The sequence below is a fragment of the Oceanococcus sp. HetDA_MAG_MS8 genome, from assembly GCA_019192445.1.
In the GTDB taxonomy this organism is placed as follows: domain Bacteria; phylum Pseudomonadota; class Gammaproteobacteria; order Nevskiales; family Oceanococcaceae; genus MS8.
In genome coordinates, this window is record JAHCMK010000003.1 from 114,431 (window position 1) to 169,947 (window position 55,517).

Genomic DNA, 55,517 nt, shown 5'->3' on the forward strand with positions numbered 1-55,517 from the left:
TCGGCATCGGCAAAACCGGCTTCCAGCCGATCAATTAAGAATTGCCCGAACCGCATTGACGGGACTGGCTCGGGCCATGATGCAGGCGCACCCGTGCGCGGGTTTGTCGTTTCGTTGGCGGCGACCGTGACACTCGGGAGTGCCACCAACAGAGTGAGTGCAAGACAACGGATTGACGCGTTCATCAGACCACCTCCACAACGCGAAACATGCCCATTTCCATGTGATAGAGCAGATGGCAATGGAATGCCCAACGGCCGCGTTCATTGGCCGTGATGAGCAGCGAGACACGCTCGGCGGGCTTCACATTGATGGTGTGCTGCAGCGGTAGGCGATCGCCCTGGCCGTTCTCCAACTCCATGAACATCCCGTGCAGGTGGATCGGGTGTTCCATCATCGTGTCGTTCACCAGGATCAGCCGCAGACGCTCGCCGTAGTTGAAGCGCACCGTGCTCTCGACTTCCTGAAACCGGACGCCGTCAAACGACCACATGTAGCGCTCCATGTTGCCGGTCAGGTGCAGCTCAAGTTCGCGATCCACGGGCCGGGTGTCAGCATTGGGCTGAATGTTGCGCAGGTCGGCGTAGGTCAGCACACGGTGATCGACGTTCTCCAACCCGGTGCCGGGTTCAGCGAGGCGATCGCGTTGCACCATGGCCGGGCTGGTATTGCCCATGCCGTGCGCGTCAGGGCCGTGCCGCGCCACCACGGGGCCTGCCGGCTCCATCTGGCTTTCGATCACTTGCGGCTTGGCTTTGGGGACAGACGCCGATAGCACCGTCAGGCCGTTGAGCTTGCGCATCGTCGGTGCCGGTTTTCGGCCCATGGCTCCGTGATCCATGTCCGCCATGTCGTGGCTAGCCATCGCCGAGGACTGCACAGGCGATTGGCCATGCGTCATGCCGGCCATCTTGCTGTGATCCATACCCGCGTGATCCATCGCCGGTTTGTCCTTGCCGCCCATCTGCATGCCGCCATGGCCACTGTGCATGGACATATCCATGCCCATGTCGACCATGGTGCGCAGCGGGCGCTCACGCAGCGGCGGCACAGGCGCTTCCATACCGGTTCGCGGTGCGAGCGTGCCGCGGGTATAGCCGCTGCGATCCATCGCTTCGGCCATCACGGTGTAGGCCTGATCGGCGGGGGGCTCGACGAGCACGTCGAAGGTTTCGGCAACGCCGATCTGGAATTCATCGGTTTCGACAGGCTGCACGTTCTGGCCGTCTGCCTGGATCACGGTCATTGGTAGGCCAGGAACGCGGACATTGAAGTACGTCATCGCCGAGGCGTTGATGAACCGCAGCCGTACCCGCTCGCCGGGCCGGAACAGGCCCGTCCAGTTGCCGGCCGGATGCAGGCCGTTCATCAGGTAGGTGTAGGACGCGGCTGAGACATCGGAAATGTCGGTGGACATCATGCGCATGTTTGCCCAGCCCGCACGGTCCGATACTGCCTTGCCAAGCCCGGCCTGGCGTGCATCGCGCAGGAAATCGCCAGCCGTGCGCTGCTGGAAGTTGTAGTAGTCGGCCATACCTTTCAGGTTGGCCAGCACGCGGTGTGGGTCTTCGAACGTCCAGTCCGACAGCACCACCACGTAGTCTCGGTCATAGCGCCAAGGCTCGGGTTCGGCAGGGTGTACGACCATCGGGCCGTACACACCGCGCTGTTCCTGAAGGCCGGAGTGACTGTGGTACCAGTAAGTGCCGTATTGGCGTACGCCGAAGGCAGCTTCAAAGGTATCTCCCGGAGCAATGCCCGGGAACGTCACGCCTGGTACACCGTCCATTTCAAACGGCAATAGAATGCCGTGCCAGTGGATGGAACTGTCCTCGCTCAGATGATTGGTGACGCGAAGCAGTGCATCCGTGCCCTCATACAGCTCGACGACAGGGCCGGGGATGCTGTTATTGAGCGTCAGCGCGCTGGCACGTGATCCGGCAATGTCGAATTGCTGCTGGCGGACGGCAATATCCATCACCGTATCGACCGCGCGGCGACGATTGGGCGGCGTAACAACGCCTCGTTGCTGCTGAGCGGGTGAGATGGCTGCGTAAGCGGGCAGCAGGCTGCCAAAGGCTGCCAGCCCGCCAGCACTGGCGATTGCTTGTAGAAATTCGCGTCGCGACGCTCCGCCGCGCGCGGAAATGGGAAGACGGTCCATGTTGATCTCCTGAAACTTCCAGCGTCTGGAGAGACGCTGTAGGAGGCACGCTTGCTAGATCGCAGGCGCGCCGGGGCCACACGCCTCGCAAGGCGTGTTGTCCGTCAGGAGATACTGGGCGGGTGGTCTATTTCGATGGCGCGGCGCAGCGGCTGGCCGATGGCGGCGGGAGCACTCAGGTTCAGCGCGTGGCTGTCCGCCAGTCGATTTACGGTGTCATGGGCAAGGGCCGCCAGGCCCATGGAGCACGCGCCCATGTGCGGGCAAGCGGAACCTTCTGGCGCCGTGCCGCTGTCAGCTTGCGCCTCAGCCATGGAGCTTGATGCCGCAGCGGGACTATCCGAGTCATGCTCTGCGCAATGTGATGACGCACGCTGGTCAGCGCTGATGGCAGCAGAGTGTTTGGCTGAGGACTGTTCAAGGTGTTGCTGCACACAGCACACCATGGCCGCTTGGGCGACCGGTGCCACGCTCAGGGAGAGCGCGATACAAATGAGCAGAACTGACCTCATAATTTACAGTTTCACCCTAAACCATAGTTGAGAGTCAAGCGCTCGAGTTGGTCGACCTGCTGCCAGGTCGTTGTTTTCGGGGCAGCAACGAGAGTGTCAGCAAGACGACGCCGCTAAGCGCGAACAACAAGGCAGTGGCTGCGCTCACGATCAGCAACGGATGGTTGAAGTCGTCCCGCGTGTCGTAATCCATGATGTGGAGCATCCAGACCACATCGAACAGCCGCCACCAATCATTGCGCCTCGCCACCACGGCACCTGTTTGGGCCGACACATAGATTGCCGTGTTGGCACCGTCATCAAACCGAACTCTCCAAAGCGGTGCGTCGCGCCCGCGAGCCTCGCGGGGCGTTACCTCAAGCCATTGGGTAGCCACTGGTTTGCCATTGCCGGTGTAGTCCGCCCGCGCGATCTTCAGTGCCGAAGTCTCGTCAATCGGTGACAGCGCTTTTCCGGTGCGAGCGGAATACAGGCTGATCCCGTTGGCGGATTCGGCGACATACACCGCCTGGCCCTGCCACATCCGCATCGTCATTGCCGTTACAGGCGAGTTGATCCGATCCAGCAGTTCGGAGGGCGGTAGTACGTCAGTCGTTAGGGCAATCGCCTCCGGCGCATTGTTGGCGGCGTTGTGCGCGCCGCGAACCATGTCCAGATTCAGACTCGACATGACCAGTCCGCCAGCAATCCACAGCACTAGCTGGACAGCGACGATAAGCCCGACCCATTTGTGAAACAGCCGGGTGCGGCGGGTGAGTTTCAATCTGTTCATCCTAGAGCGAGCAGGTGCTCAGAACAGTTGTGAGGTTGGCATGTAAAGGCCCATCGCGATCATCATCAGGTTTTCAGTGAGCGAGATCGCGCCCAACGGCACATTGGAATCCCCGCCGACGCAGGCGCATTTGAGTTCGCGCTTCTCGATATACACGGCCTTGAATACGGAGACCGCGCCCACCGACCCGATGAATAGTGCGATTGGCGCGGCCACCCAGATCAATGCACCCCCGGCGATCATCAACACCCCAGCGCCGAGTTCGCCAAACGGATACAAATACGCATATCGCACGTCTCTGCGAGCAATCAGGTCGTAGCTGAGAAACTGATTGGAAAAAGCCGAGAGGTCCTGCAGCTTCAATAGCGCCAAGACGCTCATCGAGAGCGCGATAAACCATTCGAATGAGCGTGGCGTCAGGACAGTGCCTGTTGACGCCCAAGTCGCCGCCAAGGCAAGGAGTGCGCACACACCAAACACAGCTAACACGGGCTGGTAGCTGGTTGTGTCGTCTGAGCCGGCCTTTTCTGCCTTGCCGAAGTAAACCTTCAGGTCGTCATATCCACCAATACGCTCTCCATCGATGAAGGTCTGCGGAGTGGTCTTGACCCCGTGTTCTTGCTTGAAGGCGTCGGTTTGCTGGCGGTTAGTCAGGTGATGATCTTCGACTTTGTAGCCTTGGCGTTCGAGCAAATGCTTACTCTTGAGACCAAATGGACAAAGGTGCTCATCAGTGACCATGCGAAACAGAACTGCATGTTTAGTGGTCATCAAGGTCTCTCTAGTGTGATTAGTTCGATGGTCACATTAAAGTTAAGTTGAGGGTCAATAGGTGGTGGGCGAACTCCCGGAAGTGATTGTTGTCGGTTAATATGCGTAAAGCATTAGCACCACTACAGCGTTTCTTTGTTTTCCAGACCATCATCCAAACTGATCCTGTTTCTGTCACTACTTATGGTGGCCAGCCGGATCATGGGCGCGCATGCCCATGCGTGCTCGGATGGGAACGCACACTGCGTGCAGGAAGCGCACGCTGGTGCAATCGTGCACGCGCATGTCGACGACGCCTGCGCAGATGAAACCTGCATCGACACTACTGTTGAAGCGGCCGAAGGCGTTTTGGCCAAGCTGCTGGAAGTGGACGGCGGGGACTTGCTGGCCATTGTCGTTCTGGCAGTGTTCGGCTTGCTCGCCGCGCCGCGCGTCGCGCCAATCGCGGTGCGAACGGTGCCAGCCCGAAGCCCCGGCTATCGGCTACTTCCGCCCGCACGGGCCCCACCTCTGACGCTCTAGCAATCGAACCGGTGCTGCATCCGCAGCATCGCCTGCGCCATCCGGCGCGACGATTTCTGGAGCATGTATGTTTTCTCCTGCATGCCGGGCGGCAGTTGTTGCCGCCGGGCTGATGTGGCTGGCCGCGGGCCACGCGCAATCGCAAACGCGACCGCAAACCGCTGATACCTTGACGCTGGCCGAGGTGGCCAATCGCGTTGCCGAGCAAAGCCCATCGGTGATGGCCTACTCGCCCAGGGCGCGCGCGCTGGATGGCGAGCGGCGCTCGGCAAGCCTGTCACCACCACTTGAACTGATTGCCGACGCGGACGAGTTTGCCGGTACGGGCAACGCCGAGGGCTTTGATGGCATCGAGCTGACACTGGCCTTGTCCAGTGTGATTGAGCTGGGCGACCGCCCAGCGGCACGGGTCGCCATCATCGACGCCCGCGGCGAGTTACTTGAGGCCGAACGCCGCACCGAGCTGCTGGATCGCCAAGCTGAAGCCGCGAGGCTGTTTGTCAGCTTGGCGGCATTGCAACAGGAGCTTGAGGTTGCGCGGCGTTCTGAGGAATTGGCGGAGCAGGCAGAGCAAACGGTTCGCAGCCGCGTGGATCGCGGGCGTGCTCCGCGTGCCGATCTGCAGCGGGCGATGGCCGCAACCGCTCGCGCACGGCTGGAGGTCGGTCACATCGAGCATCAGCTACCGACATTGCGCGTGCGATTGGCTGCGCTGTGGGGCGAGGAGCGGCCGGGCTTTGACCGGGTCGATGATGATGCCCTGTTCCATCCCGGTCAGGCCGGTGACTTTGAGTCCCTCGCGGCAGAGCTGGCAGACAATCCCGATTTGCAGCAGCTTGCGAGCGCGGAGCGCATCGAGCGTGCGAGCTTGCGACTGGCGCAATCCAGCAGCCGCGGCGACGTTCGCTGGCGTGCCGGCGTGCGCAGGCTGGAAGGCACCGACAGCACGGGCCTGGTGGCAGGGGTCAGCATTCCGCTGTTCTCCGGTCGGCGGGCGACCAGCGCGTTGGATGCGGCAAGCAGTCGGCAGGCCGCAGCAGCGCTGGACCTGGACGCCGCCCAAATTGCTGCGCGGGCCACGCTGTTCGAAGCCTGGCAGCACCGCTTGCATGCCATCGAGGCCTTTGCATTGCTCCGCGAAGCGGTCATTCCAAGGTTGGAATCCGCGCTGACCGAGACCCGCGATGCTTACCGAGCTGGCCGCTACAGCTACTTGGAGCTGATCGCCGCACGGCAGGAGCTTATCGATGCGCGCTTGGCGTACATCGACGCCGCCCGTCGCGCCCATCTCAACCGCATAGAACTGGAACGCCTGGCTGGCGCGGCGCTAACCGCAGCCGATGGCGATGCGATCACCGAACACAAGGACGACAATCATGACCATTGACCGACCACTACAGGCGCTCGCCCTGGCTGCTGCGCTGATGGCCTGTGCGCTTGCAGCACCCGCTGCCGCAGCCACGGCCGCCTCCGAGCACGATCATGAGGCTGGTGCTCAAACGCACGGATCTCACGACTCTGACGACGACCCCGACGGTGACCACGAGGCCGGCCATGAGGATGGCCATGAGGATGGCCACGATGGAGAAGGTCATGGCGACGCCGTTGAGCTGACGGCGGCCCAATTCGAGCGGGCTCAATTGTCCGTCGCATCCGCCGGACCGGGCACAATCCGACAGACACTGCCGGTATTCGGCCGCATCGAGGAAATTCCTTCCCGCACGGCTGTTGTCCAGGCCCGATTCCCGGGGCAGATCATCTCGCTGACTCCTGACGTTGGAGAGTCCGTCAGTCGCGGAGCCGTCATCGGAACCGTGGAAGCCGATGACAGCCTGCAACGCTATGCCGTGCGCGCGCCCATCTCGGGTGTGGTGGTGGAGCGCATGGCGTCGGCCGGCGAAGCCACGGCTGGCCGCAATCTGCTGCGCGTTACTGACTTCAGCGAGGTCTGGGCGCAGTTCGCGATCTTCCCGTCGCAGATCAGCCGTGTCTCTGTCGGGCAAGCGCTGACCGTGCGCGGCGATGACATCACTGCAGATGCGCAGATCGACTGGATCGCCCCGGCCGCAGACCACGGCCCGGCCCGCATGGCCCGCGTGGTGCTGCCCAACCCGGATGGGCGCTGGGCACCCGGCAATACCGTGCAAGCCGAAATCGTCACCGCGCTGATCGACGCTGAGCTGGTCGTTGAGACCCGTGCGATCCAGCAGGTGGAGGGCCAGCCGTCGGTCTTCGTGCGTGAGGGCGGTCGCTATGAAGCGCACGCCCTCACGCTGGGCCGCAGCGACGGCCGCGCGACGGAAGTGCTGGGCGGGCTCACGCCGGGTGCCAATTACATCACCGCCAACAGCTACCTGCTGAAGGCCGAGCTGGAGAAATCCAGCGCCTCGCACGACCACTAGGAGCGCCTCATGATCAATGCAATCGTGCGCGCTGCCGTCGAGCAGCGCTGGCTGGTCCTGGGCCTGATGCTGGTGTGGATCGGCATTGGCGTGTGGAGCTATCGCTCGCTGCCTATCGATGCCGTGCCGGACATCACCAATGTTCAGGTGCAGATCAATACGGCTGCGCCGGGCTATTCACCACTGGAAACCGAACAGCGCGTGACGTTTCCGGTAGAGACGGCCCTGTCCGGCCTGCCGAACCTGGCCTACACGCGCTCGCTGTCCCGCTACGCGCTGTCGCAGGTCACCGTCGTGTTCGAGGAAGGTACCGACCTGTACTTCGCTCGTAACCTCATCAACGAGCGGCTCTCGGCCGTCCGCAGCCAGCTCCCGCCCGGGCTGGAACCCGAGATGGGGCCGATCAGCACAGGGCTTGGCGAGATCTTCATGTACGCCGTTCGCGCCGAGACCGGCGCCACGCAGGCTGATGGCCGCCCCTGGGATGCCATGGCCCTGCGCGAGGTGCAGGACTGGATCATCCGGCCGCAGCTCGTGCTGACGCCCGGCGTGGCCGAGGTCAACAGCATCGGCGGCTACAACAAGCAGTACCACGTACTGCCCGAGCCTCAGAAGCTGCTGGCCTGGGGCCTTTCGATGGCGGACGTGCGTGAGGCACTGGCCCGTAACAACAGCAACCGTGGCGCGGGCTACATCGAGCGCAATGGGCAGCAACTACTTGTGCGCTCGCCGGGTCTGCTGGAGACCATCGACGACATCGAGCAAGTGGTCGTTACCCATCGCAATGGGGTGCCTGTGCTGGTCCGCGAGGTCGCCGAGGTGGCGCTGGGGCGCGAGCTGCGCTCGGGCGCAGCGACCGTAAACGGCGAAGAAGCCGTGCTGGGCACTGCCATGATGCTTCTCGGCGAAAACTCGCGTGCCGTGGCCCGCGACGTTGCCGAGCGTGTCGACACCATCAACCGTTCGCTGCCCGACGGCGTGTTCATGCAGCCACTGTATGACCGCACCACGCTGGTCGACAAGGCCATCAAGACCGTGCAGAAGAACCTGCTGGAGGGCGCGCTGCTCGTGATCTTGGTGCTGTTCCTGCTGCTGGGCAATGTGCGCGCGGCGCTCATCACCGCAGCGGTGATTCCGCTGGCGATGCTGGCCACCATCACGGGCATGGTGCGTACCGGAGTCTCCGCCAACCTCATGAGCCTGGGCGCGCTGGACTTCGGACTGATTGTTGACGGTGCCGTGATCGTGGTGGAGAACTGCATCCGCCGCCTGTCCGAGGCGCAGGCCCAGATTCAGGCAGGGACGCGCGATCGGGTGCTGGCGCTCAAGGAGCGTCTGCACGTGGTCTATACCGCCACCGGCGAAGTGATCCGCCCGAGCCTGTTTGGCGTCGGCATCATTACCGTGGTCTACATCCCGATCTTTTCGCTGACAGGGGTGGAAGGGAAGATGTTTCACCCGATGGCCGCCACCGTTGTGATGGCGCTGCTGGCGGCCATGGTGCTGTCGGTCACGTTCGTGCCGGCCGCCGTTGCTGTGTTCATGCGCGGGCGGGTATCCGAGCGCGAGAATCTGGCGATCCGCGGTGCCAAGCGCATCTACGAGCCGCTACTGGCAGCCGCCTTGAAGCTGCGCTGGGCGCTGGTGGCCGGTGCCACCGTGCTGGTGATTGCCAGCGGTTGGCTGGCGACCACGCTGGGCTCGGAGTTCGTGCCGCAGTTGGATGAGGGCGATGTTGCCGTCCAGTCCCTGCGCATCACGGGCACGGGGCTGGGACAGTCGCTGGAGCTGCAAGCGCAGGTCGAACAGCGGGTCAGCGAGTTTCCGCAAGTGGCTGTGGCTTTTGCGCGCGTGGGCACTGCGGAGGTGGCGACTGACCCGATGCCGCCCAACATTGCCGATGGCTATGTGATGCTCAAGCCGCGCAGCGAGTGGCCCGACCCGGGCTTGTCGAAAGCCGAGCTGATCGAGCAGATGGAAGAGGCGCTCGAAGGGTTGGCGGGCAACAACTACGAGTTTTCGCAGCCCATTCAACTGCGCTTCAACGAATTGATCTCCGGCGTGCGGGCCGATCTGGGCATCAAGGTCTTCGGCGACGATCTGGAACAGCTACTTGCTGGCGCACAGGCGATTCAGCGCGTCGTGGCTACGTTAGACGGCGCGGCCGATGTGCGCGTCGAGCAAGTCAGCGGCCTGCCGGTGCTGTCGGTGATTCCGGATCGCATGGCGTTAGCACGCTATGGCGTCAACGTGCAGGATGTGCAAGACCTCGTCGCCACCGCGGTCGGCGGCGAGTCTGCCGGCCTGATCTTCGACGGTGACCGGCGCTTTGAACTGGTTGTGAGGCTGCCGGAACAACTGCGGCAGGACATCCGCACGCTGGAGAACCTGCCGTTGATGTTGCCCGGCACGGAGCAGATGGGGGACGTGCCGCGCTACCTGCCGCTGGGTGAGGTCGCCCGCGTCGAGCTGGCACCCGCACCGGCCCAGATCAGCCGCGAGAATGGCAAGCGGCGCGTGGTGGTGTCCGCCAACGTGCGCGGGCGCGATTTGGGCTCGTTCGTGGACGAAGCGCAGACACGGATCAACAGTGAGGTCGATCTGCCTGCCGGTTACTGGCTGGACTACGGCGGCACCTTTGAGCAGTTGCAGTCCGCCAGCCAGCGGCTGTCCATCGTTGTGCCAGTCACGCTGGCGCTGATTCTCGGCCTACTGTTGATGGCCTTTGGCTCGCTCAAGGACGCGCTGATCATCTTCACCGGTGTGCCGCTGGCACTCACCGGCGGGGTGGCCATGCTATGGCTGCGCGACATGCCGTTGTCGATCTCTGCTGGCGTCGGTTTCATTGCGCTCTCAGGCGTGGCCGTGCTCAACGGGCTTGTGATGCTGTCGTTCATCCGCGAACTGCGGGCGGATGGCGTCGAACTTGAACGTGCCATCCGGCAAGGCGCATTGACTCGTCTACGACCCGTGCTGATGACCGCACTGGTGGCCAGCCTGGGGTTTGTGCCGATGGCGCTGAATACCGGCACGGGTGCCGAGGTGCAGCGGCCGCTTGCGACGGTCGTGATCGGCGGCATTGTGTCCTCGACGTTGCTGACGCTACTGCTGCTCCCGGCGCTGTACCGGATCGTGCACGGGCGCGAGAATGAACAAAACCAACCGCAAGGCGATCAAGGAGAACCCGCATGAGTGACTGCGGCTGCGAATTCGAGGCGCGCAATCAGGCAGAACGCCGGGTACTGATCACCCTGATGGCGATCAATGGCGTGATGTTCATCGCGGAGTTTCTGTTGGGCTGGCTTGGTCAGTCCACCGGGCTGATCGCCGATTCACTCGACATGCTGGCCGACGCGCTGGTTTACGCCACCAGCCTGTATGCCGTCGGGCGTGCTGCCAGCATCAAGCGCACGGCGGCGCGCCTATCCGGCTGGCTGCAGATTGTGCTGGCGTGCCTGGTGCTGATCGATGTGGCGCGCCGCGGCTGGTTTGGCAGCGAGCCGGTCGGTGCGTGGATGATTGGTGTGGCCGCGGTGGCCCTGATCGCCAACGTGAGCTGTCTGTGGCTGATCAGAAAGCACCGCGACGGCGAGGTGCACATGCGCGCGGCGTGGATATTCTCGGCCAACGACGTGATCGCCAATGCCGGCGTCATTCTTGCCGGTGTGCTCGTGCTGGCCACAGGATCACGGTGGCCGGACCTGGTCATCGGCCTGATTGTTGCGCTGGTGGTATTTAGCGGCGGGATACGGATTTTGCGCGACGCGCAAGCAGATGAGGAGCAAGGCTGATGGGTGCGGGACACGATCACGGGATACAGTCGAGCACACGCACGCTGCTGATCGCGCTGGTGGGCACCACTGGGTTCGCCATCGTCGAGGCCATCACCGGCTGGCTGGCCAATTCCCTGGCACTGATCGGCGATGCCGGACACATGCTGACCGACAGCATGGCCTTGGCAGTGGGTGCACTGGCTGCCTGGGCCGCCAAGCGGCCGGCAACGACAACGCTCAGCTACGGCTGGCAGCGCACGGAAGTGCTCGGCGCGCTGTTCAACGTGGTGTTCATGTACGTGATCGTCGCGTTCATCGTGGTCGCAGCGATCCAGCGGCTGATTGAGGCGCCGGATGTCGAAGGTGGGTCGGTGCTGCTCGTCGGAACGCTCGGTTTGCTGGTGAACATCGGTGTGGCTTGGCTGCTGTCACGCGGAGAGCAAACGCTCAACACGCGCGGCGCCATGCTGCATGTGATGGGCGACTTGCTGGGTTCGGTCGGGGCGGTTGGCTCAGGCATCGTCGTGCTCGCCACCGGGTGGATGCCGATTGATCCGATTTTGTCGCTGTTGATCTGCGTTCTGATCGTGATTTCGTCGACCAAGCTGCTGATCGAGACGCTGCGCGTCGTGATGGCTGGTGTGCCGCCGGGAATTAGCCTGTCGGCGATTGAGGAATCAATCCGCGCCTGCCACCCATCAGTGGTCGGCGTTCATCATCTGCATGTCTGGGAAGTTTCCTCACGCAATCGAGCGCTTTCTGCACACATCGAAATGAACGCAACGGATCACTGGCAGGAGGCTCTGGAGCAAATCGCCCACCACCTTGACCACGAGTACGGGATCAATCATCCGACGCTCCAGCCTGAACTTGCGTGCGTGGACGAATCGTTGCACGCACACGGGTGAGTGCGATCTCAATTCGCGACCGTGCGTTGTTGCTTCATACGCTGACCGGCGGCTTTGGGCTGGCTGCTGCCTCTAAATAACCGCCAATGTAAGGCTCAAACTTCCATCTGCTCGGCGAGTTGCAAGGCGTCATCCACCTCGACGCCCAAGTACCGCACCGTGCTCTCGAGCTTGGTGTGACCCAGTAGCAGTTGTACAGCTCGTAGGTTCTTTGACTGGCGATAGATCAGGCTCGCCTTTGTTCGGCGCATCGTGTGCGTTCCGTACTTCGCCGATTCCAGACCAATGGACTCCACCCAGCCATGCACGATTCGCGCGTACTGCCGGGTAGACAGATGTTCGGAATTCCGAAGGCGGCTACGGAACAAGTAACCATGTCCCGGGTGCCTGTCGCTTGTGATGAGCGCCGAGACTGTCTTTCGGGTTCGGGCCGTGATCTCGAACTGCACGGGGCGTCCGGTCTTTCGCTGCACAACCGTCGTGCGAGAAAGCACGCCGCTGTTTCCATGTGTGACGTCCGCTACACGTAGCCGCACTAAGTCACACGCCCGGAGCTTGCTGTCGATTGCCATGTTGAACAAGGCAAGGTCGCGGACCTTGCCTTCCAGCTCTAGCCGGACTCGGATCGCCCAGATTTCATTGAGCCGCAGCGGCGCTTTCTGGCCAATGAGTTTGTTCTTGTTCCAGGGTTCCACATCGTTCGAGAGCATGGTTTCGCTCCGTTTTTTGACTACCCGACTGGCGTGTTTCTCGACAAAAGCAGTCCACAAAATTGCCTCATGGCCTAGATGGACGTTCGGCCTGAAGCACTGCGCCATGGCTCGCCGTATCGACGAGGGCGCGATACCTACCAAGCAATCCATCCGGGCTTGAAAAATGCGGCCAAGCGATGGGGGCGCGGTTGAGCACCTCCGTCTCGCAAGAGACTGTATTGGCAGCAAGGTCAATGCGAATCATATCGCCATCGCGCAGCCGGCTTATCGGCCCGCCTGCGTGAGCTTCCGGAGTGATGTGACCCACAAGCAAGCCGTGCGAACCCCCTGAGAACCGTCCATCGGTGATCAGGGCCGTCTTGCCAGCAAGTCCACGGCCAGCCAACGCGGCGCTCGGCGCCAGCATCTCGGGCATACCCGGCCCGCCGCGCGGCCCCTGATTGCGGATGACAACGATGTCCCCCGCGACGATCGCACCAGCCGAGATCGCGGCCATGCAGTCAGCCTCCGCATCGAAAACCTTGGCTGGTCCGGTAAAGACCTCTCCGTCGAATCCGCTGACCTTGGCGATTGCCCCATCCGGGGCTAGGTTGCCGCGCAGCACGTGGATATGACCGCGCCTTCGGATGGGGTTTGTAATGGCACGGATCACGGTCTGAGCAGACGAAAACGCGGGTGCTTCAGACACATTTTCAGCCAGTGATAGACCCGTAATCGTCGGTGTGGACCCGTCGAGCAGTCCCTCTTCGATCAGCAATCGATGCACGGCAGGCGTACCGCCTAGCGCATGGAGATTGGCCATCACGTAGGTTCCGCTGGGCTTCATGTCTGCAAGCACTGGAGTGGACGCCGCGACCTCCTCAATCGTGTCCAGGTCAAGCGGCACCTCCGCTGCGTGTGCGGCTGCGAGCAAGTGCAGCACCGCGTTTGTTGATCCACCCATGGCCATGACGACCACAAGCGCATTGCGCAGGCTTTCGGGCGTGATCAGATCACGCGGCAAGATACCTGCAGACATGATGCATGCAATGGTTTTTCCCGCACGTTCGCACTCTCGGTGCTTTTGCTCGCTCAGCGCAGGTGCCGAGGAACTGCCGGGCAGGCTCAGCCCCAGCGTCTCGATCACCATAGCCATGGTGCTCGCGGTGTACATGCCGCCACAAGCGCCGGCAGACGGGCAGGCGGATGCCACGATGTTCTGCCGTTCAGCCTCGTCGATGGAGCCGGATCGGAACGCGCCATAAGACTGGAATGCAGAGATTACGTCGATGGTCTTCTCTCGCAGTCGACCAGGTGCGATGTGGCCACCGAAAACCACCATGGACGGTCGGTTGAGCCTGGCCATGGCTATCAAGCACCCTGGCAGGTTTTTGTCGCACCCCGGAATGGAGATATTGGCGTCGTAGCCATGAGCAGACATCACCGTCTCAATTGAATCGGCAATCAGTTCCCTCGACGGGAGGGAGTAGCGCATCGCCGGTCGCCCCATCGCGATGGCATCGTTGACGCCAGAGGCGACGAAACGCATGCCCACCATGTCAGCTCCTTGCACACTTAGCCGCACTCGTGTCGCCAAGTCCAGCAGATGCTGATTGCAAGTGCTGCCGTCGTACCAGATGGTCGAGATGCCTACCTGTGGCTTCTTAAGGTCTGATGGTGCGAGACCAGTTCCGCACAGAATGGCCTGCGCGGCACCGCGCTCGGCGGGCTCGGTGATCTCTCGACTAAACGGGTTGTTGGTCATGCCGGATTCCTAGTGCATCTTCTCAGGGAAGGGGCGGCAGACTTTGCCCGACAGCGTTTATCAGTTCCAATACCGATTTGTTGGCAAATCATTAGTAGGAATGATGAATAGAGGAATCGAGCTCCGCCACCTGCGGTATTTCATCGCTGTGGCCGACCACGGGCACGTCAGCAAGGCGGCCGAGGCCTTGCACGTCTCGCAGCCCGCCGTTTCGATGCAGATCAGGCAGTTAGAGGAGCGCGCTGGTGCTCAGCTTGTCGAACCTGCTGGGCGAGGTATTGCCTTGACCGACGCTGGGTTGTCGCTGGCCGCAGACGCGCGACGATTGTTGCAGCAACTGGATCGCGATCTGCTCACCTCACAGCAGATCGACCAAGGTGCTCGGGGTCGCTTGCGCGTTGGGTTTGTCAGCACCGCTACTTACGGTCCGCTACCGCAGCGGCTCAAAGCATTCAAAGCGTCCCACCCGGATGTGGTGCTAGAACTCGCCGAGCGCACGGTGAACCAGCAAATTGAGGCACTTCGGCGCGGCGAGTTGGACGCAGCCATTGCGATTGCGCCGTTGCCGAATTCCGGATTCGATTCAACGCTGCTGTGGAGTGAGCCTGTGGTGTGCTGCCTGCCAGCGGATCACCGACTGGCCCCTGAAGATGCCATCCCGCTGGCGGCGCTTCGATCAGAGCCGCTGGTCGGCTTCAGCCGAGATCTCGCCCCTGGGCTATTTGATGCTTTTGGCCTGCTGGCCCAGGCAGGGGGCTTCAAACTTCAATTCGCACAGTTGGCGATCCAGATGCAGACAATTGTAGGCTTGGTTTCCGCCGGTTTTGGTTGCGCATTCGTGCCCGAATGCATGATTCGACTCAACCGACCAGACGTGGTCTACCGACCACTCATTGGTACGGACGTTCGTCTGGGCACCTGCGTCTTGTTGCCGAAAACGCCATCACCGATCGCGCGACGTTTCGTTTCCGAACTGCGAATGGAGCCAGCCTAGGAGATTCGCCGCAGAGTCCACCTCGGAAAAAAACATCGCACGTCACCCAGAGTGAGATCGGCCCATCGAAATGCATCATCGGCGACCAAGTGCCAAAAGCCGCCGGTCAAGCAATCTTCCCTACCTAATCAATAAACATGGGGAACGAGCGCAACTGCGGCCACCCAGAATAAGCACACAAGCGGCAGTCCCAGTTTGGCGAAATCCATCGCGGAGTATCGACCGATGCCTTGCACCATCAAATTGGTCTGATAAGCGATAGCAGTGACGAAACTCGCGGACGCACCAACGATCAGCGTGACGGTTACAGCCACGGGCGACAAACCGGCGGTTGTTCCGTATTCCAACGCGATGGGAAAAAGAATGATGACCGCAGCGCTGTTGGTGATTGCGGAGCTGAGCAAGCAAGTGAGTGCGAAAATCACACCGACAGCGAACGTTGTGCTTACCTCACCGGTTGCTGTCGATGCGAGCAACCACTGACTGATTGCGTCCGCGCAGCCCGATTCCACCAGTCCATTGCCGACACCGATCGCAGCGGCGATCACGACTAGCACTCGATAGTCCACCGCGCGCCGTGCAGCCTGGGGCGTCACGCAACGTAGCGCCAGCATTAGGCCTGCGCCAATCCAGGTCGCGGCCAACAACGGGATGGCTCCGACTGCGGCACTGCCCACTACGGCCACAAAGACTGCGGCTGCCAGCGTGCCGCGGCGCGACCTTGCTGGGTGATACACCCCAACTTCGCGAACGAGCAAAAAATGTCCGGCGGTAACGGACGGTCTCAGCGGTCGTGATGCAGAGAGCAGCAAGGTGTCGCCAGACTGCAGAACAATGTCGCCGATTTTTCTTCCGGATAGGCGCTTGCCCCCGCGCCGCACGCCCACGATGACAGCGCCAGTGACAGTTCTGAACTCGCAATCGCGAATGCGCTGATCGACAAAACCCGATTGCGATGACACGACGGCCTCGTACCAATGCTGCTGTGAAACGGCAGCGGCTCCAGCGTCCGAGTGAACCAGCCCACGAATGCGTTGCAGATCGGCAATTCGGGTCGCGTCTCCAACAAATTCCAAACGGTCACCGGCGGCAATTATGGTCGCCGGGCCTACAGCTGAGAGCCGTTCAGTACCCCGGACGATTTCCGCGAGGTAAACCCCGGCCAAGTGGCGCAAGCCTGCACGCTCTACGCTCTTCCCAACAATCTCGCTGTCTTCACTGACCACGAACTCAGTTGCGTAAAACTGTGCGCCAAGGTGCGCCTCATCGCGAGGTAGCTGTGGTGTGCTCTTCAGTATCACTGGCGCAGCCACACAGAGGTAGAGCGCAGTCATCAATAGAAGCGGAATGCCGACAAAAGCGGTTTGAAACAAGCCCAGCCCATCACCCGCAGCGTCAACCAGCAAACCATTGGCGATCACGTTTGTCGCGCTGCCCAGTAACGAGCAGGTGCCGCCAGCAATCGCAATGAAAGAGAGCGGCATCAGAAACATCCTTGGCGACAAGCTGTGCCGCTTGCACCAATCCATGACGGCGGGGATGAAGACCGCCACGATAGGCGTGTTGTTGACGACCGCAGAGCTGCCAGCGACCGGAACGAACATGCGCAGCATGGATCGCTTAGTACCGCTAGGTTGTCCCAATGCGATGACGCCGATGCGATCGACAATCCCAGTCTCGCGCAGACCAGCAACCAGCACGTAGAGCCCGGCGATTGTCAGCATGCCCTCGTTGGAGAAGCCGGCCAGGCCTGAGTCGATCTGGACGATGTCTAGCGAAAGCATGGCCGTCAGGCCCGCCATCATGATGATGTCGGGAGCGTTGCGGTACCGCGCCAAACCGACAAGGCACGCCACAAGGATCGCGATTGCCCACATGCTTTCGGTGGGCAGCATGGCGGCTGACACTAGCCGTACTTGGCAAGGATGCGGGTGACGTCGGCAACGCCGGCTTCAAGCTCGCCGGTGATGGGCTGGTGGCGCTCGACTTCCTGCGTGACGGCGCAGGCCATCATTTCAAAGAACGCTTTATCCAAGGCGCGCCGGACTGCGGTCATCTGAATGGCCAGCTTCTCGCACTCTTCGCCGGCATCCACCATTTTTTGAATGCCGCGGATCTGCCCTTCAGCGCGCTTGAGCCTCGCAATCATCGCGCTGCGTTTATCGTCCCAATCGGTTGCCATTGCATCCCCAGTCATCAAACTTGCATGCCCATAGGGGTATGCCTACGCTTATTAGCCAAAGTCTACTGGCGCACGCTTTATGGATACAACTGCATTTACTCCCCTCACTGGCTTGGCAGGCGGTTTGCTGATCGGCCTGTCCGCAGTGCTGCTGCTGCTCGCCAATGGGCGGATCGCCGGCATCTCCGGCATTGTGGGTGGGTTGCTCGCGCCAGCACGGGGCGAATGGGCCTGGCGTCTGTTGTTCGTCGTTGGCTTGGTTTCCGGCGCAGCGGTCTACATGGTCTCGACGGGCAGCTTGGGTGTTTCTGTCCAAGCGGCGTGGCCAGTCATGGCGGCTGCGGGCCTGCTGGTTGGCATTGGGACGCGGCTGGGTTCCGGGTGCACATCCGGGCACGGGGTCTGCGGCATTGGTCGGCTCTCGGCTCGCTCGATGATCGCAACCATCGTATTCATGGCAACCGCTGGCACCACGGTTTTCATCGTTCGGCATGTTGTCGGAGGCGGGGTATGAGTGCGGGCACTGCGCGGGGCCTCGCCGCACTCATCGCGGGCGTGCTGTTCGGGCTTGGGCTGGCAATCTCGCAGATGGTCAACCCAGCAAAGGTGCTGAATTTCCTCGACGTGGCAGGGCATTGGGACCCCACTCTTGCCCTGGTGATGGGCGGGGCTCTGCTCATCACCATCCCGGCGTTTCGCTTCGTACTGAAGCGCCCGGCACCGTTGTTGGACGGACGCTTTCATCTGCCCACACTCAATGACGTGGACGGCCGACTAATTGCCGGTGCCGCGTTGTTCGGGGTTGGTTGGGGGCTTGGAGGATTGTGCCCAGGGCCTGCGGTTGCTGCCACGCTCTCTGGCGCAGGCGCAATACTGATCTTCCTGCTGGCGATGCTAATCGGTAGCTGGTTGGTCAGCCACTTTCAGGCATGACCCGCCCGAGTGGCCGTCAGTGGCACTCAGACCACTCGACTTAGCCGCTGACCACGCTCGGGCGGGGCTTCGGTGACGGCTTGTCCCAGTTCTTGCCCGCCAGCATCACATTCCAGTAAAGCCAGGGAAAAAAGCGCCGTTTCATCACCCACTGCAAGCGGCGGGGGACGGTGGGGTCCAGCGGGAAACTGGGAACGACTTCGCCGCCATAGCGAAACTCCGCCAACATCACCTTGCCGCGCTCGGTCGTGAGTGGGCAGGCACCGTAGCCGTCATAGCGCTCGGCGCCGTTCCCGTGGCCGAGCTTGGCCAAGACGCCACTGACAACCGCCGGAAACTGCCGGCGCACGGCTGCTGCCGTCTTCGCATTGGGCGTGTTGGTGCAATCGCCCAGGCCATACACGTTCTCGTATTGATCGTGGCGCAGGCTGTTCTTGTCCACCGTCACCCAACCAGAGTCGTCCGACAGCGGGCTAGCCTTGATGAAGTCTGGCGCGCTCTGGGGCGGCACCACGTGTAGCATGTCGAAGCTGGCTTCCACGTCGCCATTCTCCGTATGGAATGTGGCGCGCTTGTCGGCACCATCTACAGCGATCAGGTTATGCCCAAAGTGGGTGTGAATGCCATAGTCGGCAACCACTTTGTCCAAGGCCTTGGCGTACAACGGCACGCCGAACATCCCGCCGCCCTGGTTGTAGAAATGCACGTTGGCCGCCACACCTTGCTTGCGCCAGTGATCGGCCGACAGATACATCGCTTTTTGCGGCGCACCAGCACACTTGATCGGCATGGACGGCTGGGTGAACACCGCATCGCCGCCTTTGAACTGCTGCGTCAGTTGCCAGGTGTACGGCGCGAGGTCGAAGCGGTAGTTGGACGTGACACCGTTCTTGCCGAGCGACTCAGTCAGGCCATCGATCTTGTCCCAGTCCAGTTGCAAGCCAGCCGCCATCACCAGCACCTTGTAGCCGACCGTCTTGCCGCTGGCCAACGTGAGGCGATTACTGTCCGGCTCAAAGGACGCAGCGGCGTCCTTGATCCAAGTTGCCTTGTCAGGCATGTGATCGCGCTCGGCGTGGTGCGTGGCCGCAGCGCTCATTGCACCGCCGCCTACAAGGGTCCAGCCGGGCTGGTAGTAGTGGTCGTCGCTGGGCTCGATCACTGCCACGTCCAGGTCAGGCTGCGCTCGCAGCAAGCCCGCAGCCACTGCGAGGCCGCCTGCGCCCCCGCCGACAATGACGACGACATGCGTGTGGTCTGTGTTGGTGTTGGGATCTTGCTGGTGCATTGGTTGCCTCCGTTCGTTTCGCCTTGATACCCATGCGGGTATGGCTTTACCATTTGGTTATAAGCATATGCTTTTGTGAACCCATTGCAAGGAGGCTCCCATGCTCTTTCGCCAACTTTTCGACGACACCTCCAGTACCTACACCTATCTGATCGCCTCCGGCCGTGGCCGAGAGGCCCTGATCATCGACCCGGTCAAGGAGCACACCGAGACCTATCTCGGCCTGATTGAGCAGCTTGAACTGAAGCTCGTGCGCGCAATAGATACGCACACCCACGCCGATCACGTCACCGCGCTGGGTGACCTGCGCACGGCCACTAACTGCGTGACGCTGATGGGCGAGTTCACCAAGGCCGAGTGCGTGTCCGACCATGTGTCCGAGGGCGATGTGGTGGATGTGGACGGCATCCGCCTGCACGCGCTGTACACGCCCGGCCACACTGACGAATCCTTCAGCTTTCATCTCCAGCATGCCGCCATGGACGCGGTGTTTACCGGCGACGTGTTGCTGATTCGCGGCTCGGGGCGCACCGATTTTCAAGGTGGTGACCCGCATCGCAGTTGGGATTCCATCACCAACAAACTGTTTGCCCTGGGCGATGACACGCTTGTCTACCCCGCGCACGACTACAAGGGTTGGTCAGTGTCCTCGATCTTTGAAGAAAAGCACTTCAACCCACGCCTGGCTGGCAAGTCCGAGGCCGAGTACGTGGACATCATGAACAACCTCAATCTACCCAACCCCAAGCTGATGGACGTTGCGGTGCCGGCGAATCTGGCCTGCGGGCAAGCGGCATAGCAAACAATGCCGGCACGCTTCCCAGCTCGGTTGTTCCCGCTGTTCGCGCACATGAATGCGCCGGATCGGGGCGCGTTTGGCGACGACCTGCTGGCCGGTGTCATCACGGCAATCCTGCTGATTCCGCAGGGCATGGCTTATGCGCTGCTCGCCGGCCTACCGCCCGAGATGGGGTTGTACGCCTCCATCGTGCCGCCGTTTGTCTATGCCTTTTTTGGCAGCAGCCGGGCGCTTGCCGTCGGCCCGGTAGCAGTGGCAGCCCTCATGGTGGCCAGCGCGCTGTCGGCCTACGCGGATGGCGACCAGGCCAAGTACCTGACTGGCGCACTGATTCTCGCCGCTGAAACCGGGTTGATTTTGCTGGCGCTTGGCGTGTTCCGGCTGGGCGCTTTGGTTAGCTTCATCAGCCACCCGGTGCTGTCGGGCTTCACGACGGGCGCAGCGGTACTCATCATCACTAGCCAGCTCAAGCATCTGACGGGGATTGATATACCGCGCGGCGACGGCTTCGAAACTGTGCATGCGATCGTCATGCGGCTGGGCGAATTCAATGCTGAAACGCTGACCTTTGGCGTGGCCTCCGTCGTGCTGCTGTTGCTGGCGCAGCGGCCCTTGCAGCACCTGCTCGTTCAGTTCGGTTTATCGAAGCGTGCGGCTGGAATCACGTCTCGCACCGCGCCGCTGGTCATCGTGTGTGTCGCGACCGCAATCGCAGCGACTCTTCAGGCGGATACCGCTGCAGGTGTGGCGATTGTTGGTTCGATTCCAGGCGGCCTGCCGATGCCGACGCTGGAATTTCTGACAGCAAGCGGCTGGATCGATCTGTTGCCATCGGCCGTACTGATTGCCCTGGTCGGCTACGTGGAAAGCGTGTCTGTGGCGAAGGTGCTCGCCGCGCGGCGGCGGCAGAAAATTGACGCCAATCAGGAACTGACTGCGCTAGGCGTCACCAACGTTGCCGCTGCGGTCGCGGGCACCATGCCGGTTGCAGGTGGCTTCTCCCGCTCGGTGGTCAATTTTGACGCCGGTGCTCGCACGCAGCTCGCCGCCATCATCACGGCAGGGCTGGTTGCCATCGTGGCGCTGTTCTTCACTGCGTGGTTTCACTATCTGCCCAACGCGGTGCTGGCGGCCATCATTGTTGTGGCCGTCGCCAAGCTGATCGACGTGCCAGGCGCGCGTCGTGTGTGGGCCTATGACCGAGCCGATGGCGTCGCACTGGTGGCAACTGCATTGGCCGTGCTCGCCGTGGGCATCGAGGCCGGGCTGCTAGTGGGCATCGGCCTGTCACTGGCGCTGTATTTGTGGCGCACCAGCCAACCGCACATGGCGGTCATCGGCCGCGTGCCGGGGACCGAGCACTTCCGCAACGTCTGCCGCCATGTCGTCGAGACCGATCCACGGCTGCTGATCGTCCGGATCGACGAGAACCTGTACTTTGCCAACGCTGAAGCTGTCGAGGCATACCTGATGGAGCACGTGGAGGCCAGCAGCCGCATCCAGCACGTACTGTTGGTGCTCTCCGCCGTCAGCTACATCGACAGCAGCGCACTCGAAGTGCTGGAGCACTTGGCTGATGACCTGCAGGCCGCCGGCATCACGTTGCACTTGGCCGAGGTCAAGGGCCCGGTCATGGATCGCCTCAATCAGTCGGCGCTCGGGCGCGTGATTGGCCCTGAGCACATCTTTCTGACAACCCATCGTGCCGTTGAAGCATTGGCTCCGGCACCTGAGCCCACGGAGGGCATTACATGAACCTGAAATCTGCTGTACAGGCGCTGCTCGGCAGCGCCGAAGACGTCGTCGAGCAGCGTCACGCCGACACCATCGACCCCGCTGACCTGACCGGCTTTCTGCTGCTGGACGTGCGTGAGGACGACGAATACCTGACGCAGCGCATCCCGGGCGCAATCAGCTTGCCGCGCAGCCGGCTGGAGATGGCCTGCGTGGATTGCGCGCCACTCACTCAGCATGCGGACAAGCCGGTGCTGGTCTACTGCAAGAGCGGCCGCCGATCATTGCTGGCAGCCAAGACGCTGCGCGAGCTTGGCGTAGAGAACCCCATCTCCATGGCTGGCGGCATCACTGCTTGGATGGCCGCGGATAAGCCTGTCGAGACGGGTGGTTCCGTATGACCGTTGCGATCGCTTTTTTGCTGTCGATGACCTTCCTGATCTCGATCGGCGGTCTGTTTCTGTTGATCTGGGCTGTGACCAATGATCAGTTCGGGATGGGGCAGAAAGCCGCGCAGATGATCTTTGCCGATGGCGAGGTTGGCCGCGTTGAAGACCCGGCCACGCCAGCAACGGATCGCGCTGAAATGCAGCGAAAGCGCAACCCTGTACTCCCCGGCGATGAACCAGACGAGGCCGGGCCGAATGAAGATGCAGGCGAACTCACCGATCGCATGCGATTCGATCAATCCAGCCGAGTACCTGTGCTGGTGTGGTTGTCGTCGTCCATGATCTGGCTGTTGCTTGCCTCGGTGCTTGGTGTGGTGGCATCCATCAAGCTGCACGCCCCAGACTGGCTGGTCTCCGAGGCGATCCTCACGTTCGGCCGCATCCGGCCCGCACACCTGAATGTTGCTGCCTACGGCTGGGCCTCCATGGCAGGTGTGGGGGTGGGTATCTGGCTGATTCCGCGGTTGTTCAAGACCACGCTGGTCGGTGGTCACTTCGCAACCGCCGGTGGCGTGGCCTGGAACATCGGTGTACTGCTCGGTACGGTAGCCATCATCGCAGGCGCGAGCGATGGCCTGGAGTGGCTCGAGATTCCCTGGCAAGTGGACATTGCACTGGTGATTGGCGGGGCTCTGGCTGCGATTCCGCTGATTCTGACTTTGCTGCGCCGGCGCGTGCAGCACCTGTACGTGAGTAGCTGGTATCTGATCGCCGCATTGGTCTGGTTCCCCATGTTGTTCCTGACGGCCAACGTGCCCGGCCTGTTCTCGGGCACTGAGCAGTCCATCCTCAACTGGTGGTTTGCTCACAACGTGCTGGGGCTCTGGATGACGCCGCTAGCCCTGGCTGCTGCCTACTATTTCATCGCCAAGATCGTTGGCGCGCCAATCTACTCCTACTCGCTATCGCTCATCGGTTTCTGGGCCTTGGCGCTGTTCTACAGCCAGGTGGGCATCCACCATCTGATTGGTGGCCCGGTTCCCACTTGGCTGGTCTCGTTGTCAATCGTCACAAGCGTGATGATGGTGATCCCCGTGCTGGCGGTCGCTATCAATCACCATATGACCGTCGCACCCCACTGGCGCTTGCTGCTGCACTCGCCCACGCTCCGCTTTGTGGTGTTGGGCGCGATGATGTACACGTTCGCGTCCGTGCAGGGGTCGATTGAGGCGCTTCGCAGCGTCAATACCGTCACCCACTTCACGCATTACACCGTGGCGCACGCGCACATGGGGATGTACGGGTTCTTCTCGTTTGTCATGTTCGGCTCGATCTATTTCATCATGCCGCGGCTGATGAACTGGGAGTGGCCGTATCAGACAGCCATCGTGGCGCACTTCTGGCTTGCATTTGGCGGCTTCGCCGTCTACTTCTGGCCGCTGACCGTGGGCGGGCTCAAGCAAGGGCTGGCCATGCTCGATGCGAGCGTGCCCTTTATGGACTCCGTGGCGATCACGCAGCCGTATTTGATTGCGCGGTCTGTTGGCGGTGTGCTGATGACACTGGGGCATGCGGTGTTCGTCACGCACTTCTTTGTCGCCGTGCAGCGCGGAGGCTTGAAGCGTGAGCAGCCCTTGCGCCTGCTTGGCCGCTTCCAGCGTAACGGAGGTGCGGCATGACACGCGCTCTTGGTATTTTTGCAGGCGCGGCGCTCATCCTGCTGTATGCGACCCTGCTGCTTGTGGTGATGCCGACGGTGCAGATCCGCGCGGGCATCACGCCTCCGGAGGGTTTGGCTCCGTATACCAAAGCCGAGCAGCGGGGCAGAGACTTGTATGTGTCGCTGGGCTGCGTGTACTGCCACAGCCAGCAACCGCGCGACCCCAAGCAGGCGCCTGACGGTGCCCGCGGCTGGGGGCGCCCCTCCGTACCGGCCGACTATTACTACGACGAGCCGCACCTGCTGGGCACCATGCGCACGGGACCTGACCTGCTCAACATCGGCGCACGTCAGCCAAGCGTGGACTGGCACCTGACGCACTTGTATCAACCGCGTGCGGTGGTGCCAGGCAGCACGATGCCGGCATATCCGTTTCTGTTCGATCTAACCGACGTGGTCGTTGCCGACGACAAGGTCGTCAAACTGCCGGAGGACTACCAGCCGGTGGGCGCAACCGTCGTCGCTCGCCCGGGGGCGATGGATCTTGTTGCGTATCTGAAATCACTGGATCGCACCTACCCCGTCAGTGAAATCCCGACGGAACCGGCCACCGAGGCCGCCAGTGACGTTGTTGTCGACCAGGCAACCGGCGACTCGGAGACCAATGATGAGTGAGCGGCAAACCGACAAGGCAACCGGCATTGCCGCGCGCGAAACGATTGAGCCTGACGAGCTGCACAATCCAGTGCCATGGTGGTTCGCCATCATCGCGCTCGTGGCAATCGCTTGGGGCGCAGCCTACTTCTTCTTCCAGACCGGATATCCAGTGGCGGCCGGCGACATGCGCACCCCCATAGTTGAGGCGTCGGGTGACGCCATAGACGGAGCTGCGGTTTACGCTGGCAACTGTGCCTCGTGTCATCAGGCCAACGGCGCGGGCTTGGCTGGCGTGTTTCCGCCGCTGGACGGTTCCGAGTGGGTAGTAAACGCGCCGGAGCTCCCCATCCAGATTCTGCTGCACGGGATTAACGGTGAGATGCAGGTGAATGGCCAGCGCTATCAGGGCGTGATGCCAGGGTTCGCCCAACTCTCAGACGGTGAACTAGCTGCGGTGGTTTCGTACATCCGCGGGAGCTGGTCAAACGCGGCGTCACCCGTTAGTGATAGCGATGTGGCAGTTGGACGCGAGTCGTATCCGGATCGGGGCCCGTGGAACAGCGGCAGCGAGCTGCGGGCAACTATCGCAGACCCAGGCCAATAGCGGAGACCGCGCGGTCAATGCGTAGCACGCTCGCGATTGACGGGATGTTCTGCGGTGGCTGCGCGGCGACTGTCGAGCGCGCGCTTGTCGGTATGCCGGGTGTGCAAACAGCCGCCGTATCGTTCATCAGTGATGCGGCGGTGGTTGAGCACGACACCGAGTCAGCCCCGGTCGAGCGGCTTGTTGATCGCGTCCAGCACATTGGGTACTCCGCACGCAATCTGGACCAAAGCGGCGGGAACCTAAATGCGCCGCACTCCCGAAACGCTTTTCAAACCAATCTGGTGATTCGCCTGTGCGTGGCCATCGCGCTGGGCATGTGGGTCATGCTGGCGAGCATTGCCGGATACATGGGCCAAGTACCGGCTGGCGATGGTGCCTGGTGGTTGGCGCTCGCTACTTGCATACTTGCTATACCCGTGGTGCTGTACAGCGGCAGCCGGTTCTACCAAATGGCCTGGCGCAGCGTGCGTGTTGGGGCACCGGGCATGGACGCGATGATCACGCTGGCGGTACTGGCTGCCAGCGTTGTCTCGGTTGCCAATCTGGCGCTCGGCATCCCCGTGGTCTATGCCGATGCCGCGGTGATGCTCATCACCTTCCAACTGATTGCACGCCTGACCGATTTTCACGTGCGCCGACAGGCCACCGACGCCATGCGGGCCCTGTTGGAGCTGGCTCCAGACAGGGCAATGCGCGTGCCGTCTGCCGATCCGCGCAAATCTGGCGGTGCGACCGAGCAAGCCGAGTCGGTGCTTGCACGAGATTTGACGCCGGGCGACTACATTGTTTGCCGGGCTGGCGAACGCATTGCGGCAGATGGCGTCGTTGTTGATGGTCGTGGCCATGTTGACGCCAGTGTGCTGACGGGTGAATCTAGGCCGGTTCCGGTTGCTGACGGTAACCGCGTAGATGCAGGCTGCGTTGTGCTGGATTCGGCGATTACCGTGCGCGTTTCTGCCGGTGGCGGGCACCGGGGCATCGACGCGCTCGCAGCTGAAGTCCGGAGATTGGTGATTGCCAAGAGCGCGCTGGCTCGCACCGTTGACCGTATCGCATATCGCGTGGTTCCGGCGATGGTGCTGGCCAGCGTGGCCGCCGGCGCGCTGGCACTATTCCAAGGGCTGGGCGCGCAGACTGCGGTGCAGCGGGCACTGGCTGTGCTCGTCGTCACCTGCCCGTGCGCGCTGTCTTTGGCGATACCGCTGGCGGTTGCACGAACGACAGCGGCGGCGCGCAGCCTTGGAGCGATTCTCCGAGACCCTGCTGCCATTGAGCAGGCCGGCAGCTTGCAGTCTGCATTCATCGACAAGACCGGAACGCTGACGGTTGGCCAACCACGGGTGCGCTCTGTTGTGCCGCAGGACGATTTCAGCCCAACCGAGGTGCTAGCCATCGCCGCGCAGGTCGAGGCCAATTCAACACATCCGCTGGCCCGTGCCATCGTTGAGGCAGCCGATATTTCCCGTGCCGACCAGGTCAGCCAGGCAGTCGAACGTGCCGGCCAAGGAATTATCGCGCAGTCAGCAACGGGTGAGCGCTTGCTGGTGGGCGCCGCAGACTTGTTGCAGGCGCACGGAATTCAACTCCCTATCCATCAGCCAAGCGATGCTAGCGAAGTCTGGGTTGCACGAGGCGAGCACTGTCTGGGGCGCATCGAACTTGCCGATGCACTGCGACCGGGTGCCAGCGACGCGATCAAGCGGTTGGCCGCAATGGGCATCAACACAAGAATTCTCAGTGGCGATGGGCCAGGTCCTGTGCAAGCGGTTGCCAATGCATTGGATGTGCCGGGCACGAGCCGGTGCTCGCCAGAAAGCAAAAAACAGATCATTGCAGCGCGCCAGAAAGGCGGCGAGCGCGTCATCTTCGTCGGCGATGGCCTGAACGACGGGCCGGCCTTGGCCGCCGCGGATATTGGTGTCGCCGTTGCCTCGGCAACCGAACTTGCACGCTCGGCGAGTGCGATTGGATTGCTACGCGGCGGGGTGGAGCAACTCCCGAGATTGGTTGCACTGCTGCGCCGCAGCCGACGGATCCTGCTGCAGAACCTTGCCTGGGCCCTGATCTACAACGCGATCCTTGTGCCTGTGGCCATTTTGGGCGGTATCCAACCCGTGTGGGCGGCAGTTGCGATGGTCGCAAGTACGCTCAGCGTGCTCGCCAACAGTTTGCGGATTCGCGTGTTATCGCGCTCCGAACCAGAACACGTCGCCAACTATCAGGGCTGCTTGTGAACGGAACTATAAAATCGCGCACGCTTCACCGGCTGGTGATGGTTTTTTGCACCCACTTCATCTGGGCGTTTCTTGGCCCAGTTGCCTTGGCGGCCGAAGACTCGGAAACGCTCGTACCGGGGCCCAGCGGTGTCGGCACACCCGAAATAGCTGGGTCTGCCTGGGCAAGGGCACTTGTCCAGCCGCTGTCTAGCACCTTGAAGGCAGCACTTGAATCAAGTGGCCCAGTTCAGGCGCTGTCGGTTTGCAGTATTCAGGCACCGCTTATTTCGGCCGCGGTGGCGCAGCAGGCCGCGCCGGACAGTGGCTGGCAGCTCGTCGGGCTCGGTCGTACCGCGCAGAAACTACGGAACCCGGACAACGCACCGGACGACGACGTTGCCGCAGTTCTCGATGACTTCATGGCAAGTCACCAAAGCGGTGAGCCGCCACCATCACGTGTTTTGCGACCGGATACCAACAGCCTGATCTACCTCCAAGGCATACCGACACAACACGGCTGCCTTGCTTGCCATGGTGCGTCCTTATCACCGTCGCTGGAGCGGAGAATTGATGTGCTCTATCCAGAAGATCGTGCCACTGGATTCTCAGAAGGAGAACTGCGAGGCACATTCTGGGCGCGATGGGAGCTGACCCGACCAGCGGAGTCACGGCTGTCGAACAAATAGAAAGCGCCTATCAAGACCGTAGAAACGAATCATTGGACTGACTGATGCGTCGAGACTAGCCTATCTGCATACCTATGGGGGTATATCTCGCCTTGTTTGAGCAAGGCAGTTTGGAACAGGCTCCGAACCGATTTCTTTCAAATGACGCCCCGGCGCTTTCAGAACCAGAGGAAACGACTAATGGCTATTCGCATCAACGAAACAGTGCCCAATATTGATCTGCAGACGGATCAGGGCGACTTCAAACTCCATGACTTTATTGGTGACAAATGGACAATTTTGTTCAGCCACCCCAAAGACTTCACGCCCGTGTGTACCACTGAATTCAGTGCGGTCGCTCAACTTGCTGATGAATGGGCCAAGCGGAATACGCAGGTTATCGGGCTGTCCGTGGACGGCGTTGAAGAACACAAGGCGTGGAAAGTCGATATTGAACAGTTCGGCGGTGCGAAGGCCGGTTTTCCGATCATCGCCGATGAATCGCTGGAGGTATCCAAGGCGCTCGACATGCTGCCCGCTGATGCCTATTTGCCAGATGGAAGAACGGCTGCCGACTCTGCAAGTGTTCGGGTCGTTTTCATCTTCAGCCCCGACAAGAAGCTGCAATTGTCGATGACCTACCCGATGTCAGTTGGGCGGAATTTCGCGGAAGTGCTGCGTGCTCTGGATGCCTTGCAGGCCACCTACGGGGAGCCGATCGCCACACCTGCCAACTGGCAGCACGGGCAGGACGTCATTGTGGCTCTGTCGCTGAACGATGACGATGCCAAGGCCAAGTTTGGCGATATCGACATTAAGTTGCCTTACCTGCGCACGGCGAGTCTGGGTGACTAGAGTTAGACCAATTACTGGGTTTGCTCCGGCGTACGCTGGAGGAAAACCGCATAGTCGGTAGACGGATTGCTCTGTGGGACACGCGACATGCGAATCTCATCCGGCGCTCACCATGAGTCGAGTGAGATGGTTCCCGCTGGCTGCCGTGGCCATCGTCTATTTAGTAGGGAACGTGGCAACGGCTGACGGGCTTGGGCGCATGGAATGGCTGGTCGACGTGCGTTACGACATTCCAGAGGTCACAGTCGATGAGGCAAAGGTTGCGTTGGCAAATGACCCCGCCGAGTGGGTGGTATTGGATGTTCGCGAGCCCGACGAATTCGCGGTCAGCCACTTGCCCGGTGCCGTGCGCATCCCGCCAGATGCCGATATCGAGACGTTTACACAAGTCGTCGGAGACACGCTCGCCGACAAACGCGTGCTCTTCTACTGCTCAGTCGGGCAGCGTAGTACCAAGGTGGCTAGTCGCATGGAGGACGCTGTGCGCGAGGCGGGCGGCCAAGGCGTTGCCAATTTGCGGGGCGGCATTTTTCGCTGGCATGGCGCGCATGGGCCACTCGAGAACGCCAGTGGGCCGGTGGATCGTATCCATTCCTACAACGCGATCTGGGGCAAGTTGATGCCACGCAAGAACCCGCCCGAAGTGGACACCGATCAAACGGAGGAGAGCTCATGAACCAAGTGTTTCAAAGGACCAGACCAAGATGGCTCGCGCTGGTGATGGCCGGCCTGATGGTCGTCACGCAAGCGTGTTCCGGCCAGGCCGCACCCGAGGCATCCGTGCAATTTGTCACGGTGGACGCTGCGGTAGCCGCCGCACAAGATGGAATCACCGTCATCGATGTGCGCACGGATCGCGAGTGGGCCGCAAGCCACTTGCAGGCTGCGCAGCATCTGCCGCTGTCCACGCTGGATGAAGCGCTGCCAATGTCGGACCTGGATCGCGGCCAGCCCGTGTTGCTGCACTGCAAGTCTGGTGGGCGGGCGACACGGGCCAGCCAGCAGTTTGCGCAGGCTGGCTTCACCGACATTCGGGTGCTCAAACCTGGTGGCTACGCCGAGCTGGCCGCCGCCGGGCTGCCCACCGAACCCGACGATGAGTAGTACCCTACAAGCAGGATTCTACGAACGGCGCATCCTGCCGTGGTTGATTGACTGCGCCTGCGGCCTGCCGGCCGTGGAGCGCCAGCGCGCAAAGGTGGTACCGCTGGCCAGCGGCCGGGTGCTGGAAATCGGCATCGGCACTGGTCGCAACCTGCGCCACTACAACGTCAGCCAAGTGGACTCACTGCTCGGTTTGGACCCATCACTCGCCTGGCATCCGCTGGCAAAACGCCGCCTGGCCAGCATCGACCTGCCAGTTGAGCCGTTGGCGCTCTCGGCAGAAACAATCCCATTGGACGACGCCAGCGTGGACAGCGTTGTATGCACCTACACCTTGTGCACGATTCCCGACCCGCAGGCCGCGCTGGCCGAATTTCGCCGTGTGCTGAAACCCACAGGCAAGCTGTTATTTTCGGAACACGGGCTGGCACCCGACGCAACGGTGCGCCGGTGGCAGCACCGAATCGAGCCGATCTGGAAGCCTTTTGTAGGGGGGTGTCACCTGACGCGCGACACGCGCGGCCTGCTGCTGGACAGCGGCTTTGCGATCGATGACATCGATCAGCGGTACCTGCGCGGCCCACGTCCCATGACGTACAACAGCCGCGGCGTCGCGCACAAGCGATGACGGCAAACAAACGCCACACCATCGTTTTGGTAGGTGCCGGGCACGCCCACCTGTACATCGCCAATCAAGCGGCGGACTACGCGAAAGTCGGCGCTGAGGTCGTGCTGATTGACCCTGGCAAGTTCTGGTATTCCGGCATGGCCACAGGCTTGCTCGGTGGCCGTTACGCACCGGAGGACGATCAGATCGATCCTGATGAACTGATCCGGCGGCGCGGTGGCCGCTTCATTCACGACCGGGTTGATGCCGTGGACACGTCAGCACGCCGGCTCACGCTGAGTTCAGGCGAGACCATCGACTACGACTGGCTGTCGCTCAATGTGGGCAGCGAGGTGGACGTCAGTGGTCTGGAGCCTGCCGGAAACGGTCCGCGGATCTGGCCTGTCAAGCCGATCCCTCCGCTCTACGAACTGCGACAACTCCTTGAGCAGACCATGCGAGAGACGGGCGAGATGCCTCCCGTTGCAGTTATTGGCGGTGGTGCAACCGGCAGCGAACTGACTGCCAATCTAGCCGGCCTCGCCCGGCGTGCAGGCGTGTTGCCGAACGTCACGCTCATCACCAGCAGCGAGCGCCTGCTACCCGATGCCCCGTCCGGCGCGTCCCGCGCGTTGCTGCGTGTCCTCAAGGGGTTTGGGATCAAACTGCGTCTGCGGATGCGTGCAAGACGCATCAACGCGCGCGGTGTGGAATTAGAAACCGGCGAATCCATCGCGTGCGAGCATGTGCTGGCCGCTGTGGGGTTGCAAGCCAAGGCCCTCACCCGCGAACTGGGCCTGAGCGCAAGCCGGGCAGGCCTGCGTGTCAACAAATACATGCAATCCGTGGACGACGCGCGTGTATTTGCCGCAGGCGATTGTGCCGACTTTGCGCCGCGTGACCTACCCAAGCTGGGTGTGTTCGGTGTCCGGGCCGCCGCCATCATTCATCACAACCTGCTTGCGAACGTTCAGGGAAAGCCTCTCAAGGCCTACAAGCCGCAGCGCATATGGCTAGCCATCCTGAATCTGGGCGATGGACGCGGCTTACTGACATGGTGGAGGTTCTGGTGGCTGGGGCGCATCGCTGATTGGCTGAAGGACCGGATTGACCGGCGGTTTATGGAGAAGTATCGAGCTTGACCGGAGAGATTTAGGTAGCGCCGTGCCCATGCGATAAGGGTGGCACGCTAGCGACAGACGAGATTTGACCGGCAGCTTTGGGCTGTCTGCGGCCTGTTCAATCGGTAGACTGCGCGCATCGGTTGTTGGTCAAGATCGGAGTTAAAAAACATGCCGCAGAATGGCCAGAAAGTTACGAAACAAGAGAAATCGGTAGATGAGTATTTTTCGGCTCTGTTGAAAGAGATGAACACGCCGGAATCAATAGCGGCTGTTGATGCACTCTTCGACATGTCAGCCGAGGACCTCGGCGCGTCACACAACCCGGACTGGGCTGATCGGCAGCCAGAGAGTTAGCCACTCGAAATTGTGCCTTGGCCGGCTCAGCAACTCGAGCGCCGTCGGTAACCTGCTGTCCACGCGTGAACAGATCAGCAATAGACATGGCCGCCGAGCCATTGGCGTAAAACCGCCAAGCCGATATTCAGATTTATGACAGCCTTGCTCTGAAATCGCAGGTCTACCTGCGAATCATCGTTCGGGATCATTCCGGAACGATTGGATTCCGCAATGCTTGGAGGCTGGAGCAATGGCTCGAAAACCCGACAACACTGATGAGGAAATCTACCAGTACATCAGTGACTACTTTACAGAGCACGGGCGGGAGCCAACTGTCGCCGAGCTCTCCCGTGAAATTGGCGGCAGCAATGAGCGCCTGGGACGTGCGCTGAGAAAATGGCGCGCTGATCGAATGCGAGCGCGCGATGCTATGCATCGAATCCCTGATCGATTCTTGAAGCAGGCAGAACACGCATGCGCTTCCATGTGGGTGTTGTGTGAGACTTGGGCGAACGATCAGATCGAGCAAGCGATAGCCGCTTCCGACAAACGCACCACTGAGTTGGAACGCGACCTAGATCAAGCGCTGCAGCAGGTCGACGAAATTAGTGCTCGGCATGAACAGCTTCAGACGCTCTCTAGCTCCACCCAAGCGGACATCAAGGCGGAGCGCGAGGCGCGTCTGATTGCGGAGAGTCGACTCGAGGAGCTTCGCCGAGCTTACGAGCTCCTCAAGGCGTCTCCCGCAGTCAACGGCGCATATCGGACGGATTTGGTGCAGTGTGCAACCTAGCCCCGAGAGCAATAGTCACCAGCGACCGACCTTCACCAGGTGTGGTCTCAGGTGGCCCCGTCGTGGTCGCTACATGGTCTCAACGGGAATCATGGACCCGAGAGGCGGAATCGAGCAGCAGTCATGAGATGAGGCAGATTGATGTCCAAAAGACATCAAGACTGCTTGATAAACTACGCTAAGTGCTTGATTTGGCGCGCCCGGCAGGATTTGAACCTGCGACCCCTGCCTTCGGAGGGCAGTACTCTATCCAGCTGAGCTACGGGCGCTTTGACTCTTTCTCTTCGCAGATTTTATCGCAATGACTCTTGCCTTCGGAGGGCAGTACTCTATCCAGCTGAGCTACGGGCGCGTGGTGCTGTACAGCAACAAAGGTAGGTGTCGTATGCCGCCCTTTGCGCAGGGCGCGATTGTACGTGATCGCGAGCAGAGACGGAAGTTAGCGTTTGCGAGGGCCTGCGTTGAGATGGCGCCAATTTCGGTAATGGGCCAGGCAAAGTAAAGTTGCGGCTGTGCCGACCATGAGTGGCTCCAGTGCATGGGGTACTTTTGAGGCCAGCAGCATGGCTGCCAGCCCTAACAGGCCAAAGAGCGCTGGTTGAGCGCGACGGTGGCGTAAGAAACCAGCCGTCAGAACCGTAACGCCGAGGGCGATGGCGCCGAGTTTGAGCCAGGGTTCGTAATCTGGGCTAAACACTAAGGCGCCAAACCCCGCGAGTGCCATCCAGGGCATTAACACCGGCAGTAAGCAATGCACGGCGCAGAGTGCACTCAGCAAGATGCCCGCCCAGTCTGAATGCTGAGCTAGCGGGGCTGGTGCCTGCGCGTGTTGAGTATGTGGGGTTCTAGGGTGCAAGGCTGGTGCGCTCTTGGGTTGGCTGGCTGTTGGGTAGGTCAACGAGTAGGGCACAGTACTCAGCCACGACGATGGCGCTCCTCAATTTCGCGGGCTTCTTGTTCTTCAACGCTTAAGGTCGCCACGGGACGAATATCCAAACGCGCAATACCGATGGGTTCGCCGCTGACTTCGCAGTAGCCGTAATCACCGGAGTCAATGCGTAGAAGGGCCTGGTTGATTTTCCGCAATAGCTTGCGGTGACGGTCTCGGGTACGCAGTTCCAAGGCTTGGGACGACTCGCGGCTAGCGCGGTCACATTCATCGCCCACTTCAAAATGCGCATCACTGCGCATGTCATCGATAGTGGCTTGAGCTTCAAGCAATAACTCCTCACGCCAGAGCTGCAACTTGCGCCGGAAGTAGTCGCGCTGGCTGGCGCACATGTATTCCTCGTCCGGTGTGGCTGGTTGGTACCGCATTTCCAGCGCGGATGGGCGCTCCGCTTGCCCTGAGTTGGCTGCGCCTGAGGCCACGTTGGAAGTCATGGTTGGGAAGGGATTACTCATGCAGGCATGCTTCTTTAATAATTAGTGATATGTTATAACAAGTTATCCGTAGAAACATTGCTATGACTCAAGACGACCTCGACCAACGTTCCACCGATGCTTCCAATGCATCCCTACCAGTGACGGTGCTCTCAGGTTTTCTCGGTGCCGGTAAAACCACGCTGCTCAATCATGTTCTGCAAAACCGTGAGGGCTTACGTGTGGCTGTCATTGTTAATGACATGAGCGAAGTCAACATTGATGCCGACTCGGTCAATCAACAAGTCAGCCTGAACCGGGCCGAAGAGCGCCTGGTGGAAATGTCTAATGGCTGCATTTGTTGCACCTTGCGTGAGGACCTTTTGGATGAGGTGTCCCGTTTGGCGCGTGAGGGTCGGTTTGATGCATTGCTGATTGAGTCCACTGGCATCTCGGAGCCACTGCCCGTGGCCGAAACCTTCACCTTCAGAGATGAACACGGGCAGTCGCTCAATGACATTGCACGGCTGGACACCATGGTGACGGTGGTCGATGCCGTGAATTTTTCCCAAGATATGGAGCGTGCAGACGACCTCCATGATCGCGGCCAAAGTTTAGGTGAGGACGATGAGCGCACCGTGGCCGACTTACTCATTGAGCAAGTGGAATTCGCGGATGTCATTGTGCTGAACAAGCTGGACCTGGTGAGCCAGGCCGAAGCTCAGCGGCTGCAGGAGGTTTTGCGTAGCCTCAATCGGCATGCCCGGATTGTGACAGCACAGTTTGGACGCCTGCCCCTGGCGGAAGTTATCAACACAGGCTTGTTTTCTATGGAGCGAGCCCAGCAGGCCCCAGGGTGGCTGGCCGAACTGCGCGGCGAGCATGTGCCAGAAACCGAGGAATACGGCATTGGAAGTTTCGTCTACAGGGCGCGCCGTCCATTTCATCCCCAACGCTTCTTTGATCTGATGACGGCCAACAACTGGCCGGGCACATTGCTGCGCTCCAAGGGTTTCTTTTGGCTGGCGACCCGGCCGAATTTAGCGGGTGAGTGGTCGCAGGCCGGCGGCATTCTGCGCTATGCCCCTGCTGGCTATTGGTGGGCTGCTATTCCGCAAGAGCACTGGCCAGAAGACCCGATCACACGAGAAAAGATCATGCAGAAAACTCTGGATGAGGTCGGTGATCGGCGGCAAGAGCTGGTATTCATCGGTCAGGGGCTGGACGAGCAAAGGATGCGCTCAGAGTTAGATTCGGCGCTGTTAACCGATGCCGAGTGGAAGGCTGGCCCTACCGCGTGGGCACAACTTGACGATCCTTTCCCGGCCTGGGTGAGTGAGGAGGCGGCCTAATGACATCCTCAGCCGTTGCCGCCTCTACATTCAGTCCCATTGGGGTCAGCAGTGAGCAAGCGGCGATTTGGGCCGAGATTTATGAGCCCACCGTGAACCTGGCCTGCTGGCAGCGTAATGGCGATGAAGCCATGCACGATGCGGCGCAGTCCATCGTCACCGCCGCGCCCTATCTTGGTGTGCGCGCATCTGGGCAGCCCCAGGCTTTATGCGAGGAACTCAAGGCGCGTCTGCCACAGGGGGCGGCAGCGTCTATGCTCATTGCCGACATAGAGCGGTTACTGAACATGATGATGGATCTATTCGAGCCGCCTGCATTGGGCTTGCGGTTGGAAGTGGCCGATCGGGCCAGTTGCCCTCGGTTTCATGTGGACCGCTTGGGCGTGCGCCTCGTCTGCACCTATCTCGGGCCTGCCACCCAATGGCTGGAGCACGCCGGCGTCGATCGCAGTTGGTTGGGGCCGCGTGCCGCCGAGGTCTGTGATGAGAGCTGTGGCCTGATTCGCCCCGGCTATGATGTTCAAAGCGTGCAAACGGGTGATGCCGTGCTCCTGAAGGGCGAGGGCTGGCATGGCAACGATGGTTGCGGGGTGGTGCATCGCTCACCCCCATTGCTTCCGGGGCAACGCCGCTTGGTACTCAGCGTCGACCCAGCAGGGGCATAAGTCTGTGGGGCAGAACTTAGAGCAGGGCAGTAAACTAAGGGCGGATTGGAGAGATAGCTATGCCTGACACTGCACTACAAAACGCAGAAAAAATCTGCCGCGAGCGCGGTGTGCGTCTCACGCCTCAGCGCAAACGCGTCTTAGAGATTGTCGCCAGCAGTCTACGGCCACTGGGTGCTTACGACATCATGGCCGCTATGGACGAGGCCGATGGTCGAAAAACTGCTCCGCCCACGGTGTATAGGGCCTTGGACTTCCTCCTAGAGCAGGGTTTGGTGCACAAGATTGCATCGCTGCATGCCTTCATAAGCTGCCATCATCCCGACCATGATCATGCCTCGCAGTTCCTGATCTGTAAGGATTGCGGCCGAGTGGACGAATTGGAAAACGACAGCATCGATCAGGGCGTCCAAAATGCGGCGGCGGCGGTCGGCTTCGTGGCCCAGCAGCAGACAGTAGAAGTGCTGGGCCGGTGTGTGCAGTGCCAGAGTTGAGCCGCTAGCCCTCAAGACCTCATCTGCACCTTTTGCCGGGCCGCCCATTGGGCAAAGCGGCGTACCTGGGGGTCGGCTTGTAGCCGCTCTAAGGTATTGAGCTCCCGCCCCAGCCGGTTCTCATCATGAAATCGATGAATAGCGCGGTGGCAGGGTTTGCACACCCATACTCCGCGGCTGCGCATATCGGCCTTGTCGAAATGCCGTCTAAACCAAGGCTTGTTGTGGTTTTTGCGCGGTATGAGGTGATGAAAAGTCAGCCAAATGACCCGGCCGCAGAGGGCGCAGGGTTGGTCTTTGGGCGCCTGTGGCATTACTGCAGACGCGCAAAGCCCTTTTTCACCAGGGCTTGGTAACCCGTGGGTAGTAAGCGCTGGATGAGATCAATGGCGACGGCGTCCGGGCCTACTAATACCCGGGCCTTGTTTTTGCGGGCAGCCTTCAAAATGGTTCTTGCAGCCTTGTCGGCGCTGGTAATAAATAGCTCCTCAAACTTTTGTTTGGCGCTGGCCTCATCTTGTTGCGATAGGCGTTGCACACTGGGGTCGAAACGCGCCTTGCGGGCAATAGCGGTTTTGATGCCGCCGGGGTGCACGCAAGTCACACCGACCGCGGCCTTTTCCAGTTCCAACTCCATACGCAATGCTTCGCTGAAGCCGCGTACCGCGAACTTCGTGGCGTTGTAAGCGCCCATGCCAGGTTGTGCGATCAGCCCGGACACACTGGACGTATTCACAATTTGGCCCCGACCGCTGACCCGCAGGGCGGGTAAAAAAGCGCGGCAGCCATGCACGACTCCCCAATAGTTGATGTTCGTAATCCATTCCAAATTGGCCTGCGTGCTTCCCTCTAATGTGCCCGAGAGGGCCACGCCGGCATTGTTGAACAACAGATCCACACGCCCATGCTCGGCGAGCACGTGCTCGGCCCAGGTATAGATGGCATCCCGCTCGCCGACATCGACCTGATGCTGGGTCACCGTCACGCCTGGGTTTACGCTAGCCGCTGTTTGCGCGAGTCCATCCTCATCAACATCGCACAGGGCTAGATGACAGCCTTCAGCCGCCAGTAAGCGAGCCAGCTCTCGGCCCATGCCTGAGCCTGCGCCCGTAATGGCAGCGACATGATCTTTGTATTGCTTCATGGTGTCTCCAAAGTGATGCAAGCTTGTGCTACGTCGACAGTAGGCCTGCTGTGTGCGTGAGCGCGTGCGGTGCTCGCCATGTGCGCCTGAGGTGTATGCGGCCTCAGCAAGCCGCGCTGCTGGCAGTGTCTGCACTCAAGGTTTTTCGCCAAAAGCTCAGCGTTTTGATACTGCTGTGGGTGCGGCCAATATCGGTCCACGCGAATTGGCAGCGGTGTTGCGGCGCTGGCGCGTAACCGCGCCGCGTCCAAAATGCCGAGTTGCCTTGGTAGTGGGCTGGGCGGCGGGGGTCTGTTGCTGAACGGTCCACCGCACAAAAAACGCTCTCAGTCAGCCCCAATGAGCGCGCATGCGCCTCCCGCCTTCTGAAGAACTCGCGGCCTAGGCCCTGTCCTCGGTAAGCCGGTAGCACTACCGATTCGGCGCAATAGAACATCTGCTGTAGGTCTTCGCCGGCTTGCAGGAAGGGTTGCTGCATTTCTGCCGGGGCATCGGCCAATGGAAGCCCCGTTGATGCTCCGATCACTGTCTTGCCGTCGCGCACCACAATGGCCAAGCTCCGGGGGCAATCAACGTAGGCTTGCAGATAACTCTGCTCATACTCTGCCGTCCCTGCATACAGGTAGGGCCATTCCGCGAACACCCGAATTCGAAGGTCAGCCAGGGGCGCTATGACGTCTGCGACCTCTAATCCTGTGTGGCTTGCGATATCCCAATTCATGGTCATGCATTATGCGATGCCGAGCACCGTTGGGGGCATTTCGTGTTGTGCTACGCCGAGTAGTTTGCCGCCGTGTGCCAGGATGTCGCGAGTGCCGTCCGCGCTACACTGCGCAGCATTGCCCCATGTTGCTAAACGCGAGTGCACGGCCTTGTGTGCTCACACGATTCAGCCTTGCTGAGTCGGCTCCGACTATGGAGAGTAATTCGAGGGGGAGCCTAAAGAACCACTGGAAACCGTCTGCATGTCTGCTACAAGTCCTAGTCCTGCAACCCGCCGAGGTCCGATGGACCGCTTCCTCGATACGGTGGAATGGCTGGGAAATTTACTACCGCATCCCGTCACCCTCTTTGCTCTGCTGAGCATTGCCGTGGTGGTATTGTCGGGGCTGCTGGCCGCTATGGGCCTGTCGGTACCGGACCCGCGCCCTGCAGGCGGGACGATCGAGGTGGTGAGCTTGCTCAACGCCGAAGGCCTCCGCCGCATCCTGCAAAACCTGGTGGGGAACTTTGCGGGTTTCACACCACTGGGTACGGTGTTGGTGGCCATGCTTGGCGTGGGCGTGGCCGAGCACTCTGGCCTGTTGTCGGCGGTGATTCGGTCCATGGTTCTGCGGGCGCCACCGCGTTTGGTGACGGCAGTTGTGGTTTTTGCCGGCATTTTGTCGAACACCGCATCCGAAATGGGCTATGTGGTGATGATTCCTCTGGCGGCGGCGATTTTCCATGCCCTAGGTCGGCACCCCTTAGCGGGCTTGGCGGCGGCTTTTGCGGGGGTGTCGGGAGGTTACTCGGCCAACTTGTTATTGGGGACCATCGATCCGCTGCTCGCCGGTATTACCCAGGCTGCGGCGCAGATGATTGATCCCGATTACTTCGTGCACCCGGCTGTGAACTGGTACTTCATGGTCAGCAGCACCTTTCTCATCACCCTACTCGGCACCTGGGTGACCAACAGCGTGGTGGAGCCGCGCCTTGGAAGTTACGACAGCACCCAGGCAGCGGAAGAGTTGGATGCGGGTGGACGGCTGGACCCGCTCACCGCAGATGAGCGTCGTGGTCTGCGCCAAGCCGGACTGGCTGCAGGGCTGCTGGCCTTGGGTATTGCTGCCTTGGTCTTGCCCGAGGCTGGAGCCTTGCGAGACCCCCAGGCTGACACCACCTTGGGGGCCATCACGCCCTTTCTGAAAAGCATTGTGGCTTTGGTGTTTGTGGTCTTCGTCATTCCCGGTTTCGTCTATGGTCGGGCGGTGGGCAGCATGCGCAATGATGTAGACGCCATCAATGCCATGTCGAAGGCTATGAGTAGCCTGGGTCTGTACATCGTATTGGTGTTCTTCGCCGCCCAATTTGTGGCCTTTTTCAACTGGACGCAGTTGGGGCAAATCATTGCTGTACTCGGTGCCCAGACCCTCACCGACATCGGCCTCACGGGGCCAGCGGTGTTCTTGCTATTCATTCCCATGTGCATGTTGGTGAACCTCAGCCTGGGCTCGGCATCAGCGCAGTGGGCCGTCACAGCACCTATTTTCGTGCCGATGCTGATGCTGGTGGGCTATAGCCCGGAAGTGATCCAAGCGGCCTATCGCATTGGTGATTCCACCACCAATATCATCACGCCCATGATGAGTTACTTTGGGCTGATCTTGGCCTTTGCTACCAAGTATGTGCGCGACCTGGGTATTGGCACCCTGATCGCCACCATGCTGCCCTACAGCTTGGTGTTTGCCCTGGGCTGGACAGCGTGGTTCTTTATATTTGTGTTTGGATTGGGTTGGCCGGTAGGCCCAGGTGCGCCGACTTACTTTACGGCGGGCTGAATGCCGTCTTTGAACTTAAACACGCGGTCACGCCCGAACTGGGACAATTTGGCGTCAACTCTGAAAGCGCTGAACATGGAGAATAGTGATTATGAGCAGCACAGCATCCACCACTGGCTTAGTGCCTCGCTTGGAAGAGTTGAGCTGCAGGCAGCTGCTGGACCTGTACCCCACCCTTGAGGCCCCCAGCCTGGCAGAGATGCACGGCGAGTATCAGGCGCGTGTGCTACGGCAGGCCTCGCTGGTCATTAGCTTGCTTGGCAAGCTGTCTCTGAACAACCCCATTTCAGGGCAGTGGCAGGCGAAGGGATTCAAGCCTTTGAGTGCAGAAGAAGGCTTGGGCTACAACGGCTTTGCTCGGCGCGGTCAATGGCTGACGCGCTACCCCATGCACCTGAGTATTGCGCCCTCTATATTCGATCAGCAACCCTGCCTGCGCTTGGACTACACCGTCTATGCATCGCTATGGGGGCGAGTGAAGATGGTGGACGAGGTTCGTCGCGTCGGGGAGGGCCAATATCTAGGCTTGGGCACCATCGGCGTGCCTGGCTTCCTTCGGTACCTGCCCATGCCCTTCATGTTGCTGGGGCCGGTTCGGGAGTATCGCGGGCCAGAAACTCCGCCACAGCTACGTTGAACACATCCGCGAGCGGAGCACGATGGCTCCCCGCCGGAGCACAGCTGTCGCAGCATATGGGTGTGGACTGAGGGCAGGGCGGTGTAACACCACCCTGCCATGCCAGATTGCTAGCGCAGCGGCTTATTCGGTGCAGACTTAGCGGGTGAGTACTTCGCGTAAGAAGCTCGAGGCCTGGCGCCAGGAGTCTTCATCGGCGGCTTGGTTGTATTCCAGCGGTAAGCCGAATTTTTCTCCAGTTGCGGTGGCCGTCGGGCTGGTGAAGGAATGTTTGGCATTGGCGTAGCCCACGTACACCATGTCGGCTTGGGCTTGCTGCATTTCCTGGTTAAAAGCCGCTACGGCATCGGCCGGCACGAAGGGGTCGGATTCGCCGTTGAAGACCATGATAGGGGCAACAACATCACCGGGCTGTGTGCCCTCCTGGGGGTTCAAGCTGCCATGGAAGCTAACAATGCCAGCCAGGTCCACTCCGGCGCGCGCCATATTGAGCACCACGCCGCCACCGAAGCAGTAGCCAATGGCGGCAATGCGATCGGCTTTGACATCGGGCCGACTGGCGAGAAGGTTCTTTGCCGCCAAAAACCGTTCTTGGACAGCACCTTGCTCTTCCATTACGGCCATCATGAAGCCTTTGGCGTCTTCTGGGTGGCTGGCCAGCTTGCCTGCTCCGTACATATCCAAGGCCATGGCGACGTAGCCCTGGGCAGCGAGCATGTTGGCGCGTTGGCGCGCGTAGGCGTTATGGCCCCACCATTCGTGCACAACGATCACTGCCGGAAGTGGGCCGCGCAAGCTGTCGTCTTTGGCGATATAGCCTTGATAGTTTTGGCCATCAATCTGGTACTGCAGGTTTTGGCCTTGAACGGCTGCCCACAACGGGCTGCTGAACAAAAGCGTGCATAGGACGGTGGCTACGAGGCGCATAGAGCCTTCCTTGTTGTCAATGAAAGTTGTGTGATTCAAACGCAAAAGCCCCAGCCAAACAAGTTGGCCGGGGCCCTAGGGTAATGTTGGCAGGCTTAGGCAGATGCGCGCTTGGCGTCCAGGCTAATCTGCCCGGCCCCATGGGCAGCTAAGAGTAGAAAGCCGCCGGCTAAACCAATGTTCTTGAAGAACATGGCGAATTGGGTGGGGTCGGCCAGCTGAAAGTGGAAGAGTAGGGCAGACGCCACAGAGAAGCCTGCCAGTGCCAATGCGCTCAGGCGTGTGAAGAGCCCGGTCATGATGGCCAAAGCGCCGAGCACCTCGAGCACGATGACGGCGGGTAACAGTATTCCAGGAATGCCTACGGACTCCATGAAGGCTTGCGTGCCCTCGTACTGGCTAATTTTGTTGAGGCCGGCCAGCAAGAACAATGCGGCCAGGGCGACGCGGGCGATGAGATCTAGAGTGGGTGCGAAACGAGTCATGATGTTCTCCAGTGGAAGCAAAATGTGGGTCTATTGAGCCATCGCTAAATGCGAATAAAAAGCGCAAATAACAGCCAAAACCATTCTAAAAATTAGAAAGAAAATTCTCTTCGCTGCGTTTGCTGAGTATTTACGCTTGGCAGCGGTCACCTTTAGGCGGAAACTAAAAGAGTGGCAGCATGCTGCCCAGAGAATTCCTAGGCTGCGGCCTACCCAATGAGGAGACCCCATGCGCCAGCTCTTCCCCCTGGTGGTTTTAGTGTTTTTTGCGGCCTGCCAACCCGGCGGCGGGCGGCCAGATAGCGGCTCTACAGGCTCATCCACGTTGAATACGCGCACAGCGCTCCCGTATGGCTCTGAAACTCCGGTCGCATCCTGCGCCACGCGAGACAGCTTGGAGGGTGGCCGTGCATACCAGGTGATCATTCCCTCCCGCGTCGATGAAGAAGCCATCAGCTTCCAAGTGCATGAGCCCGCCAACTTCGATTGCGGCCAGAAGCACGCGTTAATCCTCGAGGGCCACGGCTACGGCGGTGGCCGGCAAACTGCGGTGGGCAGCTTTGCCCAATACACCGACTCGGGTTATGCGGTGATCAGCATCGACCAACGCGGCTCGCCAGACTCGGGCGGTACCGTGCGCGTGATGGACCCTGACTTCGAAGGGGAAGATCTTGTCGCCATTGTCGACTGGGCCGAGCAACATCTGGACTACCTACGCTACCGCAGCGGCAATCTGCTGCTGGGTGCCATCGGCGGCAGTTACGGCGGCATGTACCAGTATCTGCTACTGAACAAAGATCCCGACCGTCGTCTGGATGCCATCGTGCCGGAAATTGCTCCCCATGACCTCACCTATTCGCTGAACCCGAATGGGGTGGTCAAATCGCAATGGGCCCTCATCCTGGCTGGCACGGCCGATGTGCAAACCACCTTTGGGCAAGATCCCCTCATTCGCGCCACCTTGCTGGAGGGCGGCGTAACCGGTGAATTCCCGGAGGAGGCCATACCATTCTTTGCCTATCACTCCATGCGCTACTTCTGCGAGAACCCGCTGGATCTGCAGCCGGGTGAAGTCGAGGGCGGTACTTCCAGCTATTTGCTAGACCCCCTGTTCCAATTGCTCCCGTTGACCGCAGATGGCAACTTCACGGTGCTGACGCCTTCCCGGCGGAGTGTGCCCAGAGTCGATGCGCTGATCTGGCAGGGGCCGCGGGATGACTTGTTCAACCTCAACGAGGCTTACCGGAACTATGAGTGCCTGGCCAAAGCGGGCGGTGATGTTCGCCTGCTGACTTACAGCTTCGGCCATCATTTCCTCACTCCCAACCTGGGTTTGGCGCTGCAGGCCTTGAATACCCTGGCCAACCCGCTGAATACCGCCTGCGGCACCATCAGCAAAGATGCGGCAGCGTTGGCTTGGTTTAATGACAAGCTTCTGGGTGTTGGCAACGTCGATGATGTGCTGACCACCGGTCAAAACATGTGTTTGTCGCTCACCGAAGGCGATGCCGTAGAACTACCCGACATGCCCATCGGCGGCGAAAACTTCCCCGTAGAGCTGCCGGGGGGGCTGCCTGTACCTGTTGTTATCGCCAATCCGGCCCCTGTTGTGGTGCCCCTGACCACAGCCGGCGATGGCAGCGAAGTACTGGCGGGTATTCCCACCGCAACCTTCACGCTCACCCGTGGCGATCCCATATTGGACGAGTTCTGTTTGGAGGAGTCTGACCCGCTGCTGCGCCTGGGCACCTGCGATGCCACCGTCTTTGCCGGCCTGGGCGTGATTCGTCTCGGCAGCGGTGAGCTTCTACCGCTGGTTCCTGACCTCATTGAAGAACAGGTTATCCCGATTAATGGCCTGGGCACCCACGAGATCGAAATGGTCGGCGTTGCCGAACGCATTCAGCCCGGTGATCAAATCGTGCTGCTGCTTTACGGCCTGAGCGATGCCTTCATCATCTCCACCGCCCGCGACGTCACCGTACCGGTGGTGTTTGTGAGCGGGGAAGTGCAGGTGCCACTGCAGGGCGATTTGCCGAATATCACAACACGCTGAAATTCTGGGCCGGGCGAAGGTTTTTCGACAGCCGTCTCACATAGATCAATATCTAATTGTCAATTTCAAAAGCAATATTGTGTTGATTGGCTTATCGCTCGGCCCTCAAGGTAGCAGGCAGCTTGTGTTGTGTGCTCGGTGGACGGAGTTTTATAACGGCCGGCCTGGGATTTATTGCTGTGTGCGTAGTTGTTCATAACAGAGTGGCCAACTCTAGGGACGGTACAGCGTATTGCCCACCTGCGCGAACGAAGTTCTCTGCCGTTAAGTTGGGTTAATGGCCGCAAAGAAACCAGGATGCCAGGGTAGTCATGTTATGCGGGAACTCGTGCGCCAAAACGCTGTAAGGCGTATTTTTTCTCTTTGCCTGATGTGCGTTACGTGCAGCATTTACGCAGGTGCTCCGAATGAAGGTTGGGAGCTTTTGCGAACTGGAAAGTATACGGAAGCTTGTGATGCATTTGAGGGAGGGGGAAGTGACCCTCTGTTCTTGTATGAGCTCGCTGACTGCTTCTTTCAGGGGCGGGGCAGGCCGAAAAGCTCACAGAAAGCTGAGGCCCTACTGAGGAGGGCTATCGAATTGGGTGCGGCTTTTACATTGGCATCTGAAAGGTTAGCGTTCAGCTTGCTCATCGGACCCGAGGACGAAGAGCGTTACGCTGAAGCAATCGAGATCACGCAAGAGGCGCTCCAGGCTGACGATAAGTCCTACGGTCGTAATGAGTTCAATATAGGGTTGGCATATCTGAGTGGGCGCGGGCTGCCGCAAGATGATCAGCTCGCTGCGAAATGGTTCTCTAAGTCCCAAAAAGAGGGACATTTCCTCGGTGGGATCGCAGTGATTTGTATGGCACGGTCTGACTTACACGAAGTTTCGGTTTTTAGGAGGATTAGAGCGTCTTTGCTCCACTCCTGGAAGAGAACACCTCTATGGCTACGTGGTGACACCTTCACCTATATGCCTCCAGTGAGTACGGGTCTTTCGGTGTTCGATGAAATGACAGGTTTGAATCGATGTAGCTAACAGCTACGGCCAGCCCCATTCTTGTGTTGATGATGGTGGCGGCGCGTTGCGCCATGACTTGCGGGTGTCAAATTGTCGGTGGAGAGAACGTGGTCCGTATTAGTAGTCAGCATTAATAGTTGTTTTTGGTGTTGAGCGGCATAAACGACGCGGTCGATATGTCCTGCCTTTTCTGATGTAAGTTGTTGATCAGACGATTGCACCTTGGTGATCGGCAGATGGAAGCCGAGTCGTTCGTTGCCTGTGGCAGTGGTGCTAGCTGATGATTACGCTTGGGAATAGCATTGTGGCTGCGTTCAAATGGCTGAGAATATTCTTGTGGCTTTGCTCTTCGTGTTCTGGGGTGGTGCCGTTGTTCTCGCTCCTTTCGAGATGAAGCTGAGGCGTGAGCTTCTGAGGCTTATACAGAGGTATGATGAGGCGTTATGGAAGCGTTTAGGTTCCCCTCATAAGGGCAACTTAGAGTCGCTATATGCTGAGTACCTGATGATCGCCTATTGTGTGAGGCCACAGCATCAAACTCAAAGTGTCGAGCTGTCAAATTCCTCACCAATGCTATCTAGATGCGTCGTGATAACAGTCAAGCTTTTTATAGCTTTAGGCTTTTTCTCTGGCGTGTTGCTCGTGATGTACAAGGAGGGTGTACTCAACTGAGTGAGGTGTTTTTAACGCGCATTGTGGTTGTGTCTCGTGTAAACGTGGTTGATTGTGGCTTTAAGCGAGGCATGGGTAGGGATGTGAGCAAAACCTCATCGCAGCAAGAGGGTGACGCCTAATGCATGTAGCCCTAGTGGTGGAGACACTCGGGCAAGGCTTCATCGTTGTGGCGGCTCGCAGTAGGCGTACTTGCTCAGGGGGAGGCGGGGTCATTCGGTGTGTGTCGAGTGAACCTCGTCGCAGATTTGCAGAGCCTGCTACATTCCCTCGTCTAATTGCGACTTCATTGGATTAAGGGTTGCGTGCACTTCGCATCGAAGTGACGCAATCTCGCGCCCAGTCAGTCGCTTGAGGAGATGCAGCAGAGGACAGGCATGCACAGCACTGAGGTTTTGGTAATTGGCACCGGTTTTTCCGGTTTATGCGCGGCCATTCTGGCCAGACAGGCCGGTTTTGAGGTCACCATTCTGGAAAAGGGCCCCGATGTAGGTGGAGTCTGGCGGGAGAACACCTATCCCGGGGCGGCCTGCGATGTGCCTTGGCACCTGTACTCCTTTTCCTTCTTCAAGCGGGTGCGTTTCTCTCGGCGCTATCCGCAGCAGCCGGAGATTTTGGCGTACATGCGCGAGTGCGCTAAGCACTACGGACTATATGACTGCACTCATTTTGGGGTGGAGGTGCAGTCGGCGCAGTGGCAGGAGCACAGTCAGCGCTGGGAGGTGCAGACGGCCGATGGCAAGACGTATTCCGCGCAGAGTTTGATCTCTGGCGTGGGGCAGCTCTCTAGGCCGAGCTGGCCCAACATTCCTGGGCTGAAGGGCTTTTCAGGGCCACTATTTCACTCGGCGCAGTGGGACCACTCGGTGGACCTGAAGGGCAAAAAAGTGGGCGTGATTGGCACTGGGGCCAGCGCCATCCAGTTCATCCCCGAAGTCGCCGAGCAGGCCAGCCAGCTCACCATTTTTCAGCGCAGCGCTCCCTACGTGCTACCGCGTCTGGACGGTACCTATGGCTGGTTGAATCGACAGCTCTTCAAACATATTCCGGGCTATGAGCGGCCATTTCGGTATCTGCTCTGGAAGTCGGGGGAAATGAGCACTGATGCCTTCGATGCTGGAGATAACCGGGTGTCGAAGCTGTACCAGTGGGTGACGCGACGCTTCCGTGAAGCCCAGGTTAAAGACCCGCAGCTGCGCGCCAAACTCACCCCGGACTACCCCATTGGCTGCAAGCGCATTCTGTTCACCAGCAACTACTACCCGGCGCTGTGCCAGCCTCATGTGGAGCTGAACACCGAAGGTGTAGACTGCGTCACCAGCACCGGCGTGCGGGACAAAACCGGGCGCAATATCGACTGCGATGTCTTGATTATGGGCACGGGCTTCAAGGCCACGGAGTTCCTCTCGCCCATGCAGATCACCGGGCGCGATGGCGTGGACCTACATCAGCAATGGAAAGCCGGGGCTGAGGCCTACTTGGGCATGACCGTGCCCAGCTTTCCCAACCTCTTTTTGATGTATGGGCCGAATACCAACCTGGGTGGTAACTCCATTATTTTCATGATCGAGTGCCAGGCCCGCTACATCGTGCAGGCTCTGAAAGCCCTCCGCGATAAAGCCACTTTGGAGGTGAAGCCCGAGGTGCATGAACGCTTCAACGCCCAAACCCAGGATCGGCTCAAGCACACGGTGTGGAATGCCGGTTGTTCCAGCTGGTATCACACCGCTGACGGGCGTATTACCAATAACTGGCCAGGGCGCACGGCGGAGTACCGCGCTATGACGGCGCAGTTTCAGCCGCAGGATTATCTATCTGCTGAGAGCTAATTCAGCGCCAGTCATGGCTGCTCCTTGAGAGCCGCTGCGGACTCAGTTCAAGCGCCAGGCAAACTCAACCAGGCCGGTAATGGCCACGGGTTGGCCATTTTGGGTAGCCGGGGTGAAGTCGCAGCGGCGCACAGCGCGCAGCGTGGCCTCGTCCAAGGAGCGATGCCCGCTGGAGGTTTGGATACGCCCATCCAGAACTTGACCTCGGGCGTCCAAGTCCATGGCAAGGATCACGGTGCCTTCCGCTCCGGTGAGTTGGGCCATACGCGGATACGCGGGCTTGCTGCAGCTGCTCCAGTCCACGCGCGCTGGTGTGGTCTGTGGGACTTCGGGGGGCGCGGCAGCTTGCGCTGCCTGTTGCCGCTCGCGCTCGGCGAGCTGGGCTTGCAGACGGGCCAGGCGTTCTTCGGCGGCGCGTTGCTGAGCGGCAAGTTCGGCGGCCCGGCGCTCGGCTTCGGCCTGCCTTTGCGCTTCGGCAGCTTGCTCAGCCTCCATCTGCTGGCGCTGGGCTTGCGCCGCTTCAAATTCCTGCTGAGCCTGCGCTTCCACTGCGCTCATGCTGGCCTGTAGCTGGGCCTTCAGCTCGCGTAAGGCTGCCAATTCAGCCTCTAGTTCTGCGGGGTCGGCGCTAGGCTCGTCAGTGTTGATGCCAGTAGCCACGATGCGTGGTTGGGCCGGCTCTGAGGAGCCTTGGTCGCTGCTCAGCCATACGGCTAGTCCGACGGCGACGCAGACCAACAGTAAGCCGAGTGCCACCACGTACTCAGCGGAGCCACCAATACTTTGGCGAAGTTGAGCGAAGGCGCTGGTGCTTGCGCTGGTGTTCATGTGTGGGTCCTTAAGCCGTGCGGCTGCGGCCAATGCCCAGCAGCGTACGAATACGGGTGAACAAGCTAGTGCCTGAGCCATGCTCTGGCATGGCATCCACGCTACCGGCCAGGCGCTGGGCGCGTTCCGGGTCGCGGCGCAGTTGCTGGTGTCGATGGTTGGCGACATTGACCGCCCCGCGTAGCACGCTAGCGCGTAGTGGTTTACGCAGGACTCGGTAAATGCGGCCGAAGTTGATCAAATCGATGATGTGGCCGGCATCAGGTTCATGGGTGATGACGATGTAGACCAGCTCGGGTCGGGCACGGCGCAGAGCGTTCACCAGGGCTGTCACGGCGCCTCCTTCAAAGACCGACTCCGTGAGGACGACGCCAATATCGGGATGGTCGCGAATGCAGCTCAGGGCTTCGTCAATGGTGCCGGCGGCATGCAGCCGCCATTCGCTGCTCAGGGTATGTACCAGAGCCTGCCGTTCCGCACTGTTGGAGTCGAGAACCAGCACCTCAGCTCCGTCTTGTTTGGTGGGTGCCGGAGCTGGGGTCGCAGCGACAGATTCGGACGCCGACCCATCACTCAGGGTTTGCCGGGTTTGAGCAACCGCGGCGGCCATGGTGCGGTTGAGGTCATCGCGTTTCCAGGGCTTGGAAACAAAGCGAAAGACCTCGCTCTCGTTGACCGAGCCAATAATGGCCTCTAGATCCGAGTAGCCGGTGAGTAAGATGCGGGTCGTCGTCGGGCGTATCTTGGCCGCCCCTTTCAGAACCTCAACACCGGGCATCTCCGGCATGCGTTGGTCGCTGATGATCACATCGGCAGGCCACTCGCGAAGAATCTCCAGGGCTTCTGCGCCGCTGGTCGTAATTCGCACCTCGTAGTGATCGCGAAAGATGGACTTCAGCGACACCAAAATGCGTCGTTCATCGTCCACGAAGAGCAGCTTTGGGCGCTCGGGCGTTTGCGTAGCCGGGATGGGGGTGCCCACAGGCTCAGGCATGGGCTGGCTCCGCCGAGTCATCAATGATCACTGCGCTGCTGGTGGCCTGCGCCGGGGCTTGCTGGCGAATCGGAAGCCGAATTTGGAACTGGGTGCCCTGGCCCGGTGTGGAGTCCACCGTAATACGGCCTCCGTGGTCCTCGATAATCCGGAACACGATGGAGAGGCCCAACCCGGTGCCTTCACCGACGGGCTTGGTGGTAAAGAAGGGCTCGAATATATGGGCTTGGGTCTGCGCATCCATCCCGCAGCCGGTGTCGCCAATGACAATGCTGAGGTGGTCTTGATCGCGCTGCGAACTCAAGCTGAGGGTGCCGCCATCGCGCATGGCCTGCGCCGCATTGTTGATCAGGTTGAGAAAGACCTGATTCAACTGGGAGGGGGCGCAAAGGATGTCTGGCAGGCCTTCCGCGTAGTCGCGAACGACCTCAATTTGGTCTTTGAGGGTGTTGCGGCAGATTTTCAGCGCCGTATCCAGCCCTTCGTTGATGTCAAAGAGCTCGGTATGGGAGCGGTCGACACGGCTGAAATTTTTCAGGCTTTTCACTAGCTCGTCGATTTGCTCCAGGCCGTGCATGGAGTCTTCCAAAAGAATGTCGGCCTCTTCCAGGCGCTCCTGCGCATCGTCACTTAGGTTTGGCTCGGCGGATACGCGGGTGAGCGATTGCTTCACCGATTCCACGTTGCTGCTGGCATAACCCAAGGGCGTGTTGATCTCATGCGCCACGCCCGCCACCATCTGGCCCAGCGATGCCATTTTTTCCGACTGGATGAGATGCGCCTGCTGCAGCTTCAGTTCTCGGGTGCGCTCCTCCACTGTTTGCTCGAGGTTGCTGTTGATCTGATCCAGGGCGTGCATGCTGGACTGCAAACGCAGGGCAATCAGGCCAAAGACCAGCATCAAGGCACCGGCAAAGGCCGCCAAAGCGACGGAGTAGGTGTTCTGTTCCGCCTCTTGCTTCTCCAAGGCTTGGCCAAGGCCTTGCTCCAGGCCATTGAGCTGTGTCTCCAGGTCCAGCTCTCTCCAGGCCCGGTGGCTTGACCGCAGCTGGTCGCGTGCTACGCGCAGTTCCGCCACGGCCCGTGACAGGCTTGCACCGCTGGACGGTAGCCGACTGCTCAGGCCGTCAATAACATCGCCATTGCTGGGTCGGCTTTGCAAGCTGTAGCGAGCAAGCTCCTCAACGAGTCGGCCGATGAGTTGCTGCGCTTTTGCCCCCTCGCCGGCTGCAGTCATACGCGCCAGCGTGTCTTCAGCAGCTTGTTGGAATTGCCCAAAAGCCTGCACAAATGTGGCCTGCACGGCGCCGATTTCACTCAGCTGCTTGCGAGCTTGTGTTGCATCTGAGCGGTAGCTGCGACTGGCTGCGCTGAGCACAGGTAATTGTGCCTGAGTCAGATCCAGCCAGCGCCGATCAGCCTCGACCCAGGCCTCAATGCGCTGTTCTAGGCGGCCTAGCCCCGTATCCTGCTCCAGGCGCAGCCGGGTGATTTCTGCATCGATTTGGCGCACCTGTTCGGCGCTTTGTTCCAGGGCTGCTCGCCAAAGACTGGCCTGCGCTACGCTCAAGGGTTGCTGCTGGGTCTTCCAAACCAGCCCTGTGAGCACAGCCAGCGAACCCAGCACGGCAGCAGCCGCGACGGCTTTACGAAGCAACATGATGTTTCCCAAGTGTTGTCCCGCTTGATTGGTATAACCAAGCTTTCTGCTGCAGCGCAGCAATCTCCATGCCAGCTTGTGGGTGACTCTGTGGGCTTGATCTCCTGCACTAGGAGGCTAAGCTCGACCACTCATTTGCTCTAGCCCTGTCATGCTCGTGATCAGCTCCAGTCTGTCCATTCCAGACTCCGAGATCAGCTGGGAGGCTATTCGTGCCCAAGGCGCGGGCGGGCAGAACGTGAATAAGGTGTCCAGTGCCATCCACCTACGCTTCGACGTGCAAGCCTCCTCTTTGCCGGATGGTCTTAAGCAGGCCTTGCTGAACCTACGGGATCGCCGGGTGAGCAGCGAAGGTGTGGTGGTGATCAAAGCTCAGCGCTCCCGCTCCCAAGAGGCCAACTTGGAAGATGCGCGCCAGCGGCTGGCCGAGCTTGTGGCCCGCGCCGCGCACAAGCCTAAGGCTCGCAAAGCCACCCGGCCCACGCGAGCCTCGCAGCGGCGGCGGGTAGAGAGCAAGGTGAAGCGGGGGAGGACGAAGGCTCTGCGCCGTGCGCCGCCTACCGACTGAGGGGCCACTGAATGCATCGCTGCGCTTGCCGCGCTCTGGCGGCTTCTTTGTTGAGCCAAGGGGTGCGCTGCTACCTCATTTCCGAACGGGCGCGTGGCAGCCCTTGGCAGACCTCCCTTGCGCTCGCGGCAACGTGCACTAAACTGTACAAAGTTCTGTACATACTGAGGCTGCTCGATGGACACGCTGAGCTATACGTCTGCACGTACCAATTTGGCCAAAACCATGGAGAAAGTCTGCATGGATCATGCGCCAGTCGCGATAACGCGCAATGGCAAAAATGCCGTGGTCATGATGTCTATGGAGGACTACCAGGCCTTGGAAGAGACGGCCTATTTGCTTCGTAGCCCGAAGAACATGCGTCGACTGTTGTCAGCAATCGGGGAACTCGACGATGGTGATGGCACAGAACGAGAACTTGCCGAGTGAAGCTTGTCTTCTCGGAACAGGCCTGGGAAGACTATCTCTACTGGCAGAAAACAGACAAAAAAACCGTCAAACGCATCAACTTACTCATTGAGGATGCGGCGCGCGATGCGTTTGAAGGAGTCGGCAAGCCTGAGCCGCTAAAGCACGCCTTATCGGGGTATTGGTCCCGAAGAATCAACGAGGTTGATCGTTTTGTATACAAGGCGGATGACGATAGCCTCTTCATTGCTCAGCTTCGTTATCACTACTAGGGAGGCGCTGAAGAAATCCGCGAGCGAGGCAAGGTGGCCCGCCGCCGGAGCACAGCGCCCGCAGCATATGGGCGATATGTGAGGAGTGCGCGCACCGCCGGCGGGTCAGATTGCGAGCGCAGCGATTTATTCAGCGTCTCCCTAGGCGAAGTCTCGCCCTGAGGCGCTGATCAGGCCATCATGAACTGCGCGGTGCTCCGTGCGTTAGGATGGTTTCTACGGGGCAATCTTGGTCAGCGCTGCCGCCTGTCAATGTCCCGTGTTTGAGACGTACAGCAGCGCTGGCTTCAACATCTGTCTGCGATTGCGCAGCGCCGCAAAACTTAAGCGCCGGGCAGTGGCCGTCATCCCTTTGAAATAATAATTTCATTATCATCGAAATATGGAAACGAATTTGGCCGTCGAACAGCTTGTCGCTCTGGCACAAGAGGCGCGTCTGCTGATCTACCGCCGCCTGGTGCGGGCTGGTAGCGGAGGCTTGTGTCCGGGTGATTTGGCGGCGGAGTTACAGCTCACGCCGTCGGTGTTGTCCTTTCACCTCAAGACACTCACCGCCGCAGGGCTGGTACGCATGCAGCGCGATGGGCGGCATCGGTACTACCGCGCGGACTTTGCGGCCATGAATAGCCTGCTGGCTTACCTCAGCGAGAACTGCTGCGCGGATCAGCCTTTGGAACAATGCGAGACCCCCCAACAATGCACCACGTCTTGATTTTGTGCACCGGCAACTCGGCGCGATCGATTCTGGCGGAAGCCCTGCTCAACCAACATGGTTTGGGGCGAATCACTGCCTATTCGGCAGGGTCTCAGCCCAAAGGTCAGCCCCATCCCTTGGCTTTGGAACTGTTGGCGTCGAAGGGACATGAGCTGCGCGGCCTGCGCAGCAAGTCCTGGGACGAGTTCACCGCGCCGGATGCGCCGCCGCTGGATTTGGTGATTACGGTGTGTGACAGCGCGGCGGCCGAGTCCTGCCCCATTTTCCCCGGCCGCGCGCCCAAGGTGCATTGGAGCTTTCCAGACCCGCCTGCCGCTGGCGATGAGGCGGCGCAACGCGCTTGCTTCGCCCAGGTGTATGCCGACATGAGTGCCCAGATGCAGGCGCTGGCTGCGCTGCCCGAGTCCGCTTGGACTGCGCCGGATTTTTCTGCTCGGGTGCAAGCCTTGCACCGACTCACTTCTTCTTAAACGCCTCCGGACCCCTATGCTGCGAAGCCTGCCCGACCCCCACGACTTGCCCCATCTCAACACGGCCGCGCTGGAGCGCGATATTCCAGCCGAGCTAGGACTAGGGCCCCAGCATCCGCCGCGCATCCTGATGCTCTATGGATCGCTGCGGGAGCGGTCCTATTCGCGGCTGCTCACCGAAGAAGCGGCCCGCATCCTGCTCTGGCTGGGCTGCGAGGTGAAGATCTTCGACCCCAGCGGCTTGCCCCAGCCGGACGCGCCGGGCAGCAGCGAGCATCCGGAAGTGGTGGAGCTGCGGGAGTTGTCCCTGTGGTCTGAAGGCCAGGTGTGGTGCAGCCCCGAGCGTCATGGGGCGGTGACGGCCGTGCTCAAGAATCAAATCGACCACATCCCCTTGAGCATGGGAGCCTTGCGCCCCACCCAGGGGCGCACATTGGCCGTGATGCAGGTCAGCGGCGGCTCGCAAAGCTTTAATGCGGTCAACACCTTGCGTTTGCTGGGGCGCTGGATGCGCATGATCACCATCCCCAATCAATCGTCGGTGGCCAAGGCCTATCAGGAGTTCGATGAGGCCGGCCGTATGCACCCCTCCGCTTTTTACGAGCGGGTGGTGGATGTGATGCAGGAGCTGGTGCGCTTTACTCTGCTCACGCGCAGCCACAGTGCCACGCTCACCCGACGTTACAGCGAAACCCTGCAAGCCCAGGCCAAGGAGGCATCTGCCGCATGAGTACCTTCGAGCGTTATCTGTCGGTGTGGGTGCTGCTCTGTATGGCGGCGGGCACTGGTCTGGGGAAACTGCTCCCCGGCGTCTTTTCCACTCTGGGTGCTCTGGAACTCGCCCAGGTGAATCTGCCCGTAGGGGTACTCATCTGGCTGATGATCATTCCCATGCTGATGAAGGTGGACTTCGCCACCCTGGGCGAGGTGCGCGGGCATTGGCGGGGTTTCTCCATCACCTTGCTGGTGAATTGGGCCTTCAAACCCTTTTTGATGGCGGGGCTGGCCTGGCTGTTCATCGAGCATGCCTTTGCGGACCTGCTGCCGGCCGAGCAGCGCAGTAGTTACATCGCCGGTTTGATCTTGCTGGCGGCCGCTCCCTGCACGGCCATGGTGTTCGTCTGGAGTCGCCTGGTGGGCGGCGACGCCAACTTCACCCTCACCCAGGTGGCGCTGAACGACGCCATCATGGTGATCCTGTTTGCTCCG

The 55,517-nt window shown here is 60.4% G+C and carries 60 protein-coding genes and 1 tRNA gene (2 of these 61 running past the window's edge); 41 read left to right on the forward strand and 20 right to left on the reverse strand.

Going from position 1 to position 55,517, the window contains the following annotated elements; translation table 11 throughout:
* Positions 1–185, reverse strand: partial view of a copper resistance protein B gene (locus KI787_06275; protein ID MBV6629550.1) — the 5' portion only. It extends 574 nt beyond the left edge of the window; only the first 185 of its 759 coding nucleotides appear in the window; its start codon is at positions 183–185; its stop codon lies off the left edge, out of view.
* Complete coding sequence (locus tag KI787_06280) at positions 185–2,164, reverse strand: copper resistance system multicopper oxidase (GenBank protein MBV6629551.1); 1,980 nt, start codon at positions 2,162–2,164, stop codon at positions 185–187. The genes KI787_06275 and KI787_06280 overlap by 1 nt, the downstream gene beginning before the upstream one ends.
* Before the next feature lie 122 nt (positions 2,165–2,286).
* Here KI787_06280 and KI787_06285 point away from each other — a divergent pair, with 122 nt between their 5' ends.
* Positions 2,287–2,487: a hypothetical protein gene (locus tag KI787_06285; protein ID MBV6629552.1), complete on the forward strand. Its 201-nt coding sequence runs from the start codon at positions 2,287–2,289 to the stop codon at positions 2,485–2,487.
* A gap of 223 nt (positions 2,488–2,710) precedes the next feature.
* On the opposite strand, the gene KI787_06290 is transcribed toward KI787_06285, so the two are convergent.
* The gene (locus tag KI787_06290; protein MBV6629553.1) at positions 2,711–3,439 is read right to left on the reverse strand and encodes a PepSY domain-containing protein; all 729 of its coding nucleotides are present in this window, start codon (positions 3,437–3,439) and stop codon (positions 2,711–2,713) included.
* A 27-nt stretch (positions 3,440–3,466) separates the two neighbouring features.
* Positions 3,467–4,219, reverse strand: a complete 753-nt coding sequence (locus tag KI787_06295) for a glutaredoxin (GenBank protein ID MBV6629554.1) — start codon at positions 4,217–4,219, stop codon at positions 3,467–3,469.
* Between the two features lie 246 nt (positions 4,220–4,465).
* Between KI787_06295 and KI787_06300 the strand changes: the two genes are divergently transcribed.
* The 6 genes from KI787_06300 (at position 4,466) to KI787_06325 (ending at position 11,824) form a co-directional block, all read left to right on the forward strand.
* Positions 4,466–4,741, forward strand: coding sequence for a hypothetical protein (locus tag KI787_06300; protein ID MBV6629555.1), 276 nt, complete (start codon positions 4,466–4,468; stop codon positions 4,739–4,741).
* A 67-nt stretch (positions 4,742–4,808) separates the two neighbouring features.
* Positions 4,809–6,128 (forward strand): TolC family protein, encoded by a 1,320-nt coding sequence (locus KI787_06305; protein ID MBV6629556.1) that lies wholly within the window; start codon positions 4,809–4,811, stop codon positions 6,126–6,128.
* Positions 6,118–7,143 carry an efflux RND transporter periplasmic adaptor subunit gene (locus KI787_06310; protein MBV6629557.1) on the forward strand — a complete coding sequence of 342 codons (1,026 nt, stop codon included), beginning with the start codon at positions 6,118–6,120 and terminating at the stop codon, positions 7,141–7,143. Before KI787_06305 ends, KI787_06310 begins: the two co-directional genes overlap by 11 nt.
* A 9-nt stretch (positions 7,144–7,152) precedes the next feature.
* Positions 7,153–10,335: a CusA/CzcA family heavy metal efflux RND transporter gene (locus KI787_06315; GenBank protein ID MBV6629558.1), complete on the forward strand. Its 3,183-nt coding sequence runs from the start codon at positions 7,153–7,155 to the stop codon at positions 10,333–10,335.
* Positions 10,332–10,934, forward strand: a complete 603-nt coding sequence (locus KI787_06320) for a cation transporter (GenBank protein MBV6629559.1) — start codon at positions 10,332–10,334, stop codon at positions 10,932–10,934. Before KI787_06315 ends, KI787_06320 begins: the two co-directional genes overlap by 4 nt.
* Positions 10,934–11,824, forward strand: coding sequence for a cation transporter (locus tag KI787_06325; protein ID MBV6629560.1), 891 nt, complete (start codon positions 10,934–10,936; stop codon positions 11,822–11,824). The genes KI787_06320 and KI787_06325 overlap by 1 nt, the downstream gene beginning before the upstream one ends.
* A 95-nt stretch (positions 11,825–11,919) precedes the next feature.
* Here KI787_06325 and KI787_06330 read toward each other — a convergent pair whose 3' ends face one another.
* Entirely contained in the window at positions 11,920–12,534 is a 615-nt protein-coding gene (locus KI787_06330; protein MBV6629561.1) for a tyrosine-type recombinase/integrase, read from the reverse strand.
* 67 nt (positions 12,535–12,601) lie between these two features.
* Complete coding sequence (gene ilvD / locus KI787_06335) at positions 12,602–14,281, reverse strand: dihydroxy-acid dehydratase (protein MBV6629562.1); 1,680 nt, start codon at positions 14,279–14,281, stop codon at positions 12,602–12,604.
* A 103-nt stretch (positions 14,282–14,384) separates the two neighbouring features.
* Here ilvD and KI787_06340 point away from each other — a divergent pair, with 103 nt between their 5' ends.
* Complete coding sequence (locus KI787_06340; GenBank protein ID MBV6629563.1) at positions 14,385–15,275, forward strand: LysR family transcriptional regulator; 891 nt, start codon at positions 14,385–14,387, stop codon at positions 15,273–15,275.
* A gap of 128 nt (positions 15,276–15,403) precedes the next feature.
* Here KI787_06340 and KI787_06345 read toward each other — a convergent pair whose 3' ends face one another.
* Together KI787_06345 and KI787_06350 are read right to left on the reverse strand one after the other, a co-directional pair.
* A complete protein-coding gene (locus KI787_06345; GenBank protein MBV6629564.1) occupies positions 15,404–17,131 on the reverse strand; it encodes an SLC13 family permease in 1,728 nt (575 codons plus the stop codon).
* Positions 17,132–17,181: 50 nt separating this feature from the next.
* Positions 17,182–17,457, reverse strand: a complete 276-nt coding sequence (locus KI787_06350) for a metal-sensing transcriptional repressor (GenBank protein MBV6629565.1) — start codon at positions 17,455–17,457, stop codon at positions 17,182–17,184.
* 79 nt (positions 17,458–17,536) lie between these two features.
* Between KI787_06350 and KI787_06355 the strand changes: the two genes are divergently transcribed.
* Both KI787_06355 and KI787_06360 read left to right on the forward strand, forming a co-directional pair.
* Entirely contained in the window at positions 17,537–17,971 is a 435-nt protein-coding gene (locus KI787_06355) for a YeeE/YedE family protein (GenBank protein ID MBV6629566.1), read from the forward strand.
* Positions 17,968–18,390: a YeeE/YedE family protein gene (locus tag KI787_06360; GenBank protein ID MBV6629567.1), complete on the forward strand. Its 423-nt coding sequence runs from the start codon at positions 17,968–17,970 to the stop codon at positions 18,388–18,390. Before KI787_06355 ends, KI787_06360 begins: the two co-directional genes overlap by 4 nt.
* Before the next feature lie 40 nt (positions 18,391–18,430).
* Here the strand turns inward: KI787_06360 and KI787_06365 are convergent, their stop codons facing one another.
* Entirely contained in the window at positions 18,431–19,678 is a 1,248-nt protein-coding gene (locus tag KI787_06365) for an NAD(P)/FAD-dependent oxidoreductase (GenBank protein ID MBV6629568.1), read from the reverse strand.
* Between the two features lie 100 nt (positions 19,679–19,778).
* Here KI787_06365 and KI787_06370 point away from each other — a divergent pair, with 100 nt between their 5' ends.
* The 15 genes from KI787_06370 (at position 19,779) to KI787_06440 (ending at position 33,224) form a co-directional block, all read left to right on the forward strand.
* Positions 19,779–20,477: an MBL fold metallo-hydrolase gene (locus KI787_06370; protein MBV6629569.1), complete on the forward strand. Its 699-nt coding sequence runs from the start codon at positions 19,779–19,781 to the stop codon at positions 20,475–20,477.
* Between the two features lie 6 nt (positions 20,478–20,483).
* Positions 20,484–22,232 carry a sulfate permease gene (sulP, locus tag KI787_06375; GenBank protein ID MBV6629570.1) on the forward strand — a complete coding sequence of 583 codons (1,749 nt, stop codon included), beginning with the start codon at positions 20,484–20,486 and terminating at the stop codon, positions 22,230–22,232.
* Positions 22,229–22,612 carry a hypothetical protein gene (locus KI787_06380; GenBank protein ID MBV6629571.1) on the forward strand — a complete coding sequence of 128 codons (384 nt, stop codon included), beginning with the start codon at positions 22,229–22,231 and terminating at the stop codon, positions 22,610–22,612. The genes sulP and KI787_06380 overlap by 4 nt, the downstream gene beginning before the upstream one ends.
* Entirely contained in the window at positions 22,609–24,279 is a 1,671-nt protein-coding gene (locus KI787_06385) for a cbb3-type cytochrome c oxidase subunit I (GenBank protein ID MBV6629572.1), read from the forward strand. Before KI787_06380 ends, KI787_06385 begins: the two co-directional genes overlap by 4 nt.
* A complete protein-coding gene (locus KI787_06390; protein ID MBV6629573.1) occupies positions 24,276–24,935 on the forward strand; it encodes a cbb3-type cytochrome c oxidase subunit II in 660 nt (219 codons plus the stop codon). Before KI787_06385 ends, KI787_06390 begins: the two co-directional genes overlap by 4 nt.
* Entirely contained in the window at positions 24,928–25,521 is a 594-nt protein-coding gene (locus KI787_06395) for a c-type cytochrome (protein MBV6629574.1), read from the forward strand. The genes KI787_06390 and KI787_06395 overlap by 8 nt, the downstream gene beginning before the upstream one ends.
* Positions 25,522–25,538: 17 nt before the next feature.
* On the forward strand, positions 25,539–27,758 hold the full coding sequence (locus KI787_06400; GenBank protein MBV6629575.1) for a cation-translocating P-type ATPase: 2,220 nt from the start codon (positions 25,539–25,541) through the stop codon (positions 27,756–27,758).
* Positions 27,759–27,955: 197 nt separating this feature from the next.
* Positions 27,956–28,426, forward strand: coding sequence for a DUF3365 domain-containing protein (locus tag KI787_06405; GenBank protein MBV6629576.1), 471 nt, complete (start codon positions 27,956–27,958; stop codon positions 28,424–28,426).
* A 180-nt stretch (positions 28,427–28,606) separates the two neighbouring features.
* Positions 28,607–29,260 (forward strand): peroxiredoxin, encoded by a 654-nt coding sequence (locus KI787_06410; protein ID MBV6629577.1) that lies wholly within the window; start codon positions 28,607–28,609, stop codon positions 29,258–29,260.
* Between the two features lie 112 nt (positions 29,261–29,372).
* Positions 29,373–29,936, forward strand: a complete 564-nt coding sequence (locus tag KI787_06415; protein ID MBV6629578.1) for a rhodanese-like domain-containing protein — start codon at positions 29,373–29,375, stop codon at positions 29,934–29,936.
* On the forward strand, positions 29,933–30,364 hold the full coding sequence (locus KI787_06420) for a rhodanese-like domain-containing protein (protein MBV6629579.1): 432 nt from the start codon (positions 29,933–29,935) through the stop codon (positions 30,362–30,364). Before KI787_06415 ends, KI787_06420 begins: the two co-directional genes overlap by 4 nt.
* Positions 30,357–30,992 (forward strand): class I SAM-dependent methyltransferase, encoded by a 636-nt coding sequence (locus KI787_06425; GenBank protein ID MBV6629580.1) that lies wholly within the window; start codon positions 30,357–30,359, stop codon positions 30,990–30,992. Before KI787_06420 ends, KI787_06425 begins: the two co-directional genes overlap by 8 nt.
* On the forward strand, positions 30,989–32,113 hold the full coding sequence (locus KI787_06430) for an FAD-dependent oxidoreductase (protein ID MBV6629581.1): 1,125 nt from the start codon (positions 30,989–30,991) through the stop codon (positions 32,111–32,113). The genes KI787_06425 and KI787_06430 overlap by 4 nt, the downstream gene beginning before the upstream one ends.
* A 150-nt stretch (positions 32,114–32,263) precedes the next feature.
* On the forward strand, positions 32,264–32,449 hold the full coding sequence (locus tag KI787_06435) for a hypothetical protein (GenBank protein ID MBV6629582.1): 186 nt from the start codon (positions 32,264–32,266) through the stop codon (positions 32,447–32,449).
* 232 nt (positions 32,450–32,681) lie between these two features.
* A complete protein-coding gene (locus tag KI787_06440) occupies positions 32,682–33,224 on the forward strand; it encodes a DNA-binding protein (GenBank protein ID MBV6629583.1) in 543 nt (180 codons plus the stop codon).
* Positions 33,225–33,416: 192 nt separating this feature from the next.
* Here KI787_06440 and KI787_06445 read toward each other — a convergent pair.
* From KI787_06445 to dksA, 3 genes are all read right to left on the reverse strand, one after another.
* Positions 33,417–33,493: transfer RNA gene (locus tag KI787_06445), tRNA-Arg, on the reverse strand.
* A 170-nt stretch (positions 33,494–33,663) separates the two neighbouring features.
* Positions 33,664–34,002 (reverse strand): MerC domain-containing protein, encoded by a 339-nt coding sequence (locus tag KI787_06450; GenBank protein ID MBV6629584.1) that lies wholly within the window; start codon positions 34,000–34,002, stop codon positions 33,664–33,666.
* 137 nt (positions 34,003–34,139) lie between these two features.
* Positions 34,140–34,607 (reverse strand): RNA polymerase-binding protein DksA, encoded by a 468-nt coding sequence (gene dksA / locus KI787_06455; GenBank protein ID MBV6629585.1) that lies wholly within the window; start codon positions 34,605–34,607, stop codon positions 34,140–34,142.
* An 83-nt stretch (positions 34,608–34,690) separates the two neighbouring features.
* Between dksA and zigA the strand changes: the two genes are divergently transcribed.
* The 3 genes from zigA to KI787_06470 are packed head-to-tail and all read left to right on the forward strand — an operon-like array spanning position 34,691 to position 37,097.
* The gene (zigA, locus tag KI787_06460) at positions 34,691–35,938 is read left to right on the forward strand and encodes a zinc metallochaperone GTPase ZigA (GenBank protein ID MBV6629586.1); all 1,248 of its coding nucleotides are present in this window, start codon (positions 34,691–34,693) and stop codon (positions 35,936–35,938) included.
* A complete protein-coding gene (locus tag KI787_06465) occupies positions 35,938–36,603 on the forward strand; it encodes a DUF1826 domain-containing protein (protein ID MBV6629587.1) in 666 nt (221 codons plus the stop codon). The genes zigA and KI787_06465 overlap by 1 nt, the downstream gene beginning before the upstream one ends.
* 59 nt (positions 36,604–36,662) lie before the next feature.
* On the forward strand, positions 36,663–37,097 hold the full coding sequence (locus tag KI787_06470; GenBank protein MBV6629588.1) for a transcriptional repressor: 435 nt from the start codon (positions 36,663–36,665) through the stop codon (positions 37,095–37,097).
* 11 nt (positions 37,098–37,108) lie between these two features.
* Here the strand turns inward: KI787_06470 and KI787_06475 are convergent, their stop codons facing one another.
* The 3 genes from KI787_06475 to KI787_06485 all read right to left on the reverse strand — a co-directional run bounded on the left by KI787_06475 (position 37,109) and on the right by KI787_06485 (position 38,962).
* Positions 37,109–37,411 carry a hypothetical protein gene (locus KI787_06475; protein MBV6629589.1) on the reverse strand — a complete coding sequence of 101 codons (303 nt, stop codon included), beginning with the start codon at positions 37,409–37,411 and terminating at the stop codon, positions 37,109–37,111.
* Complete coding sequence (locus tag KI787_06480; protein MBV6629590.1) at positions 37,411–38,241, reverse strand: SDR family NAD(P)-dependent oxidoreductase; 831 nt, start codon at positions 38,239–38,241, stop codon at positions 37,411–37,413. The genes KI787_06475 and KI787_06480 overlap by 1 nt, the downstream gene beginning before the upstream one ends.
* Before the next feature lie 103 nt (positions 38,242–38,344).
* Entirely contained in the window at positions 38,345–38,962 is a 618-nt protein-coding gene (locus KI787_06485) for a GNAT family N-acetyltransferase (GenBank protein MBV6629591.1), read from the reverse strand.
* A gap of 244 nt (positions 38,963–39,206) precedes the next feature.
* On the opposite strand from KI787_06485, the gene KI787_06490 reads away from it, so the two are divergent.
* Together KI787_06490 and KI787_06495 are read left to right on the forward strand one after the other, a co-directional pair.
* Positions 39,207–40,781, forward strand: coding sequence for an AbgT family transporter (locus tag KI787_06490; GenBank protein MBV6629592.1), 1,575 nt, complete (start codon positions 39,207–39,209; stop codon positions 40,779–40,781).
* Positions 40,782–40,872: 91 nt separating this feature from the next.
* Complete coding sequence (locus tag KI787_06495; GenBank protein ID MBV6629593.1) at positions 40,873–41,418, forward strand: hypothetical protein; 546 nt, start codon at positions 40,873–40,875, stop codon at positions 41,416–41,418.
* Between the two features lie 138 nt (positions 41,419–41,556).
* Here the strand turns inward: KI787_06495 and KI787_06500 are convergent, their stop codons facing one another.
* Together KI787_06500 and KI787_06505 are read right to left on the reverse strand one after the other, a co-directional pair.
* Entirely contained in the window at positions 41,557–42,345 is a 789-nt protein-coding gene (locus KI787_06500) for a dienelactone hydrolase family protein (protein ID MBV6629594.1), read from the reverse strand.
* Positions 42,346–42,440: 95 nt separating this feature from the next.
* On the reverse strand, positions 42,441–42,830 hold the full coding sequence (locus KI787_06505) for a DoxX family protein (GenBank protein MBV6629595.1): 390 nt from the start codon (positions 42,828–42,830) through the stop codon (positions 42,441–42,443).
* A gap of 229 nt (positions 42,831–43,059) precedes the next feature.
* Between KI787_06505 and KI787_06510 the strand changes: the two genes are divergently transcribed.
* From KI787_06510 to KI787_06525, 4 genes are all read left to right on the forward strand, one after another.
* Positions 43,060–44,886, forward strand: a complete 1,827-nt coding sequence (locus tag KI787_06510; GenBank protein MBV6629596.1) for a hypothetical protein — start codon at positions 43,060–43,062, stop codon at positions 44,884–44,886.
* A gap of 316 nt (positions 44,887–45,202) precedes the next feature.
* Positions 45,203–45,910: a sel1 repeat family protein gene (locus KI787_06515; GenBank protein MBV6629597.1), complete on the forward strand. Its 708-nt coding sequence runs from the start codon at positions 45,203–45,205 to the stop codon at positions 45,908–45,910.
* Positions 45,911–46,210: 300 nt separating this feature from the next.
* Positions 46,211–46,564, forward strand: coding sequence for a hypothetical protein (locus tag KI787_06520; protein ID MBV6629598.1), 354 nt, complete (start codon positions 46,211–46,213; stop codon positions 46,562–46,564).
* A gap of 377 nt (positions 46,565–46,941) precedes the next feature.
* Positions 46,942–48,393: an NAD(P)/FAD-dependent oxidoreductase gene (locus KI787_06525; protein ID MBV6629599.1), complete on the forward strand. Its 1,452-nt coding sequence runs from the start codon at positions 46,942–46,944 to the stop codon at positions 48,391–48,393.
* Positions 48,394–48,435: 42 nt separating this feature from the next.
* On the opposite strand, the gene KI787_06530 is transcribed toward KI787_06525, so the two are convergent.
* The 3 genes from KI787_06530 to KI787_06540 are packed head-to-tail and all read right to left on the reverse strand — an operon-like array spanning position 48,436 to position 51,875.
* A complete protein-coding gene (locus KI787_06530) occupies positions 48,436–49,221 on the reverse strand; it encodes an energy transducer TonB (GenBank protein MBV6629600.1) in 786 nt (261 codons plus the stop codon).
* Between the two features lie 10 nt (positions 49,222–49,231).
* Positions 49,232–50,215: a response regulator gene (locus KI787_06535; GenBank protein MBV6629601.1), complete on the reverse strand. Its 984-nt coding sequence runs from the start codon at positions 50,213–50,215 to the stop codon at positions 49,232–49,234.
* Positions 50,208–51,875 (reverse strand): hypothetical protein, encoded by a 1,668-nt coding sequence (locus tag KI787_06540; GenBank protein ID MBV6629602.1) that lies wholly within the window; start codon positions 51,873–51,875, stop codon positions 50,208–50,210. Before KI787_06540 ends, KI787_06535 begins: the two co-directional genes overlap by 8 nt.
* A gap of 151 nt (positions 51,876–52,026) precedes the next feature.
* On the opposite strand from KI787_06540, the gene arfB reads away from it, so the two are divergent.
* From arfB to arsB, 7 genes are all read left to right on the forward strand, one after another.
* The gene (gene arfB / locus KI787_06545; GenBank protein MBV6629603.1) at positions 52,027–52,443 is read left to right on the forward strand and encodes an aminoacyl-tRNA hydrolase; all 417 of its coding nucleotides are present in this window, start codon (positions 52,027–52,029) and stop codon (positions 52,441–52,443) included.
* Positions 52,444–52,620: 177 nt separating this feature from the next.
* The gene (locus tag KI787_06550; protein ID MBV6629604.1) at positions 52,621–52,872 is read left to right on the forward strand and encodes a type II toxin-antitoxin system prevent-host-death family antitoxin; all 252 of its coding nucleotides are present in this window, start codon (positions 52,621–52,623) and stop codon (positions 52,870–52,872) included.
* The gene (locus KI787_06555) at positions 52,869–53,123 is read left to right on the forward strand and encodes a Txe/YoeB family addiction module toxin (protein ID MBV6629605.1); all 255 of its coding nucleotides are present in this window, start codon (positions 52,869–52,871) and stop codon (positions 53,121–53,123) included. The genes KI787_06550 and KI787_06555 overlap by 4 nt, the downstream gene beginning before the upstream one ends.
* A gap of 382 nt (positions 53,124–53,505) precedes the next feature.
* Entirely contained in the window at positions 53,506–53,835 is a 330-nt protein-coding gene (locus KI787_06560; protein ID MBV6629606.1) for a winged helix-turn-helix transcriptional regulator, read from the forward strand.
* Positions 53,802–54,308 carry an arsenate reductase ArsC gene (locus KI787_06565; protein ID MBV6629607.1) on the forward strand — a complete coding sequence of 169 codons (507 nt, stop codon included), beginning with the start codon at positions 53,802–53,804 and terminating at the stop codon, positions 54,306–54,308. Before KI787_06560 ends, KI787_06565 begins: the two co-directional genes overlap by 34 nt.
* A gap of 16 nt (positions 54,309–54,324) precedes the next feature.
* The gene (gene arsH, locus KI787_06570) at positions 54,325–55,038 is read left to right on the forward strand and encodes an arsenical resistance protein ArsH (protein MBV6629608.1); all 714 of its coding nucleotides are present in this window, start codon (positions 54,325–54,327) and stop codon (positions 55,036–55,038) included.
* Positions 55,035–55,517 carry the beginning of an ACR3 family arsenite efflux transporter gene (gene arsB / locus KI787_06575; GenBank protein ID MBV6629609.1) on the forward strand. The gene runs 570 nt beyond the window's last position, so 483 of the gene's 1,053 nt are visible here — the first part of the coding sequence; the start codon lies at positions 55,035–55,037; its stop codon lies off the right edge, out of view. The genes arsH and arsB overlap by 4 nt, the downstream gene beginning before the upstream one ends.

Coding starts and splice junctions, on each gene's coding strand:
- KI787_06280 (MBV6629551.1), bottom strand. CDS start 2,164: ATGGACCGTCTTCCCATTTCCGCGCGCGGCGGAGCGTCGCGACGCGAA.
- KI787_06295 (MBV6629554.1), bottom strand. CDS start 4,219: ATGACCACTAAACATGCAGTTCTGTTTCGCATGGTCACTGATGAGCAC.
- KI787_06305 (MBV6629556.1), top strand. CDS start 4,809: ATGTTTTCTCCTGCATGCCGGGCGGCAGTTGTTGCCGCCGGGCTGATG.
- KI787_06310 (MBV6629557.1), top strand. CDS start 6,118: ATGACCATTGACCGACCACTACAGGCGCTCGCCCTGGCTGCTGCGCTG.
- KI787_06315 (MBV6629558.1), top strand. CDS start 7,153: ATGATCAATGCAATCGTGCGCGCTGCCGTCGAGCAGCGCTGGCTGGTC.
- KI787_06320 (MBV6629559.1), top strand. CDS start 10,332: ATGAGTGACTGCGGCTGCGAATTCGAGGCGCGCAATCAGGCAGAACGC.
- KI787_06325 (MBV6629560.1), top strand. CDS start 10,934: ATGGGTGCGGGACACGATCACGGGATACAGTCGAGCACACGCACGCTG.
- KI787_06330 (MBV6629561.1), bottom strand. CDS start 12,534: ATGCTCTCGAACGATGTGGAACCCTGGAACAAGAACAAACTCATTGGC.
- ilvD (MBV6629562.1), bottom strand. CDS start 14,281: ATGACCAACAACCCGTTTAGTCGAGAGATCACCGAGCCCGCCGAGCGC.
- KI787_06340 (MBV6629563.1), top strand. CDS start 14,385: ATGAATAGAGGAATCGAGCTCCGCCACCTGCGGTATTTCATCGCTGTG.
- KI787_06350 (MBV6629565.1), bottom strand. CDS start 17,457: ATGGCAACCGATTGGGACGATAAACGCAGCGCGATGATTGCGAGGCTC.
- KI787_06355 (MBV6629566.1), top strand. CDS start 17,537: ATGGATACAACTGCATTTACTCCCCTCACTGGCTTGGCAGGCGGTTTG.
- KI787_06360 (MBV6629567.1), top strand. CDS start 17,968: ATGAGTGCGGGCACTGCGCGGGGCCTCGCCGCACTCATCGCGGGCGTG.
- KI787_06365 (MBV6629568.1), bottom strand. CDS start 19,678: ATGCACCAGCAAGATCCCAACACCAACACAGACCACACGCATGTCGTC.
- KI787_06370 (MBV6629569.1), top strand. CDS start 19,779: ATGCTCTTTCGCCAACTTTTCGACGACACCTCCAGTACCTACACCTAT.
- sulP (MBV6629570.1), top strand. CDS start 20,484: ATGCCGGCACGCTTCCCAGCTCGGTTGTTCCCGCTGTTCGCGCACATG.
- KI787_06380 (MBV6629571.1), top strand. CDS start 22,229: ATGAACCTGAAATCTGCTGTACAGGCGCTGCTCGGCAGCGCCGAAGAC.
- KI787_06385 (MBV6629572.1), top strand. CDS start 22,609: ATGACCGTTGCGATCGCTTTTTTGCTGTCGATGACCTTCCTGATCTCG.
- KI787_06390 (MBV6629573.1), top strand. CDS start 24,276: ATGACACGCGCTCTTGGTATTTTTGCAGGCGCGGCGCTCATCCTGCTG.
- KI787_06395 (MBV6629574.1), top strand. CDS start 24,928: ATGAGTGAGCGGCAAACCGACAAGGCAACCGGCATTGCCGCGCGCGAA.
- KI787_06400 (MBV6629575.1), top strand. CDS start 25,539: ATGCGTAGCACGCTCGCGATTGACGGGATGTTCTGCGGTGGCTGCGCG.
- KI787_06410 (MBV6629577.1), top strand. CDS start 28,607: ATGGCTATTCGCATCAACGAAACAGTGCCCAATATTGATCTGCAGACG.
- KI787_06415 (MBV6629578.1), top strand. CDS start 29,373: ATGAGTCGAGTGAGATGGTTCCCGCTGGCTGCCGTGGCCATCGTCTAT.
- KI787_06420 (MBV6629579.1), top strand. CDS start 29,933: ATGAACCAAGTGTTTCAAAGGACCAGACCAAGATGGCTCGCGCTGGTG.
- KI787_06425 (MBV6629580.1), top strand. CDS start 30,357: ATGAGTAGTACCCTACAAGCAGGATTCTACGAACGGCGCATCCTGCCG.
- KI787_06430 (MBV6629581.1), top strand. CDS start 30,989: ATGACGGCAAACAAACGCCACACCATCGTTTTGGTAGGTGCCGGGCAC.
- KI787_06435 (MBV6629582.1), top strand. CDS start 32,264: ATGCCGCAGAATGGCCAGAAAGTTACGAAACAAGAGAAATCGGTAGAT.
- KI787_06440 (MBV6629583.1), top strand. CDS start 32,682: ATGGCTCGAAAACCCGACAACACTGATGAGGAAATCTACCAGTACATC.
- dksA (MBV6629585.1), bottom strand. CDS start 34,607: ATGACTTCCAACGTGGCCTCAGGCGCAGCCAACTCAGGGCAAGCGGAG.
- zigA (MBV6629586.1), top strand. CDS start 34,691: ATGACTCAAGACGACCTCGACCAACGTTCCACCGATGCTTCCAATGCA.
- KI787_06465 (MBV6629587.1), top strand. CDS start 35,938: ATGACATCCTCAGCCGTTGCCGCCTCTACATTCAGTCCCATTGGGGTC.
- KI787_06470 (MBV6629588.1), top strand. CDS start 36,663: ATGCCTGACACTGCACTACAAAACGCAGAAAAAATCTGCCGCGAGCGC.
- KI787_06475 (MBV6629589.1), bottom strand. CDS start 37,411: ATGCCACAGGCGCCCAAAGACCAACCCTGCGCCCTCTGCGGCCGGGTC.
- KI787_06480 (MBV6629590.1), bottom strand. CDS start 38,241: ATGAAGCAATACAAAGATCATGTCGCTGCCATTACGGGCGCAGGCTCA.
- KI787_06485 (MBV6629591.1), bottom strand. CDS start 38,962: ATGAATTGGGATATCGCAAGCCACACAGGATTAGAGGTCGCAGACGTC.
- KI787_06490 (MBV6629592.1), top strand. CDS start 39,207: ATGTCTGCTACAAGTCCTAGTCCTGCAACCCGCCGAGGTCCGATGGAC.
- KI787_06495 (MBV6629593.1), top strand. CDS start 40,873: ATGAGCAGCACAGCATCCACCACTGGCTTAGTGCCTCGCTTGGAAGAG.
- KI787_06500 (MBV6629594.1), bottom strand. CDS start 42,345: ATGCGCCTCGTAGCCACCGTCCTATGCACGCTTTTGTTCAGCAGCCCG.
- KI787_06505 (MBV6629595.1), bottom strand. CDS start 42,830: ATGACTCGTTTCGCACCCACTCTAGATCTCATCGCCCGCGTCGCCCTG.
- KI787_06510 (MBV6629596.1), top strand. CDS start 43,060: ATGCGCCAGCTCTTCCCCCTGGTGGTTTTAGTGTTTTTTGCGGCCTGC.
- KI787_06515 (MBV6629597.1), top strand. CDS start 45,203: ATGCGGGAACTCGTGCGCCAAAACGCTGTAAGGCGTATTTTTTCTCTT.
- KI787_06520 (MBV6629598.1), top strand. CDS start 46,211: ATGGCTGAGAATATTCTTGTGGCTTTGCTCTTCGTGTTCTGGGGTGGT.
- KI787_06525 (MBV6629599.1), top strand. CDS start 46,942: ATGCACAGCACTGAGGTTTTGGTAATTGGCACCGGTTTTTCCGGTTTA.
- KI787_06530 (MBV6629600.1), bottom strand. CDS start 49,221: ATGAACACCAGCGCAAGCACCAGCGCCTTCGCTCAACTTCGCCAAAGT.
- KI787_06535 (MBV6629601.1), bottom strand. CDS start 50,215: ATGCCTGAGCCTGTGGGCACCCCCATCCCGGCTACGCAAACGCCCGAG.
- KI787_06540 (MBV6629602.1), bottom strand. CDS start 51,875: ATGTTGCTTCGTAAAGCCGTCGCGGCTGCTGCCGTGCTGGGTTCGCTG.
- arfB (MBV6629603.1), top strand. CDS start 52,027: ATGCTCGTGATCAGCTCCAGTCTGTCCATTCCAGACTCCGAGATCAGC.
- KI787_06550 (MBV6629604.1), top strand. CDS start 52,621: ATGGACACGCTGAGCTATACGTCTGCACGTACCAATTTGGCCAAAACC.
- KI787_06560 (MBV6629606.1), top strand. CDS start 53,506: ATGGAAACGAATTTGGCCGTCGAACAGCTTGTCGCTCTGGCACAAGAG.
- KI787_06565 (MBV6629607.1), top strand. CDS start 53,802: ATGCGAGACCCCCCAACAATGCACCACGTCTTGATTTTGTGCACCGGC.
- arsH (MBV6629608.1), top strand. CDS start 54,325: ATGCTGCGAAGCCTGCCCGACCCCCACGACTTGCCCCATCTCAACACG.